Genomic DNA, 57,671 nt, shown 5'->3' with positions numbered 1-57,671 from the left:
ATCGGGTATTTTTATTTTGACATACTAGTACCGCAAGGCGGAATTCAAAATTCAAAATTAATACAGTGTAAGCGTTTCATTGATTTTGAATGGGTGGTTTATTTTGACGGTTAGAGAGACGCGATAAATCGCCGTCTCTACAAAGAATTTATTGTGCCCCTTCAATTTTGGATTTGCGGTTTTAGATATTCGATTCAAAATCCAAAATCCAAAATCCAAAATTCTTCCGCCTCCTTCAAATCTCCTTGAATCCCATACCAGCTTCTACATGTTGCTGTGCTGGAGTCGAATTCACATCACTGCAATAAAAGCATTGCTCATTATCTTAAGTTGCCTTCACGCAGTTCAAAATGAGGTTTTGTTGAGAAAACACTTAAATTATGCTGTGAATTTGAATGACCATAATTATCTGAGAAAATGCTGAGAATTAACTAAATTTTCTTAAGGGATAAATTCATGAAAATAGTGGCTTAGTTTCAATAAGCTCTCACTGCCACCTGAGATGCTTAGGATGTTCAGGATAAAATAAAGAAGAGAAGTAACAAATGAAACTCGCACCCTTTCTTACAAGTATAGCTTTGGTTGGTTTTTTCACAGTTTGGGACGTACCCTTAAAGGCGATCAATCCGTCATTAGTGCAAGCATCAGCAGCCGAAGAATTATCTGTAACGCAGAAACTAGACTTGCTGACTAAAAGTAAGGGTCAGATTGGTAGTGGCGATCAACTACGTCGTTTCTTTTTTGGTGACTTGGAGCCAATCGGTATCCAAGTAGGTGGCGCAGGTCATGTAGTTAACCTTTATAACAAAGCCAATGATGTCACATTCGCTTATTGTTCACATTACGATGTGATTGTTGCCATTAAGAAAGGTAAGGTGACTAAGTTTGAACCCAGTGAAGTGAAGTAACTTATTGAGGACGTTGAGTGCAAAAATTCAGCAATCATTAATATGTCCAAGCTAAGTGCTGAAAACTTAGATCAGTATAATATCTAATCAGCGAAAGGAGCAGGTTTTCCCGGCTCTTGCGTTGGTTTTATGGTAGGGCATTAAAATAGCCGTTTTATAGAAAGGCTCAAAAATTTAAAATCCAGTCATAGCAAGGAACATAGGCTTTGATTAGATTTTATTTATTATTCGACTCCATAAAAGGAACTGAAGAGCCGTTTTCCCTTAATGTCCCCATAAACTACTACCTTTGAAAATAGTCTTCTAGAAACCGTGTAGACAAGGGATATGAGTTATTTTTCCCCTTGTTCTCTTGTCTATGTTGAGAGTTTTATGGAAAAAATGAAGTGCGATCGCACTTCATTTTTTCGGCTTTGGTGGTTTTTGTAGTCTAGCTATTGCTGGATTTAAGCTACTCCCTCTATCTGAATTTCTTCTATCTGAATTATTTTGGGATTTACGTTTTAAGTGTCCATTTTTTTAATCGATTTTTCAAATTTTATAGACATTAAAACCAATTCAAAACTCTATCTAAAGCATCTGTTAACCGTGACATAGATCCAGAGATTTTTATTTTTATAAACAGTTGCCTCTAGCTTAACTTTTCTTTCTACTTAGGGTGCTATTAAAATAAAAACAACCGCTCTATATTAAGATTAAGATAGATCAATGAACACCAGACGTAACTCCTAACTCAGCACGGGCTACGCTAAAAAAATTAAAAATATGGAACTATATTTAATTCGTCATGGCATCGCCGAAGACCAGGGATTAGGCATCAAGGATGAAGATCGCAGCCTAACCAAAGAAGGAAGGCAAAAAACTGAGAAAGTTGCCCAGAAACTTGTTAAATTAGGTTTAAGCTTTGATTTAATTCTCACCAGTCCCTTAGTGCGGGCCCGCCAAACGGCTGAAATCCTGATAGCAGAAAAACTAAGCTCCCAATTAGAGGAATCTAGCCACCTCGCGCCCGATGGTCAAATCTCTAGTTGGCTCAAAGACTGGTTAGAACCAAAAAATTATTCCCACAATACCCAACTGGCGCTGGTTGGACACGAACCTAATTTGAGCAATTGGGCAGAAATTCTCCTGTGGGGAGAAGCCAAAGCAAGCTTAGTCTTGAAAAAAGCAGGTATGATTGGGATAAAACTACCAGAAACAGGTTCTCCTCTGGGTCGGAGTCAGATGTTTTGGTTGACACCACCCAAGTACCTGCTATAACAGTTTTTCAACATTTTCGATTGTTGTTAGAACGGCTACTGTTATGGCGACAATAAATTTCTGGTAAGTTAGCTTGATCAGATATTTCACAAAGCAAATGGTGTTGCCATGATGGTGTGCGAATACAAGCCTGGTTTAGAAGGCATTCCCGCCGCCCAATCAAGTATCAGCTATGTTGATGGGCAAAAGGGAATACTAGAATATCGTGGCATTAGGATTGAGGAATTAGCAGAAAAGAGTACATTCTTAGAAACTGCTTATCTCTTAATCTGGGGTAAACTGCCAAACAAGGAAGAACTGGAAACATTTGAGCATGAAGTTCGTTACCATCGGCGGATAAAATACCGCATTCGGGACATGATGAAATGCTTTCCAGAAAGCGGCCACCCAATGGATGCCCTACAAGCCTCTGCTGCGGCTTTAGGTTTGTTTTATTCGCTCCGGGATTTACATAATCCTGTCTACATTCGAGATTCAGTGGTGCGCCTAATAGCAACTATTCCCACGATGGTAGCAGCGTTCCAACTGATGCGGAAAGGCAATGATCCCGTGCGTCCCCGTGATGACTTAGACTATTCCGGCAACTTTCTCTACATGCTCGATGAGCGAGAACCCGATCCTCTGATGGCGCGGATTTTTGATATCTGCTTGATACTTCAGGTAGAGCATACAATGAATGCTTCTACTTTCAGTGCCAGAGTGACAGCTTCCACCTTGACTGATCCTTACGCTGTGGTTGCTAGTGCTGTGGGAACTTTGGGTGGGCCTCTGCATGGGGGAGCCAATGAAGAAGTAATTCAGATGTTGGAAAAAATTGGCTCTGTAGAAAATGTCCGTCCCTACATAGAGGACTGTCTGCAAAGTAAATCTAAGATTATGGGCTTTGGACATCGTGTGTATAAAGTAAAAGACCCACGAGCCATAATTTTACAAAATCTTGCAGAGCAATTGTTTGAGAAGTTTGGCCATGACAAGTTCTATGACATTGCTCAAGAAATGGAACTAGTGGTAGAGGAAAAACTCGGTAGCAAAGGGATTTATCCAAATATTGACTTTTATTCCGGTTTGGTGTATAGGAAGATGGGGATTCCTACCGACTTGTTTACACCAATATTTGCGATCGCCCGTGTTGCCGGTTGGTTAGCCCACTGGAAAGAACAACTAGAAGAAAACCGGATTTTCCGTCCTACCCAAGTTTATAACGGTCTGCACGAAGTTACTTATACTCCCATTGACAAACGGTAAATGGGCATAGGGCATTGGGCAATTCAATTTTGGATTTTGGATTGACGATTTTGGATTAAATTTTAATCTAAAATCCAAAATCTAAAATCTAAAATTCTTACTCCCCTCAGGGCATGGGGCAATTCAATTTTGGATTTTGGATTGACGATAGCGCCGGCGGCAAGCGAGTCCGCGAGCGTCTTTTGGATTAAATTTCAATCTAAAATCCAAAATCTAAAATCTAAAATTCTTACTCCCCTCATCCCCCTCATCTCCTCAATAGCCAATCTCAATGCCAACCATAAGTAGAAGTTCTCATCTCGCTTCAGGGTGGTCAAACCATCCAACGATATACTAGGCATGGGAATTGGCAACAAATCTTCAATCGGGCGTCATCTGGGCAAAAATTAAAAATGGGTGAATTTACAGGTATTAATTTAACTAATAGTTGTAACTCACCATGACTCATGTCTTAAAGAGCGGAAACATGAATTCAGGAATTGACCTCCAAGGAACTTTTATTGAATCCCTCCGGGATTTAGGTATACCAGCAGGAACAGCCAAAGCGATTTGGATGCCCTTGCCAATGATACTGATGCTGATTGGGGCAACAGTGGGGGTATTAGTTGCTACTTGGCTAGAACGGAAAATTTCTGCCTCCGCACAGCAGCGAATTGGGCCAGAATACCAGGGGCCTTTTGGGTTGCTGGTGCCTGTAGCGGATGGTCTGAAGCTGGTATTTAAAGAAGATATAGTACCAGCCAAGTCTGACCCTTGGCTGTTTACCCTCGGGCCAATTATTGTTGTAATTCCGGTGTTTCTGTCGTTCCTGATTGTGCCCTTTGGACAGAATATCGTAATTAGTAATGTGGGCATGGGCGTATTCTTGTGGATTGCCTTGTCTAGCATTCAACCTATTGGCTTATTGATGGCTGGCTACGCATCTAATAATAAATACTCCCTCTTAGGGGGCTTGCGGGCAGCAGCGCAATCTATTAGTTATGAAATTCCTTTGGCGTTGGCGGTGTTAGCGATCGCTATGATGTCTAATAGCCTCAGCACCGTTGATATTGTCAATCAGCAATCTGGCTACGGCATCCTGGGCTGGAACATTTGGCGACAACCAATCGGTTTTCTGATCTTTTGGATCGCCGCCCTAGCTGAATGCGAACGATTACCCTTTGACTTACCCGAAGCGGAAGAAGAAATCGTCGCCGGCTATCAAACTGAATACTCAGGGATGAAATTCGGTCTGTTCTACCTGGGTTCCTACGTTAACTTGATCCTTTCTTCCTTACTAGTAGCAATTCTCTACCTGGGCGGTTGGGACTTTCCGATTCCCCTCAACCTCATCGCTGGTTGGCTGGGAGTCAGTGAAGTAAATCCCGTGTTCCAGATAGTAACTGCGGCCTTGGGTATCACCATGACCGTGTTCAAAGCCTATTTACTAGTATTTGTCGCCATTCTGTTGCGCTGGACAGTGCCACGGGTACGGATTGACCAACTGTTAGATTTAGGATGGAAGTTTCTGTTACCAGTCGGCTTGGTTAATCTCCTATTAACCGCTGCCCTGAAACTAGCCTTTCCCTTCGCCTTCGGCGGGTAAGCCAATTTTAGATTTTAGATTTTAGATTTTAGATTAAGTCTGAAATCTAAAATCCAAAATCCAAAATCCAAAATTGAAAAGAGAGAGACACAAAATGCTAAAGTTCCTGAAACAAGTTGGTGATTACGCCAAAGAAACGGTACAAGCTGCGCGTTACATTGGTCAGGGGCTTTCTGTCACCTTCGATCACATGCGGCGGCGTCCAATTACTGTACAGTACCCTTACGAGAAACTAATTCCTGGCGAACGGTTTCGCGGTAGAATTCACTTTGAATTTGATAAGTGCATCGCCTGCGAAGTTTGCGTCCGCGTTTGTCCGATTAATCTGCCTGTAGTAGATTGGGAATATGACAAAGCCAGCAAAAAGAAAAAACTCAACCACTACAGCATTGACTTTGGAGTTTGTATCTTTTGCGGTAATTGTGTGGAATTTTGCCCCACTAACTGTCTATCGATGACAGAAGAATATGAGCTTGCTACTTACGATCGCCATGAATTGAACTATGACAACGTAGCACTAGGTCGTCTGCCCTACAAGGTAACAGATGATCCAATGGTTACACCACTACGCGAACTAGTTTACCTACCCAAGGGCGTCCTCGAACCACATGGACTGCCCGCAGATGCGCCACGTGCAGGGGCGCGTCCAGAAGACTTGGTAGAACAAACAGAAAAATAAATGTCATTTGTCCAAAGTCCAATTCCTAATGACCAATGACTAATGACCAATGACCATACAAATTTTAGATTTTAGATTTTAGATTTTGGATTGAAAAAAATCTAAAATCGGCAATCGAAAATCCAAAATCCAAAATTGATTGACTAAGGACAAAAAACAGTGAATCTAGCAGAAGGAGTACAGTTAGTATCACTTGGCATACTAGGCGTGATGATGATTGGGGCAGCCATTGGTGTGGTGCTGTTCTCTAGCATTGTCTATTCTGCCTTTTTGCTGGGGGGTGTGTTTATCAGCATAGCGGGAATTTACCTGTTGCTAAATGCTGATTTTGTTGCAGCTGCACAAATACTAATTTACGTTGGGGCAGTTAACGTGCTGATTTTGTTTGCCATTATGTTGGTGAACAAACGGCAGAATTTTGTCGCATTTCCTAACTCTTGGGTGCGGAAAGTACTTACAGGTTTAGTCAGTGTGGGATTGTTTGGTCTTTTAAGTACGATGGTGCTGGCTACTCCTTGGGCGTACTCAACTCCTGCTGTAGCGGGTGGTGAAAGTTCTATTGTTTTGATTGGCGAACATTTCTTCACTGACTTTTTACTACCTTTTGAATTAGCTTCCATTTTGTTGCTGATAGCGATGGTAGGAGCAATTATTTTGGCACGTCGCGAGTATTTGCCAGATCAACTGACACGATCCAATGTGGGGCAAACTGTTTTGACTTTACAAGAACGTCCCAGAGAACTAGTATCAACAACCAGCGAAACAAAAGAGTAATATTTGCGACCTCAGTCGTAGATAAACAGGCAGATATTTCAGGAGGGATACTCAGATTCATGCAACTCCAGTACTTTTTATTACTAGCAGCAGCTTTATTCTGCATCGGCATCTATGGTTTAATTACTAGCCGCAATGCTGTGCGGGTGCTGATGTCAATTGAGTTATTGCTCAATGCTGTTAATCTGAATTTAATGGCATTTTCCAACTTCCTCGACTCAACATTAATTAAGGGTCAGGTTTTCACAGTATTTGTGATTACCGTGGCCGCGGCCGAGGCGGCGGTGGGTTTAGCGATCGTGCTGGCCATTTATCGCAACCGCGATACCGTCGATATGGAGCAGTTTAATCTCCTGAAATGGTAATTGTGCGTGCAACTAAAGCAGGTAATCATTGCTTATAAAGCGCGGGATGCCCGGAGTAAAGAATGGGCAGAACTCTGTGCTAAACAACTAGAAAGTCGCGATTGCCAAGTGTTGATGGGGCCTAGCGGGCCGAAAGACAATCCCTATCCAGTCTTTTTGGCTTCGGCGGGTCAACCAATCGATCTCGCTTTGGTACTCGGTGGCGATGGTACTGTTTTAACCAGTGCCAGACATTTAGCCCCAGCTGGCATCCCAATTCTGGGAGTGAATGTAGGAGGTCATCTGGGGTTTTTAACTGAATCGGTGGAAGAGTTTCAGGATACGGAGAAAGTTTGGGATCGGCTGTTTGAGGATCGCTATGCTATCCAACGACGGATGATGTTACAAGCTGCGGTGTATGAGGGCCACGGGTCTAATTTGGAACCTGTGAGCGAACGTTACCTCTCTTTGAATGAATTTTGTGTCAAACCCGCCTCGGCTGACCGAATGATTACCTCAATTCTGGAAATGGAAATCGACGGTGAGGTAGTCGATCAATACGTCGGGGATGGGTTGATTATTTCCACTCCCACAGGTTCTACTGGTTACACTGTTTCTGCTAATGGGCCAATTATGCACGATGGTATGGAGGCGATTACCATCACTCCTATTTGTGCAATGAGCCTTTCTAGTCGCCCCCTCGTTTTACCCCCTGGTTCTGTGGTGAGTATTTGGCCTTTGGGTGATTACGACTTGAGTACCAAGCTGTGGACAGATGGGGTTTTGGGGACTTCTATTTGGCCGGGACACCGCGTTGATGTGCGGATGGCAGAGTGTCGGGCTAAATTTATTATTTTGCGCGAGAACAATTCCTACTATCAGACGCTACGGGAGAAGTTGTTGTGGGCAGGTACGAGGGTTCACTACAACAATAATCACCGTAATTAATTAAGTATTTTAGAGTGCATTTACCGCAGATGGCGATGTCTACGACGGGCTACGCCTACGCCACCAAAATTATCTAAGCCCCTGGATTCATCCGGGGGCTTTCTGCCTGATTTTGATTGTAGATAATTGATCTTTCAAGACGCGATAAATCGCGTCTCTACATGAGGGTTTTGTTGCTCATTCTGAACTGTATTGCTTTATAACTGATACCAATTTTAAAAATAATTGCAACAGATGGAGTAAGAAAATCCAGATACACCAAGCGGTTTACAATCCAAAATCTAAAATCTAAAATCCAAAATGGTATGGCTTGCATTTATAGCCTATATCAAAGAAAAATTTTGTATCTTATTGCCAGATTTTTTAGGAATTAATGCCCATAATAAAAGCACTCTACCTCTAATCCCAGAAAGTAAAAAAGCTTTCTCAAGGATATTTTATCGAAAACCGTCTCAATTATCCTTCGACACATTAATGCATAATGTGAGCTATTTTTATAGTACCTAAATCCTAGTAGGATATTTTCGCAAATCTAAGTAGGAAGATAGATGGAAGTTTCTGGACGCCACATCAATTACCCACTGAATCCTCTTCCCCCTCTTGAAGATTTTCCCGTCCTTCAAACTGAAAAATATACCCTACGCCTGGCGTCAACTAAAGAAGAATTAGAATCAATTTTTCGGTTGCGTTTTGAAGTTTTTAATCTGGAACTAGGCTTAGGATTATCTACTTCTAACTTTACCCAGATGGATATAGATAAGTTTGATGCGGTTTGCCATCATTTAATCTTGTTCTCGAAACAAACGGGTAAAACGATTGGAACTTATCGGATGCAAACCTATACAATGGCTTCTCAAAGACTAGGCTTTGATGCTGCTGATATATTTAATCTTAATGGAATTCCTGATTCTGTGCTGCGAGTATCTGTAGAAGTTGGACGTGCATGTATAGCTAGAGAATATCGCAATAGTCAGGCACTTTTATTACTCTGGGAAGGTCTGGCAAATTATCTGATCTGGAGTAAAAACCAATATTTCTTTGGATGTGCATCGTTACTAACACAATGTCCTTGGCAAGCTACTTGCGCTTATGATTATTTTCGGCAGAATGGCTTGATGCATCCGAGTATTTTGGTTTATCCAAATTCACAATCTTCTCTAGAACTGCCTCAAAATTGTCCAGATTCATATAATCTTGAAATACCTAAAATTTTGCAGGCATACTTGAATATTGGAGCTAAAATATGCAGTGTTCCAGCTATTGATTCGCAGTTTAAGACTATTGATTTTTTAACTATATCTAATAGTAAAGACTTTGCTAAATGGCGTTACAAAATTTTTTAAAGATTGTCTTGTTCGCTAAAGAATGTCATTTACAGGTGGCTAGAGGAACTAACATTTTATGTTCATTCATTATTATGAATCGGGTGCGATCGCTCAAAGTATCTTAGATGAATAAACTCAGACATAATTTTTAGCGATCGCACCTTATTTAGTCTTACTGACTCGATTATTGTAGATAAATTATTTATTGGGAAAATCACTTATGCGCCATCTCAAATTGACTCCGAGTTGGTTGCGATTTTTAATTATTTTCTTATTGGCGATGGGTATCTTGTTTCGCTTCTTTAACCTTGATGGCAAAGTTTACTGGCATGATGAAACTTATGCTTCATTACGGATTTCTGGTTACACAAAAACTGAAGCAAAACAGCAACTTTTTAATAATCGTGTCATTGGTGGAGAAAGTTTTGCCCAGTTTCAAGGTGCAAATCCAGAAAAAAGCTTAAATGACACAATTATGTCTTTGGCAAAACAAGATCCACAGCATCCACCGTTGTATTACATCATAGCCAGATTGTGGATGGAAGTCTTTGGTAATTCGGTGACGGCGATTAGAAGTTTATCCGCCTGTGTTAGTTTGCTGGTTTTCCCTTGTGTTTATTGGCTATGCCGAGAATTATTTAATGTGCCATTATCGGTTTCTGGTGTTGCGATGCCTGCGACGGGCGTAGCCATCGCACTCATGGCTATCTCTCCCATTCACTTAGTATATGCCCAAGAAGCACAAGAATATATTCTTTGGTTAGTCACCATCTTACTATCCAGTGCGTCTCTGCTACAAGCTATGCGGGTAGAAGATGAGCTAGGAAAAGAACGACACAGATCAGATTTATTCGCTATCTGGAGCATTTATGCAGTAACTTTAGCCATCAGTCTTTATACATTTCTTTGGAGTGTATTTGTAGCACTTGCTCACGGCATTTATGTGATGATCGTCACCAAATTTCAGTTTACTGAAACTGCCAGAACTTATCTGATAGCATCAATGGTAGGTTTTTTAGCCTTCATGCCTTGGATAACAGTTGTAATCGGTGACTTTTTTCAATTTTTGATTTCAGCAGATAAAACAACTTCACAGTCATCTTTAATGACTGTATTTACATTTTTAATAATGCAGTTAAGCCGGATTTTTTTTGATATAAACCTTACTTCAGAAAATTCTCTAAACTATTTAATTATACCAATATTTTTAACTTTGGTAGGATATGCAATTTATTTTCTTTGTCGAACAACTAACTATAAAGTCTGGTCTTTTATCATCACATTAATTATAATACCAGCACTACCCCTAATAATGCCAGATTTAATTGCTGGGGTTATACGATCATCTATCGAACCATATTTAATACCAGCTTATTTAGGAATCCAATTAGCTGTTGCTTATCTGCTAGCTACGCAACTATATAATGGGAGCGTGTCACGCCGGAGTATTTGGCACACAATCATGGTATTAGTGATTATTTGTGGTCTAATTTCTTTTAAGGTGAGTTCCCAGGCAGAAACTTGGTGGAATAAAGGTATGAACGATGGCAATCCACAAGTTGCCCAAATAATTAATCGGGCGACTCGCCCACTTTTGATTAGTGATGCTTTAGGAAATAATTATGGGAATGTTTTTTCTCTCAGCTATCTTTTGGAACCAAAAGTGCGATTTCTGTTGGTGAATAATCAAAAAACGCCTAAAATCCCTAATGGATTTACTGATGTGTTTTTACTTAATCCTTCAGACACTTGGCGCGAAACAATTGAAAAAAAATATAAGCTAAAGACAGATATCGTTTATAGTGATGACTATTATTCCATCTGGAAACTTACTAAAAATCGTAATTTGCGCCGACATAATATGTCGCTCAATAATCAATTATCTGCTAGTTTATAGTACATAATTGTCTACAAGTTATTGTAAAATTTAGTTATGCGACGTTTCAAACTTACTCCAAATAGGTTGCGGTTTCTCATTGTTGTTTTGTTAATGGTTGGTATATTCTTTCGCTTTTTTAACATTGACGGCAAAGTTTATTGGCATGATGAGACTTTCACTTCATTACGGATTTCTGGTTATACGGCAAATGAAGTAAGACAGCAAATATTTAATGGCCGCATAATTACTAAAGAAAGTTTTGCCAAATTCCAAAGTCCTAATATGGAAAAGGGCTTAATTGACACAATTATGTCTTTGGAAACAGAAGATCCACAGCATCCACCACTGTATTATATAATCGCTCGGTTTTGGGTGGGAATCTTTGGTAATTCGGTAACGGCAATCAGAAGTTTATCTGCCTTTATCAGCTTGTTGATTTTTCCGAGTATTTATTGGCTATGTCGAGAATTATTTAAAGCATCGGTATGGGTATCGGAGGTTGCGATGCCTGCGGCGGGCGTAGCCATCGCACTTATGGCAATCTCCCCTATTCAGCTAGTATATGCCCAAGAAGCACGAGAATATATTCTCTGGATGGTAACTATATTACTATCCAGTGCCTCATTGCTACGAGCATTACGGCTGGAATCAAAAAACGAAGTACCACGCATATTAAATTGGGGAATCTATGCAGTCACTTTAGCACTCAGCCTCTACACATTTTTGTTGAGTGGATTGGTAGCATTAGCTCATGGAATTTATGTAATTACCATTGCCAGATTTAGATTAAATCGGACAGTAAAAGCTTATCTATTAGCATCTTTAATAGGGTTTTTCGCCTTCACACCTTGGATACTGGTTGTAATAGATAACTTTTTGCAATTTGACAGTTCAACAGCCTGGACAAAAATGCAGTTTCCCCTAGAGATTTTAATTAAATCTTGGCTTTTACAGTTGAACCGGATTTTTCTTGATTTAAACTTTGGTTTTGAAAATCCCATTAGCTATATAATTACACCATTTTTTTTAATACTTATTGGATATTCTATTTATTTTATTTGTCGGACAACTAACTATAAAATCTGGTTGTTTGTCGTCACCTTGATTACGCTTCCTGCACTACCTTTAGTGCTACCAGATTTAATCTTTGGGGGTATACGCTCACTTTCGGAACGTTATTTATTGCCTTCTTATTTGGGCATTCAATTAGCTGTTGCTTATCTCCTGACTACGCAGCTATATAATGAGAGTCTTGTACGCCGAAAAATTTGGCAAACAATTATAGGATTAGTGATTATTTGTGGGCTAGTTTCTTATGGAGTGAGTTCCCAAGCTGAAACTTGGTGGAGTAAGGTGATTAGCTATGGTAATCCACAAGTTGCAAAAATTATCAATCAGGCTGCTCATCCACTTTTGATTAGTGATGATTCTGGTATTAATTATGGGAATATATTTTCTCTGAGCTATCTTTTACAACCAAAGGTACAGTTTCAATTAGTACAACATCAAGCTATCCCTAATATTCCTGATGAGTTCACTGATATTTTTTTACTAAATCCTTCAGATAGCTGGCGCAAGCAAATAGAAATAAATTATCAGTATAAAACAAATGTTTTATATAGTGACAATCATTACTTGCTCTGGAAAGTAGAAAATCCTCACTCATTGCACTAGCATCAGATACCGCGTTTGTAAAAATTATTCAGTACTTGATAAAACTAAAATTTCAGATTTGAGAAACTGTTATCGCTTTTACATCTACTTTTTTATCAAATAGAATTCGTGGTTTCAGAAAAATTTTAAATAGTAATAATAACGAATGTAATTCTCCTGGCGCATTCTGGCGCTTCCACTGTCCTGGACGACAAAAGAGCATTTCTACAAGGCGGCGATGTTGATTTAAACTTACTGATTTAAACCTAAGACGCACTGTGAAAGATTCATCTTTAAACCCAGTACTCACAAGCTCACCAGTTAGCCACAAATTTTCTTCTATAATTCCTATATTTATTAGCTGATGGGCAAATAAATAGATGGGCAATTTCTGAGTTAGAGCGATTTCAACACCTGCTTCCGAAATCATTGTAGTCACACCCCACAAATTCTGATCGCCAACTCTTAACTGCACTATTCGCCGCAAATTAAACCATTCATACATATCTGCTTTTGGTGCATCTATTAAAATTAAAATGGTGATACCAATCATAATCAAATTATAAATACTCCACAGCCAACCTAAATTGATACCTGTAATTTGTTGCGTAGTTTCTGATGCAATATTTAGATTTAGCCACAAACTAATAGCAGTAGCAACAAACAAAATTAGGAGAGGTATGGCTAAATTCCAATTAAAAGTATAACGATTCTTTACTATACCTTTTGGTGTAACTTGAAATCCTTTAGCAAAAGGGTCAATCATCACTTGTAGGGTATTTATTGCCAAAGGGAAGCAGATTATTAGTGAATAAATATCTGAGAGCAAAGCTGAACAAGAACGATAAGTCAACCAAGAAAATGTTGCTAAATTCACTAAATAGTAGGGCAAGAAAAAAAATAATAATTCTGCTGCTGTTGAACGGATAGGAATCACATGGAAAAAGGAATATGCTAATGGGATAAGCAGAAAATAGATCCGCGAAATATTGCCAAACCAATATAGCAATGCTGCTAAAGAAGCTAATCTCTGCATAAGAGTTAGCCCAGGAATTTTTAAAGGATTAGATTTAATAAATAGCGCCTGGAGTGTACCTTGTCCCCACCTTAATCGTTGAATTGCATAGCCGACGATATTTTCTGCTGCTAAACCAGCGCTTAACTTTTCGTTTAAATAAACTAAACGATAGCCTTGAGCAGATAAGCGAATTCCTGTGAAATAATCTTCACTTAAAGATTCAATTACAAAACCCCCAATTTCCTCTAAAGCACTTCTGCGAACAACAAAGGATGTACCGGCACAGATTGCACTACCGGAAGAATCACGACTTGTCTGAATTTGGCGATGAAATACTTCTGCTTCATGGGTGAGAACATTTTCTAAGCCTAGATTACGGGCTATAGGATCAGCATTATAAAAGCTTTGAGGTGTTTGTACAAGGGCAATTTTTGCATCTTGAAAAAATCCAACAGTGCGAGTGAGAAAGTTATTAGTAGGGATAAAATCAGCATCAAAAACTACTATTAATTCTCCATTAGTTTTAGCGATCGCATGATTCAAATTACCTGCTTTCGCATAACTATTATCAGGTCGCGTTAGATAATAACAACCTAATTCTTCCGCCAAATCCCTCATTTCTAAACGATTAGTATCATCCAAAAGATAGATTTTTTTACTTACATAATTTAGGGCTTGACAACCAATAATTGTCCGTCGTAGTATAAAAACTGGCTCGTTATAAGTTGGTATCAGAATATCAACAGTTGGTACAAAGCTACCACTAAGTACAGCTAATGATTTCATGTCTGCTTCTCGGTGACGTTCTTTGATATTCAACATGAAAAATAGCTGTATAGTGCTATTGACAATCACTAACATCTCTGCAAAAAATAACCCTAGACTAAATACCCCATTCAAGGGATCTACTAAATTTAAGCTAGAGAGCGATCGCCACAGAACATACCGCAAAGTTAAAATAATTAAAATTCCCACTATTAACTGTTGCGACCAAATCCGTGGTATAGGAGATATTTTCATCACGACAAACACAGTTAACAAGCATCCAACAGTGGGTAGCAGTAAATATTTACCCTCTATTCTTGGAACTTCTAACCACATTGGTGGGTGCATGTGCCAGTAATTGATTTGAGCAAAAATTCCACTAATTTTATCTTCACCAGCGAACCATCCTGCTATAATGATGCCAGAAAATAAAACAATGCCTAATAAAATCAGCGTTGCTGTGTGGAATTGAATAACTCTCTTAGAAACAGTATTTTGAAATGGTTTATAGCGAAGTTTTGATCCTGACATTTTATTTACCCTTTCTCACCTAAAACTATTCTGTAAAAAAGTATTTCACCAAATTTTTATGACGGATTTTTTGAAAAAATGTTACAAAACATTTCTAATAATACTTTATAGTCAAAGAGTACTATGTATTTTTTAATACATAAATTATATTCTCTAGAGTCATAATCTTTTATAAGATATTCAAATATTGGCTTGATTAAAATCAGCTAAAAATAATAGAAATGAATATTAAACAAATTCTCATCTCAAATTAATTTAAATGATGGTACGATGACCTAAATTATCCTTTGAGATGAATTCAATGATTCATTGAAAGGTGTTGTATGCAAATAACAGATTTTCTTAGTCTTGTACATCCAGCGATCGCAATCATATTCGTGTTTCCACTCATCGGTACAGTAGTGAATTTTGCTTGGCAAACACGCCAACGCCGATTGCAAATTTTAGCTGAGAGTAAGAGCAAAATTCCTCCGGTGGTGGGTGGAGAACATAAGCAGTTAGGTGAATGGCTAACAAGTGCAGTTGTCGGATTAACTTTAATCGGATTAAGCTATCCTATTGGCAAAAATATTATCAAAAATCAGTTGTGGAATAAAACACCTTTTCAAGTTGTTTTTATTCTGTTACTGTTTGCTGCCACCATCGCCTCTTTAGTATTTCTTTATCGGGCAGAGCAGCGCCTATGGCGGGGAGTTTTTGCAACTTTAACTGGTGCAGGTTTAGTCATTTTAGGTTGTCAGGATGGAGTCTATCGCCTCACTAATGAGTGGTATTGGTCACATTATTATATTGGGATTACCGCAGCACTGCTGATGATTTTTTCATTAGCAATTGTTCAAGATATTTATCAAGATAAATCCAATCGCTGGCGTATCGTTCATACAATTTTAAACTGTATTGCTTTGTTACTATTTATTGGACAAGGTATGACAGGCACACGAGACTTATTAGAAATTCCTTTGAGTTGGCAAGAACCCTATATTTATCAGTGTGATTTTGCTAATAAAACTTGTCCAACGCCAAATCCCCAGGTAGGAAAATAGGGTGAGAAATGGGGGAGAAATCAATTCAAAATTCAAAATGACGCTCTCTACGAGACGCTACGCGTAGCTTGCTTCTCTGTAAGAGTACGCGGACTCGCTTGCCGCCGGCGCTAACAAAATTCAAAATTAAAGAACTTCTGCCCAATGCCCAATGCCCAATCATTCCAGTGGTAAAGTCACAATTACCGTTGTGCCAATACCCTGCTCACTTTCTAATTGAATATGACCACCATGTAGCTCCACACATTTTTTAACTATAGTGAGTCCTAGTCCTGTTCCTTGAATTACACCCACATTACTGGCGCGATAGAAGGTTTGAAACAGACGGGCTTGGTCTTTGAGGGGAATGCCCATTCCCCGATCTCTTACCTGGAAAATTGCAAGGCGATCTTTGCAAATCAAATCAAACCAAATAGTGCTATGTTGAGGGGAATATTTGATGGCATTAGAAATCAAATTAGTTAAGATACAATTTAGTAGGTCTTCATCCATTTGAGCTTGGGTAGATTCTCCTTCACAAGTAAAGATAATACTGTGCTGACTACCTGCATTAATTTGAAGAATATCTGTGAGTTCGCTGCAAAAATTTTCTAAATTTAAAAGTGTAGGTTTGTATTCGAGTTTTGCTGCTTCTGTTTTACTCAAAAACAATATCTCATCTAAGAGATGAAGCATTTGATTTATAGCATTTTGTATCCGATCAAAATATTTAGTTCTCCGGTCATCAGTTAGTTTATCACTGTTATATTCCAGGATATCTACAGCTGTCCGAATTGTAGTCATAGGGGTGCGAAATTCATGGGAAACCATTGCGACAAAGTTTGACTTTAACTCGTTGAGTTCCTGTTCCTTTGCTAGGGCTTGACGGGTGCGTTCTTCACTTTCCCGTAGTTGGTTAAGAATTTCGCTCCTTTCAATGGCATAGCGAATAGCACGCACTAATCTTTGTATAGTGATTTGATCTTTAACTAGATAGTCTTGTGCGCCTTCTGCTAATGCTTGCATTGCTAAGTCTTCATCATCAAGACCTGTTAACACCACTACTGGAATATCGGGAATTGCTGCGCGAAATTCTTTCAATGTATCCAATCCAATAGAGTCTGGGAGGCTGAGGTCTAACAAAACTAGGTCGAATCTGCGTTGTCTTCGACTCACTATCTGAGAATTATCAAGGGTGGATGCGGAGTTTTCTCTACTAGCATCTATTGCCTCAGACAGACGTTCAACATGTAACATCTGCCATTGTTCTTGATCTGCATGTAAAAATATCCGGCGTAGCAGATGGGCATCACTAGCACTATCTTCTACTAATAAAATATGAATAGTGAACTTTTCCATAGTAAAGGGTTATATCAATTTGTTAGATAATCACCTGATTTCCTATTTGTTAGATAGGGTTTAATTGTCTAGTGTTGTAAGTAACAATTGAAATTTCCAACCCAATTACTTTTGTGGTAATGTTGCTGCTATCGGCCAGAAATCTTTGATCAGCTGCACAACTTGAATAAACTGGTAGACATCAATGGGTTTTGTGACATAGCAGTTAGCACTGAGATTATAGGAGCGTAGAATATCTTGCTCATCAGTTGAGGTTGTGATGATAACAACAGGAATGGACTTAAGATTTGGGTCTGATTTGATTTCTGTTAACACTTCACGCCCATCCATTCCTGGAAGATTTAGATCCAGTAAGATTAAATCTGGACGCGGAACATTAGTAAACTCTTCTTGCTCCCGTAAGTAGTTCATAGCACTTTCACCATCTTCAACCCAGTGCAAGTTGTTGGCGATTTGAGCATTTGAAAAGCCTTTGATGGTTAGGTTTGCATCACTAGGAGAGTCTTCAACTAGCAAAACTTCAATAGGTCGCAATGCTTGACGATGAATCATGCAGTTATTAGAGAGTTATTAGGCGGATGTACAGTATATATACTAAAGATACCTTAATTTGCGTTGAGGGTAAGATAGAAAACTGTTCCTACGCCTGGTTCTGACTCAGCCCAGATGCGACCACCATGCCGCTCGACGATTTTTTTGCAGATAGCTAGACCAATGCCTGTACCAGGAAATTCTCGGCGAGTATGAAGACGGCGGAAAACCTCAAAAATCCGCTCAAGATATTGAGGCTTAATACCGATGCCATTATCCTGTACCCAGATGAGCCATTCTGAGTGGGGAGTGGGGAGTGGGGAGTTAGGTTTTTCTTCTGCCTCCCCTGCTCCCCCTGCCTCCCCTACCTCCCCTACCTCCCCTGCTTTTCTGAGGATGGCGCCAATGTGAATCTGGGGTGGCTCTTTTCGGCAAAACTTGATAGCATTGCCGATCAGATTTTGGAATAACTGCACCATTTGGGTTTTGTCTGCGTACAACTTTGGCAAAGGTTCATGGGTGATGATGGCTTTGCTTTGAGCGATCGCTATATGTAAATTATTAAGAGCTAGATTGAGTGCAGTATTACAATCAACAAGGACAAATTCTTGACCGCGAGTCCCTACGCGAGAATAAACTAGCAGGTCTTGAATCAACTGCTGCATACGCTTTGCGCCGTCGATAATATAACCAAAGTATTCTTGGGCAGACTCATCTAGACGGTCTTGATATTCATTTTCTAATAATTGGGTATAGCCTGTCACGGCTCGTAATGGTTCTTGTAAATCGTGGGAAGCCACATAAGCAAATTGTTCTAACTCTTGGTTAGAGCGTTTTAGTTCCTCATTTAGCTTTTGTAATTCCGCCGTCCGTACCTGTACCTTGATTTCTAATTCTTCATTAGCCTTTTGTAGTGCCAGTTGTGCAAGGTTGCGATCGCGCAGGGCAATTTGTTGTTCTGTAATATCGGTGTGAGTACTTACCCACTCTTGAATCTTGTCATTGGCATCCAGGACGGGAACTGCGCGCGCGGCAAAAAATCGATAGCTACCATCTGCAACCCGTAGGCGATGCTCACTAAAATAAAGATTTTTGGTTTTTAGTGCCTGAGTCCACAACAACTCTGACAACTCCCGATCTTCAGGATGAATTGCATCGAGCCATCCCCAGCCCTCGATTTGAGTATCACTTTGCCCAGTTAAGGCTATCCAAGACGAAAAGTCTTTTGGCATCCCTTTCGTATCAGCTATCCAGACAGCTTGAGAAGTTGCAACCACCAGTGAACGATAGCGTCTTTCATTCTCTTCTAGGGCAATTTCTGCAAATTTTTGGCGAGTTATATCTTGAAAGAATACTGATACTCCTTCTGGTGAGGGGTACATGCAATATTCAAACCAGCGCTCAAACGGTGGATAAAATTCCTGCATCTGAATGACTTGCTGTTCTGCCAAAGCCTGAAAATAGGCATGATAAAACTGATATTCCACAGCTTCGGGAAATACTTCCCAAATGTTTTTGCTAATTAAGTCTGCGGGGTGGTAGTTGAATATTTGTCCTGCCCTCTGATTGATGTAGGTGCAGCATGAGTTGCGATCGAGGGCAACAAAGGCATCTGTAATAGTCTCTAAAATATCTGCCAGTTTTGCTTTTGCAGCTTGCTGTTCCAGACGAATAGCTTCTTGTGATAAAGCCTGGTTAAGACGAATTTGCTTTTGCAGTAGAAAATAAACCACAATTAGCAAAAGGAAACTCAAAACATACCCCAAACCCACTACAATCAATACTTGGCGAAAAAGATCATCTGTAATTGCTATTCGCTGTTGCAATAAAGTTTTTTCTTCATTGTGCATTGCCTCAAGTTGTTCGCGGATCTCTATACTCCGATCTGCGATCGCTATTTGAGTTGACTGATCTAAACTTGCTTACCCAACCAAATCAATGGATTGCTCAAGCAAGGAAAATTTCTGTGCAATCAGAGATTCCAGTGTATCAAGCCGCCTTTGTTGGCTAGGATTATCACTACTTAGCTGTCGGATGACTTTAAGCACCTCATAGACCTTCTGCTTCTCGCCTTGATAAATTTTTCGGTAAACTGTGTTTTTCGTGAGAATATAACTACTTCTTGCGCCTTCAGCATTACTGAGACTGATATGCGTATGATCTATGGCTTCTATGACTTGATGAGTATGAAATACCCATCGCTTTTCTTCCGTCAACCTTTGGATACTTAAGTAAGAAGCTATTCCGACGCCACACAATAGCAGTAATGCCAAGCTAAAACCGCCTGGAACCAATTTTTCTAACAGTTTGTTCATGGAATACTCGCAAAAGTGTAGCTAATAATCACATCAGTTTTAGCTCTAATAGCAAGCTTATGACGATCCTTCAATCAAGCAATACAGTATTATTACGTAGATATAGTTATATATTGAAAACTATGTTTATGTTGCTGGAAGCATTCAAGCTTCGGATTGCAATACCTCCGGTTAGCTACACTAAGGTAGAGACAATGGAGCATGTGACACAAAAAAATGAGAGGATAATTGTGGTTGTTAGACCATATATCCACTCAAAATTCACTTTATTAGGGTTACAACAAAAGACCCGACGAGATAATTAAAACTTGGGAGAATTCAAATCAATTAACGTGACTCAGTTCCTTGATTGGGACTACCTGCTACAGAATCCTCTCCTGGTGCTTCTGGAGTAGCAGTAGGTTTAGCATCACTCTTTTCAGCATCGCCAGTTTTGCGAGTACTTTCGTCGATAGGGGTTTGGTAGCCACCAGAAGCGGTAGGCGTAGTTTCTTGATTATTAGATTTTTCTTTTTGTTGTTCAGCCATGATTACATTCCTGATTATTTATTGTTAGGACTATCTTAAAAAATTAGGAATGTGAGTGTATCTATCCAAAATCTAGTTATGGCTGATTCTTTTCTCTATCGTAAGTATTGTTTTTTAAATTTGGTGGTGGGTAAGAGGAAGCACCATAATTTTTCGATTTTACACCCAGTCCCCAATCCCTAATCCCCAGTCCCCTTTACAACATTCCTAAGAGTACTCCAAGTAAAAAAATGCCCAATTGTCAATAGACATCTCCAGAAATTAAATATGCGTTACCCATAACCCTTGTAGAGACGTAGCACTGCTACGTCTCTACATTGTTTTTCGGAGATGTCTAATTTAGATTTTCGCAACTAGCTAAAAGATTGCTCAGAGTTCCTGTGGTGTTTATGAAGTATCAAGGTCAGGCTAATTCGTAATTCGTAATGACGCTCTCTACGAGACGCTAAAAGCGTAGCTTGCTTCCCTGTAAGGGTACGAATACTCGCTACCGCTACGCTAACGTAATTCTAATTTTAAGATATGCAGAATAAGGCTTGCTACAAGATGTTTCCGACCCTTTACTCTCCCTTATTCCCCATTTTCAAATCGTAGGTTTCGCAAAAATTGTTAGCAAGACAGGCCCTAGTAAATAATGGTGATTCAAACACAATAGCCCAGCAGAGGAGCCAAGAAGTTGACGTTGATTAGGGCTGTAGAGTCTAATTCCACGGGGAGAGACTGGCAATAATTGAGGTTCTGTCTCTTTTTTAGAAGTAATGTCAACTAAATAAAAGTGTCCACCAGGAGAAAGTACCCGTGCTATCTCACTAAGCACCTGTTTTGGTTCCAAATAGTGCAAAAAGCTGATAGTGCTAAAAACAGCATCAAACTGACTATCAGCAAAGGGAAGAGACTCAGCTTTGCCCTCAATATAAATTAAACGTGGGTGGTGGCGGTTACTCCGTCTTGCTACCCGCAACATATTAGCAGACAAATCCAAGCCAGTGGCTTGCAAGTCGGGAAACTGAGTAGCAAGGCGCTCAAGTAAGCGGCCAGTACCACAGCCGATATCAAGTACATTTGCTGGCTCTGGTAATTCGACGTACTCCAGTAAGCGTTTGTGAACGGCTCGATAAAATACTGAAGGAAAGAGCCAGTCGTAACTTGGTGCCCATCGGTCAAAAAGTAGCTTTTTATTACTGAAAAAGTCATTAGTCATTAGTTTTCGCAGCTTCCCTAAAGCTGGATGCTTTTTTAGGGTGAGTTTAGCTGCGCCTCCAAGAATTTGTTTAACAGCACAAGTTAACTATAGCGGTTCTGAATTGTTTGTAATACTGGGCTTTTGTAGTGGCGTGGCAAGCAAAAAAATAGTGCATTAGACGTAGGTTGAGTGGAGCAGAGTGCAACGCAACATCCTTTGATCGAGGAGCGATCGCTAATTGCAGACTTACGGTTGTTACTTACTCAGGTTTATACTAAGCTAACGTACACCTAATTATATGTTTGGCTATTACAGTAGTTTTCATGTATTTGAACTACATCTGTCGTAGGGGCACAGCATTGCTTATTGGTGTCAACTTAACGCGAAACCGCTTGTCCGCCGGGAATTGAAATTCCCGTATAATAGCTAAAGTCATCTGAAGATGACTAAATATCGCCAAAAATCTTCAGTCTACTTCAGTAGACTTAAGCTAAAAGCCCGGGAATTTATTTTTGAAGTAATAAGTAATAAATAATGAGTAATGAGTATTACTTATTACTTATTACTCATTACTCATTACTCATTACTCATTAATTTATTCCCTGGCGGGCATGGAAGCCAACAGTTAAGCTATTTCCAGCTTAAGTTGACACCAATGAGCAATGCTATGCCCCTACCGCGTGGTCTATTTACCTTGAAAATAGCTGTAAGTAGCTGACACCTCGAAGACAGTGTTTCCAGAACGTATTTGCTTACCGTACCCTGCTGAAATCATTAACATCATCATGACGCACATCTTACTGGTTGAAGATGAGGTCAAACTGGCACGATTTGTCGAATTGGAATTGAATTATGAAGGCTATCAAGTCAGTATTGCCTACGATGGATTAACTGCACTCACCGCAGCGCGTGAGTTACATCTGGATTTAGTAATTTTAGACTGGATGTTGCCTGCTTTGTCGGGGTTAGAAATTTATCGCCCCTTGCGAAATATTATTGATAAAGTGCCAATAATTTTATTAACCGTCAAAGATGAAGTGAGCGATCGCATTGCAGGCTTAGATGCTGGTGCTGATGATTACCTCGTTAAACCCTTCAGCGTTGATGAATTATTAGCTAGAGTGGGCGCTCACCTACGAAGAAGCTACCAAGCAGACGCCACAGATGTTTTAGAATTTGAAGACCTGAGTTTAAATCGTCGCACGCGAGAAGTGTACCGAAATCAGCGGTTAATTGAGTTAACTGCTAAGGAATTTGATTTACTAGAATATTTATTAGCCCATCCGCGACAGGTAATTACCTGCGATCGCATTTTAGAGGAAGTCTGGGGTTATGACTTCATCGGTGATGCCAATATTATAGAAGCTTACATTCGCTACCTGCGCCTGAAACTTGAAGCCAATAACGAAAAATGCCTCATTCAAACTGTGAGTGGTGTTGGGTATACATTGCGTGATTGAATTGGGGATTGGGGATTGGGGACTGGGGATTGGGAACTGGGAAAAATTGTTGAACAAGGTTTTTCTCTTGTCTTCTTCAAGATAGTTTCATACAAACAGAGAAAAACTGCAACTAGTTTTCAAAGCCTTTTGACCTTTCTAGGAGAGGTTGTAAGAGGAGTTAAAATCTATGGTTCTACACGAGAAATAAAGACTTCCATATTTTTATTTTTTCCTATGAAACTACCCTATCCCTCTTTCTTGTCTCTTACCAATTCCCAATCCCCAGTCCCCAATCCCTAGTCCCCAGTCCCCAGTCCCTAGCCCCCAATCCCCACTGTCGTATGAAAATTTGGGGTTTTTGGCAATCTCAGCAAAAACTCATCCAACTCGGAGTTAACTATACTAGGATGCACAAAGCTCTCATAATCTAAAATCTAAAATCCAAAATGGCATGACCTATCTAGAAACAGCAGCGCAGTTTTACCGCGAAGTTGCCCAAACCCCACAAGTTGGACTTTGTTGTGTGCAAAGTACGCCCCTGCGACTACCAGGATTGAAAATTCCTTTGCCAATGCAGGAAATGAATTATGGTTGTGGTACCACTGTTCACTCCACAGAATTAGGAAACCAGCCTACTGTACTCTATGTTGGCGTTGGTGGCGGCTTAGAAGCGTTGCAATTCGCTTATTTTTCTCGCTATACAAGTGCTGTAATTGCCATTGAACCGGTTGCGGCGATGCGGGAAGCAGCCACACGTAATCTAGAAATTGCGGCTCAAGAAAACCCTTGGTTTGACCCCAGTTTTGTAGAAATCCGCGAAGGTGATGCTTTTAACTTACCTGTTGCTGATGCTAGCGTCGATATCGTGGCACAAAATTGCCTTTTCAACATCTTTGAACCAGAAGATTTAACTCTTGCTTTAAAAGAAGCATATCGGGTATTAAAACCAGGTGGACGGTTGCAGATGAGCGATCCAATTGCGACTCGTCCAATTCCAGAACATCTCCAACAAGATGAACGACTGAGAGCTATGTGTTTATCAGGCGCACTCACATATCAACAGTATACTGAACGGATTATACATGCTGGTTTTGGTCAAGTTGAAATTCGCGCTCGTCGTCCTTACCGTCTCCTAGATTCTCAAACTTATAATTTAGAAGAAAACCTACTTTTAGAAAGTCTAGATTCTGTCTCTTTTAAAGTTGTAATTCCAGAAGATGGTGCTTGCATTTTTACTGGTAAAACAGCAATTTATGCTGGTACTGAACCTTTCTTTGATGATTCAGCAGGTCATCTACTTCAGCGAGGTATTCCCGCAGCAGTGTGTGATAAAACTGCTGCTAAACTTGCCGCTATCAAGCCACAAGAAATTATTGTTACTAATTCAACTTGGCACTATAGCGGTGGTGGTTGCTGTTAAATTGGGATGCTCCCGTTAAATTTTTCAGAAAGAATTCAGAATAATTCTGTACGGCTGGGAAATGAATGCACAATATAAATATTTCAATAATTTCATTCTGGATTCTGATTTCTTCTTGATAAACCCCGAAATGTTGTTAATTAGTCTATTTTTAGCTACGCTTTTTTTAGCATATTCAAATGGTGCAAATGACAATTTTAAGGGTGTAGCAACGTTGTTTGGTAGTAGAACAAGCAGCTATCAAACAGCAATTTTGTGGGCAACTTTTACAACTTTTGCTGGTGCAATAACTGCAACTTTTTTAGCACAGACACTAATTAAAAACTTCTCTGGAAAAGGACTATTACCTGATGCGATCGCTAATGCCCCAGAGTTTCATATTGCAGTAGCGATCGCAGCTGCTTTAACTGTACTCATTGCTACCCTCATGGGGTTTCCCATTTCTACAACTCACAGTTTAACAGGTGCGATTGTTGGCGCTGGATTAGTGGCGATCGGACTTCAACTGAATTTTGCAATTTTAGGAACTTCCTTTATTTTACCTCTATTACTCAGTCCAATCATAGCTATTCCTTTGGGAGCAGGAATTTACAGCTTATCTGGCTATTTTAATTCAAAATGGCATCTACCAATCAACCAAAAAATGATTGATACTTGCCATTTTCTCAGTGCTGGAATTATCTGTTTTGTGAGAGGATTCAACGATACTCCTAAGATTGTTTCACTCATTCTGATTATTGAGTATTTTTCGATTCAAGGAGGAATGATTACAATAGCGATCGCAATGGCACTTGGCGGTTTACTCAACTCCCAAAGGGTTGCTGTTACCATGAGTGAAAAGATTACCTCAATGAATCATACTCAAGGCTTATCAGCCAACATAGTAACCGGAGTTTTGGTCATTCTAGCTAGCCGGTTTGGGCTTCCGGTTTCTACCACTTACGTTTCAGTTGGTTCTATTTTTGGGGTAGGATTGATTAGCAAAAAAGCTAATAAGCGTGTTTTTTCTCAGATATTACTATCATGGGTTTTAACTTTACCAACTGCTGCAATTATTAGTGGAATAATCTACAGATTATTGCAGGGTTAGAAAATTATCTAAATATATTTGTTTGTGCAATTTTTAAGGATAAGTAAACAATGCAAACTCAATCATTAATTACACTAGATACAACAGTAACACCGTTTAATCACAAACTCAGTTCCCCTTTGACAAAAAAAGGAATCACTATTTTACAAATTAATCTAGGTAAGCGCTGTAATCTTGCCTGTACACACTGTCATGTCGAAGCGGGGCCAAAGCGTACAGAAGAACTTTCTCCTGAAATTTGCGAACAATTGATTTCACTAATTCATAAATTTCCCGAAATTAAAATTGTGGATTTGACTGGTGGCGCACCAGAAATGAATTATGGATTTAAGCCCTTGGTGGAAGCAGCAAAAGCAACTGGAAAACAAGTGATTGTCAGGTCTAATTTGACAATTTATTTTGAAGACGGATTTGGTGATTTACCAGAATACTTTGCTAAACACCAGATAAGAATTGTCGCTTCTCTACCCTGCTATCTAGCAGATAATGTTGATAAAATGCGTGGTGCAGGTGTTTTTGATAGTTCAGTCAAAGCTTTGCAATGGCTTAACAAAATTGGCTATGGTAAAGACCGAAATCTAATTTTGGACTTGGTATTTAATCCCCAATTACCCAACGGTGAAAAATTTTCCTTAGCTCCCGAACAGGGCAACCTAGAACGAGATTACAAAATGTTCTTACAAGAACATTTTGATATTGTATTTAACAACCTCTTCACCATTACCAACCTACCAGTTGGTAGAACTAAAATGCATTTAGAACGGAAAAAGCTATACACCAGCTATTTGCAGTTTTTAGAGTTGCATTTTAATCCCAGCACAGTTGAACATTTAATGTGTCGTGACGAACTTTCAATTGACTATCTGGGCAATGTATATGATTGTGACTTTAACCAAATGATGAATTTGCCTGCAAAAACTTGCAGTGGTGAAACTTTAACAGTTGGTAAATTGTTAGAAGCTGGTAGTTTAGACCTGATTAGTGAGGTACAAACTGCTGCTTATTGCTATGGTTGTACTGCTGGGTGTGGTTCTAGTTGTGGTGGCGCTTTGCTGTGAAGGGCGCAGGTTTCGCTAATTAGGGACTTCCAAATAAAAAAATATGCAATTAACTCTTGTGGGGTGGGCGTCTCGCCCGCCCTATGACTGGGCGGGCAAGATGCCCACCCCACAATATTGGATAATTTATTTCTTGGAGTTCCCTCAAGCCTCACCGAAACAGTGCTGTTAGCGGATAGCTAAGGTTTAGCCTGTACTGAGTAACGAATGCTGAGTAGACATCTCCGAAAAAAGAATTGTTTTGACGTAGCACTGCTACGTCTCTACAAGGGTTATAGGTAACGCATATTTAATTTCTGGAGATATCTAAGAATTAGGAAACTCTAACTCAGTGCTTCTCCGTCTCACCTGCACCACCCCAGATGGTAGGTGTCGCTCCAACCAATCTTCTAAATCAGCCAGTACCTCGCGGTAATTGATGTCACTCTGAAGTTCGTGATAAGCTCCTGGATATTCGATTCTCAGCTTATCTGTGTAATTTACTCGTTGGTAAAAGATTTCGCTTCCTTCTGGTAAAGCAACTCTGTCTGCGCCACCGTGGAGAATCAATAATGGTAATTGCCAATCTGCGGCGTGAGCATTAATCCAATCAACTGTTGCAAAGAATTCTGTAGCCAGACGGGCGGTAGCACGGGTATGTCGCAGTGTATCTTGGGCAAATGCAGCTAAAACCTGCCGATCTCGTGAACCAGCGCTGATGTCAATACCTGTATTCAGGGTGAAACGCGGCCATACCCGTGAGAGCATTTTTCCTAAAAGTACCCGAATCGGTGAAACCCCAACTTTCCCCAGGGTTGGCGCGATCGCGATCGCACCCTGCAATAATGATGCTTGTTGGGGATAGCGCAGAATGTAATCTAAGACAATCACCCCGCCTAAACTATGACCCAAGATAAAAACTGGGCATCCAGGATTCTGAGTCTGAATTAACTCTAAAAATGCTCCCAGGTCTTCGCGAAACTCACTCCAAGCGCTAATATAGCCTCGCTGACCTGGTGAACGTCCATGACCACGCAAATCTAAGGCGTAGAGTGCGTATTGCTTGGGTATCAAATGCTGAATTACATTATTGTAGCGATCGCTGTGCGCTCCGAGTCCATGGGAAATAGCTAATATTGCCCGTACTTTACCCTCTGGATGCCAGCTTTGGTAATACAGGTCAAGTCCTCCAACACCTGGGAATGTACCTTCTCTATGAGATGCTAGGCGATCGCTGTGGTCAATCATCTGGTTAATTTTTTATCCATTTTCCCAGCAAGCTACTAACATGTCAACTATTGTAGTAAAAATAGCTTCGAGAATTGCAAGCCGCAGATCCCTGACTTCTTTAAGAAGTCGGGGATCTTGTTTGTAAAAAATTATTCAGGATTGTTATATTATTGCTCTAAAAAGTTTGTAACTTTGAAATTCGATGTTCCCTCCCAACAGTGGTTCAAAAAAGCGCTTACCTGGGCATCTGCTGAATCAGCCGATTCTCTAGAAGCGTTAAATTGCACTGCTGTCACAATATACTCAAAGATAATTACAAACTGCTTTTGGGGTGAAATTCTTTCGACTACAATTGTTTCACCTATTTTAGGGATTTGAGGCACATTTACCACAAATGTCTCAATTTTCGGTTTATCTAATGGATTTTTGAAATTGAAGTATTTACAGTAAACAATAATTTTCACTTAAACAACCACCAATAACAATTCAAAATGACGCTCTCTACGAGACGCTAAAAGCGAACGCGGACTCGCTAACGCTGCGCTAACAAAATTCAAAATTCAAAATTTAAGAGTATATGTAGGGTGTAGTTGCACTGTGCTAACATACCCTACGTTTATTCCAAAAATCTGAATTGGAAAATTGTGAATATTTATTATAGTAGATTTTTCAAAAATATCTCTTAGCTTATTTACCCTGCCATAGTTGCCGCAACGACTGAAAAATCCTTACAAATCTCTCTTCTAGCCAGAGCATAACATAATCAAGCCATTCCAGAAGTTGCTCTAAGGGATGCTTCTCATAGCCAGTTGAAGTTGCTTTGGTTTCTATCCAGTCTGGCTGTGCCTCAACTTGACTGCTTTGCTGAAACTGCTGTTTCAACATTTCCCCTTTACGACTCTCGCTTTTAGTTTGAGAAATGCTGGCTCGAGTTTGTTTTGCAGAGGCGATTTTTCCAGATGTTTTTTGCCTTGAGACAAGATTATTAGTTGGTTGTTTCCTTTGCACCAAGCCAGATCCAAATTTAGGTTGTTTTACACTCAAATTCTTTTGTGGAAAATGCCCTACTGATAAACTTGGTACTAAAGCAGGATTTGTCCTTTGAGAAAGTGTAACTGACTTATCAGCGACGGTTTCAGTGTCACCAAAGAAATCATTCCATGTTAGCCAAGGATCATCTGTTAAATCTTGGTTCTCTAACTGAGGGCTTTTGGATAAGGCTTTTCTAAGGCGTGATGAGAATAGTTTACCAGGCAATCGCTCCTCACTGGTTGTTGGCTCAAGTGTTTTGCTATTACCAACACCAAAAAAGTAATTAAGCGCTGCCTCAATCAAAGCTTGAAGATTTTGTGTATGAGTTTCCAAACCATCAGCATTGGGGGCAATTTCCCCCTTACCAGCTAATTGCTCTTTGCCATAAAGAAATATATTTAACTGAGTTTGGGCAACTTGAACAATTTCCTGACTACGTTCTTGCACAGGTACTAAAGCATTTGATTCTAACTTAGCAAAGGCTATATCTAAAAGTGTTAATAGTCTATCTGTATTAAATAAATCTTTTGGTATCCACTCGGCTAAAACTGGAGTTTTAGCTGAATTTCCGTCGGTGAGTTTTGCTAATAATTGGTCAATCTGTGGTAATAGCTGCTGCGTTTCTTTTTGAGATATAATCAACCGCCAACACTGCCAATATTTAGCAACTTCGTTAATAATTCGATCTTCTAATTTTGCCTGCTGTTGGGATGTCAAAATATCGAGAATTTCATTATCGGCAGTAACTAATACTAAATTCCGATTCATTAAATTTGTGGCAATTCCCCGCACTATTGGAAGATGCTGTTGCAGGGAATTTTCCAATTGTAAAGGGTTGATACTTCCGGCTTGATTCTCTGTAATATTTGATGCTTGAATAAGATTAGCGTTATTTGTAGAGTGATTATCAACGAATTTCGACCGAAAAATTCCCAAGAAAGCCAAGGGTTTGAAAGGTTCAGATGTTTTCACCGGAGTAGAGGCGGCTTCATCAGATGACAGATAATATACTGCTTCTAGTACATTTTGAATGGGGCTATCAGCATGTGGCGGCGTTTCGGGCTGGCAATCGGTGTCATAAGGTTGTAACTTTAGTCTAGTTTGTGGTTCTTTGGTATGTAGCGTTTTCCCAGATGATTCAGATGACTGAAACAGTAGATACACTGGGTAAAGTAATACCTCCACACCCCACTTAGTAGCAACTTGCAAATGTCGGTAGGTGTGTTCCCACTGTTGTGTTACCCGCCGAGATTGCTGGTGGACAAAGTTAAATAGTTTGCTTTGATAACGACCAGAGGAACCAAAAGACATAAGTAGTAATTTTTTTAGTTCAAGTCTTGTTAAGTTGTGAGACTCGCGCCAAACAATAAAAACAACCAACACCTCATCTTAGCGAATATATGACCCCGACTGTCTCTCAATCCCAAACCAAATTTATCTCAGAAGTAATTGAGCAACTGCGCTCTTTTTGTCAAGTTAATCTTCAGTCTACTTGGCTATACCAGGAATCTGACCTGATTATTACTGATGTTGTCGCTGCTGATTTGTCTCATTGGCAACCTGTCCAGTTGAATGCTAAAGAACATATTGCTTGGACGGGCGGGAAAAAGGTGCTATGGCTAGTGCAAAGATTGGTGGTTCCCCAAGATTTACAGGGTTATACCTTGACTGGGTTATCTTTGCGGCTGGCGCTGGTTTGGTGGGCGGATTCTGCTGAGATTTATGTAAATGGGGAGTTAGTGCTGGAGGGTGATTTATTTGATTGTTCGCCGAGAGTGCTTCTCAGTCAGGAAGTGAGGCCAGGGGAAGAGTTTATTGTGGCTTTGCGGTTAGTGAGTCCGGGACATTGTGATGGTGCTTTAGTGCGATCGCTCCTAGTTTATGAATCTATTATTGATAATAATCCCGATCCTGGTTTTGTCGCTGATGAGTTAGCTGTGTTGCAGCTTTATTTGGAAAGGTTTGCGCCGGAGAAGTTGGATGTTTTGGCGGCGATGGTGGGGGAAGTTACGAACCGCAGAGGCGCAGAGGACACGGAGGAAGAAAAGGGAGAGTTAGTAAAGTCGTTTTTGTCTCTACGCCAAAACTTAATTCAATCCAAAATCCAAGTTGCACTGGAAGCGCACCAAAGGTGCAACCCAAAATCTAAAATTTTCCTGTTGGGTCATGCTCATTTAGATTTAGCATGGCTATGGCCTGTGAGTGAAACTTGGAATGCGGCGCAAAACACTTTTGAGTCGGTTCTAAAGTTGCAAGCAGATTTTCCTGAGTTAATTTTCTGTCATTCGACTCCTGCACTTTATGCTTGGATTGAGGAACATCGCCCGGATTTGTTTGGGGCGATTCAAGCACAAGTGGCTGCTGGACGTTGGGAAGTTGTCGGCGGAATGTGGGTGGAACCGGAACTAAACCTCATTGCTGGTGAATCAATAGTCCGTCAGCTATTGTATGGTCAACGCTATATTCAGGAGAAATTTGGCAAGCTTTCAACTGTGGTGTGGGTTCCAGACACTTTTGGTTTTTGTGCAACTTTACCGCAGTTTTTCGCTAATGCCGGAATTGAGTATTTTGTCACCCAGAAGTTGCGATGGAATGATACTACTAAATTTGATTATGGGGCTTTTTGGTGGCGATCGCCTGACGGTAGCGAAGTCTTTAGTTTGATGTCTGCACCCATCGGTGAAAGCATTGAGCCGGTTAAAATGGCATCCTACGCTCTTGAATGGCAAACCCAAACTGGTTTATCAGAATCCCTTTGGCTTCCCGGTGTCGGCGACCACGGCGGCGGCCCCACCCGTGATATGTTAGAAACCGCCCAACGTTGGCAAAAGTCTCCTTTCTTCCCAGACTTAAAATTTACGACGGCTGAAAAGTATTTACAGCAAATCAGTAGTGAGTTAACTTCACAATCCAAAATCCAAAATCCAAAATCCAAAATTCAAAGCCCTACTTGGAATGACGAACTATACTTAGAATTCCATCGCGGTTGCTACACTACCCACGCAGATCAAAAACGTTGGAATCGTCGTTGTGAAAACCTATTATATCAAACTGAACTATTTGCTACCTTGGCAACTGTAAGCTGTGGTGTGACATATCCCAAAGCAGAAATCGAAGCAGCTTGGAAATTGGTGTTATTTCAACAGTTTCACGATATCTTACCTGGTTCTTCAATTACCCAAGTTTACACGGATGCGTTACCCCAATGGCAGCAAGTGGAACAATTGGGAACGAAGATATTACAGGAATCACTTTTAGCGATCGCATCTCACATTACCCTATCAGAACCACCAAAACCCGATAGTTTACCTATTTTCGTTTTCAATTCTCTCAATTGGCAACGTTCTGAGGTAATCTCTGTAGCCTTACCCACACCAGAAGAATGGCAGATTTACGATACTTCTGGAAAGCAGCTTCTCTCCCAATTATCTGAACCATCAACGCTACTATTCCTCGCCCCCGAAATTCCACCCGTAGGCTACCGCATATTTTGGCTTTCCCCCACCCTGTGGGAAGCTAAAGCTACATTCCCCTTATCTCCCCCATCCCCCCCACTCCTCCCAGACTGGATTTTAGAAAATGAATTCTTGCGAGTTGTTATAGATCCTGATACTGGAGATTTATCAAGTGTTTTTGACAAAACTTATCAAAGAGAAATTTTGAGTGGGGCGGGGAATCAACTGCAAGCTTTTAAAGACAGTGGTCAATATTGGGATGCTTGGAATATTGACCCTAATTATGCCCAACATCCCTTACCCGCAACCAATCTTCAATCCATTCAGTTGTTAGAACAAGGCCCAGTGCAAAGTCGTGTGCGTGTGGTGCGTCAGTTGGGTGAATCGGAATTTTGCCAAGACTATATTCTGCAAGCTGGTTCACCTCTGCTGAACATCGCTACTACAGTTAATTGGCAAGAAAATCATGTATTAGTGAAAGCTGCTTTTCCTCTGAATCTTGAAGCCGACTTTGCTACCTATGAAATTCCCTGTGGCGCGATTCGCCGCCCAACTAAACCACAAACCCCCGCAGAACAAGCAAAATGGGAAGTCCCCGCTTTGCGTTGGGCTGATTTGACAGCAGAAGACACAATCCAAAATCCAAAATCTAAAATCCAAAATCATTATGGTGTCAGTTTGCTGAATGATTGTAAATACGGTTACGACAGCAAACCAAATCAACTCCGCTTAACATTGCTACGCAGTCCTAATTGGCCAGACTCCGAGGCTGATAGAGGTTTTCACGAATTCACATATACCTTGTATCCTCATGCTGGTAGCTGGGAAGCAGCCCATACAGTAAGGCGTGGCTATGAATTGAATATACCATTGCAAGTAATCTTGAATCCACCCGACACTCACAACAAGCTAAACGCCCCACTAACACTAACAGAACTCGGAACTATTGAAGGGGTGAGTTTCTTAGATTTATCAGCTGAAAATTTAATCTTGATGGCCTTGAAACCATCTGAAGATGACCCACAGCAGTTAATTCTGCGGTTTTATGAATGTTACGGAGAAACAGCCGAGTTATCTTTGCAAAGTGATTTAGGGTTGAATCTAGGAGATAGAGTAGATTTATTAGAGCGTTCCTCTAGCACTGAATTCTCATCTAGGCAACAAAACTTGACGATAGAGCCTTGGAAAATTGCCAGTTTCCAGGTGATAAGCTAATGTACTTTTAATTTGCATAACTAGGGCGGGCAAGATGCCCGCCCCACAAGAGTTTTAACTCCAGGTAATAAGGTTATTTGTCCAACAGCTTACCAGCAATAAATCCCAAGCTAGAGTAAGCCACGATAGCTGTGTAAGTGGTCAGTTGTGGTTTTCCACTGACCACTGACCACTGACCAATGACCAATGACCAATGACCAATGATTTAATCTTCGTGGTCATCAAACGGATCGTTCAATTGCTTGCTAGGAGGGCCAAAAGAGGTATAAATCGACAGTACAGTGATGACAACCACCACGGCAGCCATTGAAATGCTAAGAACTATTGCGGGTTCCATAATTGAGAGATTGATTATGAGTGCTATTCTTATAGAATATTACAGAAGATTAAAAAAAGCTTTGGCAAGTAATCTTAGGTGAACTATGGCACAAAGGACTTGGTTGGGAGATATCCTGAAACCACTGAACTCTGAGTATGGGAAAGTGGCTCCAGGTTGGGGTACTACCCCGGTGATGGCTGTTTTTATTTTGCTATTTTTCGTGTTTTTGCTGATTATTCTGCAACTTTACAATCAATCATTCTTGATTCAAGATGTAGTTGTAGATTGGCAAAGCTTAGGACGCTAAAAGATACACAGCGATCAAGTTTGGATCACAAGTTAAGTTACACCCGGTTCTTCCGGGTTTTTTTGTCAGTTGTGATTCAGAATTCATATCATGTCCGCATAATCATAGCCCAATACACTTGTAGAGACGGCGATTTATCGCGTCTTGAAAACCCAAAATTGTTTCCAGTAACCCTTAACCCAAGCGCATTGAATTATAGCCGTAGTCATATACGGGAATTTCAATTCCCGGCGGACAAGCGGTTTCGCGTTAAGTTGACACCAATGAGCATTGCTGTACCGCTACGATAAATCTATATGTATCAGGATTTTCGTGAATTGGTATCACACAGGTTAGGACAGTTTTGATTGCTCAAAGTCCTGAAACAACTGGGTTTTTACTCAGCACTGGCTCAACGCCCCGCTATCCAAACACTCAGCACTTGGTTAAGGCAAGAGACGCGATAAATCGCCGTCTCTACAAATGAAATTGTCTGTTCAAGTGGTTAATTCAATCAAACTCAGGTGGCCACAGTTCTGCGATCGCTAATTCCCAACCTGGGAATAATTCTGGTATCGTCAGTTTGTCGTTATTTTTTAAAACTACTGGTTCAAGGTTAGGGCGATAAACTGTTACTAAAACTTTGTCAGGGTCAATGAGAATACCCACTGTAGATCCAAGTTCTAAAAATAGTTTAATCTTTTCTTGGAGTGGTTTGATGCGATCGCTTTTCGATTTGACCTCAACCATCAGGTCAGGTACTAACTGCACAAAGTCACGCTGAGTCTTCTTGAGTCGTTCGGCTCGAACAAAGGAAACATCTGGAGCGCGTAGGTTCCTTTTTTCTGGGTCGCCTCCAGTTTCATCATTTTCAATGCTGGGCAAGATAAAACCAGCGCTAGAACCAGTCACACGTCCCAATTTGCGAGGCATGACCCATATATTCAAAAATGTCAGCAGACGAGAACCAATTTCGTCTGACTCATAATCGGATGGCCCCATAACGATGATGTTCCCCTCTACAAGCTCCATCCGCAAATCAGGATTTTGTGACTGTAATTGTTCTAAGTCTTTAATTGTCAGAGACATAAAGCATCACTCGCTCGTGGGGCGTTAGCGTAGCTCGCCGCAGGCATCGCCTTCTATGATAGGCGATTATTGAGTAGACTACATAATAATATGCGAGTTTCTGTAGTAGTTTTATAGTTTACAGGAGACAAAAAATGAATATATTTGGTATCGGTCTACCGGAAATGGCTGTAATTATGGTAGTGGCGTTGTTAGTCTTTGGCCCCAAGAAGCTGCCAGAAATTGGTCGGAGTGTGGGCAAAACAATTCGTAGTTTCCAAGAAGCTTCCAAGGAGTTTCAAAACGAGTTTCAAAAAGAAGCAGAACAGTTAGAAGAAGTTGTAAAGACTACTGCTGAATTGGAACCTAAGCAAATCTACCCTGCTAAATCTGAGCAGGATACCGCGAGTTCTTCTCAATCTAGCTAGGAGAACATACGAATTTTGGATTTTGGATTTTGAATTTTAGATTGTTTTGTAGTTTAGAGCAACGTCTTTGGTGAACCTAACAAATCCAAAAAACGCTAGTTCCGACGCTGCGCTATCGTCAATCTAAAATCACTAAACCTTGTACCCTTGCACTCTGTTTCAATCCAAAATCTAAAATCTAAAATCTAAAATTGATTGACTGTAGGCAAAATGACAGAAGTTGTTACGCAACCAGCTTTGGTAATTCCCCAGCTAATTGTCGGGTTGGGGAATCCAGAAGCTAAGTATGACCAAACACGCCATAATATCGGCTTTGCTGCTTTAGAAACTCTCTCCCGTTCTTGGCGCATTTCTTTAGCAGAAAACCGCAAGTTTCAAGGTGAGTATGGCGAGGGTATGGCCCCAGGTGGAGGTAAGATTCGCTTGCTGAAGCCGTTAACTTATATGAATCGCTCAGGACAAGCAATACAAGCGGTGACAAGTTGGTATAAATTGCCGCCTGAATCAGTGCTGATAATTTATGACGATATGGATTTACCCTTGGGAAAAACTCGGCTGCGTTTATCTGGTTCGGCTGGGGGACATAACGGCATGAAAAGTACGATCGCACATCTTAGTACCCAAAACTTTCCCCGTTTGCGAATCGGTATTGGTAAACCTAAAGATGCAGCTAATAACGATAATTCCGGCGCTATCTCCCATGTGCTGGGGCGATTTTCTGCTGCCGAAAATCAGCAAATATCTCTTGTACTTCAGTTCGTAGTTGAATGTCTTGAACTAAGCCTCAAGCAGGGAGTAGAAAAGGCAATGAATGTTTGTAATAGCCGCACCATTAATAATTCTGAGTCTTAGAGGTTGTTTGAAAAGTATCAAGTTGTATGTATAAAGATCCCCCCTAGCCCCCCTTAAAAAAGGGGGGAACCGGAATTATAGGTTTATTTAAAGCGTCTTGTGCGTCTAGCTGTCACCGCCTTACGTTTACGTTTTTCTATCGGTGTTTCAAAGTGCCGATGATATTTCACATCAGCTAATATCCCAGCTTTGGAAACCTGACGTTTAAACCGACGCAAAGCTGAGTCTATTCCTTCGTTCTCTCCTAGAACCACCTGGGTCATTCTTGCCTTTTCCTCATCATCAATAGTCTCCATTGTAATATTATCCTCAAGCTGAGTAAAACCCCCTTAGCTAAAGTCATGATTAAGAGGCTATTCGTCCGTTTGAGGAGGGTTACGTGTGCTTCTGAATCCCTAAATCAGCACTTAACTAAAAGCTAATCTAAGTGACTAATGCACTCTCAGAGGTAATAGAGAAGATGAGAAAATTATAATGCTAAATTTTTCTGGCTGTAGTAAAAACTAGGAAAAATTGTAGTCTTAGATACTAAGAAACATCAGAAGATATGATTATGTCTACAGATTTTAAAAGTTGATTCTACCCTCATTTAGTAATTTATATCCAGATGCTAATGCTGTAAAAGCAATTATGAAATTCCATAAGCTAGTTGGCTTTAAAATAACTCCACCACTTAAGAAAACTAGTACGATGCCAATGCCTAGAAAAATCCATCCCAAATTACCAGTTTCTCTACTAAAAAAAACTAATGCAAAGATACCTGCCATAATTGCCAAAACCGAAGCTGTAGCAGGTAAGCTACGGTAAAAATATGAATAGTAACCGCTAACAAATATGATGTTTTGACCAAAAAAGTATAATCCTGTGAAAAGTAAGATTATACCTATAAGTTTGATTAACAGTCTGCCCATAATATTTTGACATTTTTAATAGCTGAAACCAATTTTAACCTGATTGTAGTAGAGTTTTGAAAATTCTACCAAATTTTACCTGAAATTTATTTATTTACGTGAATATACTGAATAAGTTTTCAGATTGTCTGAAGATGTCAGTACAAGTAATGTTGATTACATCAAGTAGTCCTTGCCAGTGTTTTATCAAGGTGCTTTAATAGCGATCGCATTCCGCAAAACAGTTTAACCAAGAATCCCCCGCCTTCTAGGCGTCGGGAGTATCAAAGATTCAAAACATTAAACTCAAAGATATGACAAGCTAGTACCATATCCTTGACACTAAATTCTCCCCAAAGCTGAATAGGAGCATACATGGAGCCAATTATTGCTATAGTTTTAGCCCTTATAGGTTATGCATTAGGTTCTGCAAAACTGATTAATCAAGGAAATGAAGCCCTAGTGGAACGTCTGGGGCGGTATCATCGGAAACTTAAGCCAGGGCTGAACTTTATTGTTCCCTTGGTGGATCAGATTGTGATGGAAGATACTACACGAGAGCAGTTTTTAGACATCAAACCTCAAAATGTGATTACCCAAGATAATATTTACGTAGAAGTGGACGCCATCGTATACTGGCGTATTAGAGATATTGAAAAAAGCTTTTACGCAATTGAGGATCTCCAAGGAGCATTGACACAGATAACCACAACCACGCTCCGCGAAATCATTGCTCAGAATACCCTAGAGCAGACCAACGTCTCTAGAGCGGAGATGGACTCAGCCATCTTAGACCAGTTGAATCATATAACGACAGATTGGGGAGTTGAGATTCTCCGGTTAGATATTCAGAGAATCACACTACCTGAGAGTGTACGCAAGTCTAGAGAAGAGGAACAAGCCGCCGTAATCAAAAAACGGGCGCTGATTACCGAAGCCGAAGGGGAAAAGGAAGCTGCCATTAAGAAAGCTGAAGGAACTATGGCTTCAGTGCAAATCATTTCTCAAGCTCTAAGTGCCAATCCCAAAGAAAGTAGGGACATTCTGCGGTATCTTGTCGCTCAAGATTACGTAGATGCCAGCCAAAAACTTGGCGAGAGTAGTAATGCCAAAATTGTCTTTGTAGACCCAGCTAATTCGACTGAAATGTTTCAGGAGTTGATTGCCGAGTCAATAATTACAGAAGGTCACGGCAAAAAATCCGAAAACGGTAATACTTAAGAGTCAAACAATTTTGGATTTTGGATTTTGGATTTTAGATTGACCCCATAAATAAATCTAGAATTTGCTTGCTCTCTAACATCAAGGAATTATTAGTCAGGCTGTGCTACTTGTCGGAATATTGCATCGGCTACTAATGAAACATCGCGCATTTCTTGAACATCGTGAACTCGGAGGATATCAGCGCCATTAAAAATAGCAGCAGAACAAGCTGCTGCCGTTCCCCAAACTCGCGCTTTGGGATCTGGTTGATTTAAAATGCGACCAATGAAACTTTTACGAGATGCTCCTACTAAGATAGGACAGTTGAGTGCTGCGAGCGATCGCAAGCCCCGAAAAATTTCTAAATTTTGCTCAAAGTTCTTAGCAAAACCAATACCAGGATCAATAATAATTTTATCCAGGTCAATGCCCACAGTAGTTGCTACCTCAATTTGCCCAGCCAAAAAACTATAAATCTCTGTAAGCAAATCTTGATAATCAGTCTGTTGTTGCATTGTCTGTGGTGTTCCCCGGATGTGCATTAAAATCATCGGCACATTTAACTCTGCAACTGTTGGCAACATTTCTGAGTCAAAAGTGCCGCCAGAAATATCATTAATCATATCCGCTCCAGCTTCTACAGATGCCCTAGCTACAGCAGCACGAGTCGTATCTACAGAAATCGGGATTGAAATTTCTGGTCTTAGCACCTCTAACACCGATAGTACTCGGTCAAGTTCTTCCGCCAGAGTTATTTGTTTTGCCCCTGGTCGAGTTGATTGACCGCCCACATCAATTATATCAGCACCAGCAGCTACCAGTGCTTGCGCCTGTACTAAAGCGGCAGAGGTAGTGTTAAACTCACCCCCATCACTAAAGCTATCAGGCGTTACATTCAAAATACCCATCAAATAAGTTCGCTGTCCCCACTTGAAACAGCGTCCTCGAATTATCAAGTTCCTTGGCATAAATCTACATTAGGCATTCCCATGCTCTGCATGGGAACGAAAAGAAGGCACATTACACTAAGTGAAAATTCACAATCCGAGCGAAACTCTCAGGTTCTAGACTTGCTCCACCCACAAGGACACCATCAATTTCTGGTTGAGCCATAATCTCATCAATATTATTCGGTTTAACTGAACCGCCATATTGAATTGATACATTTGGATTACTCAACTGGCTACGAATTAAGCCAATTATCCGATTTGCCTCCGTTACTTCACAAGTATCACCCGTACCAATCGCCCAAATTGGTTCGTAGGCAATCACTAAATTATTCTGATCGATATCTACCAAGGCTTTGTCCAGTTGGAGAGCAATCAGTGATTCAGTTTCTCCTGCATCTCGTTGTTGTTTAGTTTCGCCAACACAGAGAATTGGAGTCAAACCAAACCTTTGAGCAGTTCGGAGGCGCAAGTTAACAGTGGCATCCGTTTCACCAAAGTATTGCCGTCGTTCGCTATGACCGACAATCACAAAGCGCACACCACTTTCTGTCAGCATTGGGCCAGAAATCTCACCCGTATAGGCTCCAAATTCTTCCCAATGAATATTTTGTGCCCCCAATTGGATGAGGCTACCGTGCAAAGTTTTGGACAAAACGCTTAAATCAGTGAACGGAGGGCACAATATCACTTCCCGCCCTTCGGGGGTTTCCTCTAAGTGGGGCAGAAATCCTTGTAAAAACTCCTGGGTCTCTGCCTGAGTTTTGTACATTTTCCAGTTGCCGGCAATAACGATTTTCCGCACAGGTAATTTAGTCAAGATTCTAACGCGTTATATTAGATGCATTTTTCAGTTTATGACTTTTTGTTAGTCATTAGTCTACGAGTTGGGGATTGGGGACTGGGGACTGGGGACTGGGGATTGGGGATTGGGGACTGGGCATTGGGCATTGGGGTAAAAATTATTCTTCCTCTGCTACCTCTGCTCCCTCTTATCTCGCCAAACCCTTGCTAAAAATAACTAGGATGGTAGAGGGGGTGTATCTAAAATCTAAAATCTAAAATCTAAAATCTAAAATCTAAAATCTAAAATCTAAAATCTAAAATTAATATGACTTCTACCTTACCTATGCCTGAACCTCATCAAAGCGATTCCGCTAACACTGACCCAAATTCTCTCAGTTGGGAGGAAGAACTGGATAGTGCTATTTTCAGTTTTGAAGATATTCAAACAGAACTGAACTATAAACAAGCACAAACGGCGCTGCGAAATTTGGTAGCCAATCTCGACCTCACCCCCCATGAAAAAACCGGGTTAGAGACGGAAATTGCTGAGTTGGAAACCATGCTAGGGAAGTTAGACCACATGGTGGTACAGATTGCGGCTTTTGGCATGGTGGGACGTGGTAAGTCTTCGCTACTCAATGCTTTGGTTGGACAAACAGTATTTGAAACTGGGCCGCTGCACGGTGTCACCCGTGCTGCACAAAGAGTTAATTGGAGTATTAGCGAGGAAGCAATTGGAGAAACTGAACGTGCTTTGCGGGTTACTCTCCCTGGTGTAGGTCAATCGCAGGTGGAATTAATTGATACTCCTGGGTTAGACGAAGTAGATGGTGCAACCCGTGCCGCCTTAGCTGAACAGATTGCCAAACAAGCAGATTTGATTCTGTTTGTGATATCTGGCGATATGACAAAGCTAGAATACATGGCCCTTTCTCAGTTGCGGGAAGCAGGTAAACCAATCATTCTGGTGTTTAACAAAGTAGACCAGTATCCAGAAGCAGACCGCATGGCAATTTATCACAAAATCCGGGATGAAAGGGTGCGGGAATTACTTACACCTCTAGAAATTATCATGGCTGCGGCATCGCCATTGGTGAAGACGGCGATTCGTCGCCCTGATGGCACTAGGGGTATACAGTTACGTACAGGGAATGCCCAAGTTGAAGAACTGAAGCTGAAAATCTTGGAGATTCTACACCGTGAGGGTAAAGCCTTGGTTGCTCTCAATACTATGCTTTATGCCGATATTGTAAATGAGCAATTGGTAGAGCGAAAAGTGATGATTCGGGAACAGAATGCCAATCAGCTGATTTGGAAAGCTGTGATGACTAAGGCATTAGCGATCGCACTTAATCCCGTAACTGTGGTAGATATTCTGAGTAGTGTAGTCATTGATATTGCTCTGATTTTGGGTTTATCTAAACTCTATGGCTTTTCCATGACTGAGACTGGGGCTGTACAATTGCTACAAAAAATCGCCCTGAGTATGGGCGGTATCGGTGCGAGTGAATTGTTAGCAAACTTGGGCTTAAGTGGATTAAAAACTTTACTTGGGATCTCTGCAACAGCTACAGGTGGCATTGCCTTAGGCCCTTATATATCAGTGGCACTCACCCAAGGGGGAGTAGCTGGTGTTTCTTCTTACGGTATTGGACAAGTTACCAAAGTTTATTTGGCCAATGGCGCGACTTGGGGGCCTGATGGGCCGAAAGCAGTGATTAATCGGATTTTGGCAAACCTGGATGAGACTTCAATTCTCAACCGGATTAAAGATGAATTACTCCACAAAGTAAAACTCAAAAAGTGATGCGTAAATACACGCATTAAGCTAAATGATAATTACGTCATATAAGCGAAATATTACTGTGATTTTTGAAGACTTTTATATATGTTGATGGCTCATTTCAGAAAATATACGGTAACAATAACCAAAGCGATCGCGGTACTTTAAGTTCAATAAATCTTATATTATCAGGTTAAAAAACTCATAACCTATGACAGGTAAAGGATGTAGAAGCCCTAGCCGCTACTCGAACCTAGCCTATGGCTACTACGGGAAAACTCAGACGGACAGCTTTTAGCCATTATCTCGTTCCCAGTCTCCGATTGGGAATGCATTCCCTATTCCCTATTCCCAATTCCCTTTCATACCAATGACAGGATGCACAACCCACAAGAGGTCTAATTTATTTCTTGTCAGTCCCTTAGGCTAAAAACCTCTTGCTTCGCACTTCAGGCTTTGGTGAAGACTTATGCAATGTATAGGTTTTTATGATGGAATTTTTAAGTAATTTTTTCTCTACTAGCCAGTTTATTCCCCACGGTCATTGCTACCTCTGGAAACCAGAATTAGTATGGCTACATCTGGTTTCGGATGTGTTAACTGGACTTGCTTATTATTCAATTCCATTAATGTTGGTCTATTTTGTCCGTAAACGGCGAGATATGCCTTTTGGGTGGATATTCCTAATGTTTGGCATATTCATCGTTGCTTGTGGCACAACCCATTTAATGGATGTATGGACGCTTTGGTATCCTACTTATTGGCTATCAGGGTTACTCAAAGCTATCACCGCTTTTGTCTCCGTATTGACAGCTATAGAAATTGTGCCATTAATACCACAGGTACTAGCTCTACCGAGTCCTGCCCAATTAGAGGCTGCAAACTGCCAACTAGCAAAAGAAATTGCTGAACGTATACGCACTGAAGAGGTGTTGAGGGAAAGTGAACAACGCTGGCAATTAGCTTTACGCGGCAATAATGATGGAATTTGGGACTGGAATGTTAAAACCAATGAAGTTTTTTTCTCTCTTCGTTGGAAAGAAATGCTTGGTTACGAAGACCAAGATATTTCTAACCATTTAGATGAATGGGTAACACGAGTGCATCCAAATGATGTTGAATGGGTGACACAAGCAGTTCAAGATCATTTTGCTCAGAAAAAGTCATTTTATGTTGCCGAGTATCGAGTCAGATGTAAAGACAACACTTATAAATGGATTTTAGATCGGGGCCAAGCACTGTGGGATGAAGATGGTAAAGTACTGCGGATGACAGTTTCAAAGAAAAAGAACTACAAACAAATATTGAAATAACTCTGATTAAACATAGTCTAGAAAGACAATTAAAAGTTAATCAAAAATGGCTAGATGCACTTTTAAAAAGTATCAGCGATGGTGTGATTGCTAGCGATCTGCAAGAATTGATAACTTTTATGAATCCGGTTGCTGAAAATCTGACTGGATGGAAACAAGAAGAAGCTCTTGGTAGAAATTCATCAGAAATATTTAATATAGCAAATGGAGAAACTCATAACCCAATTGAAAGTCCGATTATCAAAGTTCTACAAGATGGTATTATCGTCAGTATTCCCGCAGAAACTATCTTGATTACTAAAGACGGTGTAGAAATACCAATTGATGACAGTGCTGCACCAATTAGAGATGACAAAGATAATATTACAGGTGCGGTGTTAGTCTTTCGAGATATTACTGAGCGTAAACAAGCGATTGAGGCAAATCAAAAGCAAATTGAGCAAGAGCAACTTGTCGTGCAATGGGAAGAGATAAATCAACTCAAAAATGACTTTTTGAATTTAGTTACCCACGAATTGCGATCGCCTCTGAGTAACATCAAGTTGATGATTCAAATGATACAAGTATCTAGCAGTACTGAAGAAACTCAACGTTATCTCGAACTGATGGAAAGCGAGTGCGATCGCGAGCTAGAATTAATTGACGATCTACTAGACTTACAACAGTTAGAAAGCTCATCCTATCCAGTTATTACACCTGATGCCTTACTCCTACAACAGTGGTTAAATTGGGTGATTGAGCCATTTCAAATCCGTGTTCAAGAACATCAGCAAACTCTACAGTTAAATCTCCCTGCAAATCTCCCACCGCTATTTTCAGATGGTATTAGCTTGGAACGAATCTTAGTAGAGTTGATCAATAATGCCTGTAAATACACACCTGCGGGTGGTGAAATTATCCTAAATGTAAGTCACAACTCCTCAGAAGCGCCCGCAAAAACTATTATTACTATTAGTAATTCAGCAGAAATATCGAAAACGGAGTTACCACGAATCTTTGAGAAATTTTATCGCGTCCCCAATGCAGATATCTGGAATCAAGGTGGTTCGGGGTTAGGTTTACCTATAGTACAGAAATTAATCGAACAATTGCAAGGAAATATTCAAGTAGAAAGTGGCAATGGATGGACAATATTTACCCTCACCTTAACTGATTTATAAACCTCGTCTACCTTGAGAACCGTAGTTTTGTAGGTTGGGTGCAGCGATAGCGTAACCCAACATAAAATTTGGTGGTAATGTTGGGTTGCGTTTCACTCCACCCAACCTACATAAATCTTTTAAAAAACTCTAGGTTTCAACATAGATGAGGTTTAGTACTCAAACAATCCAAAATTGTTGGGTGAGTATGGGGATATGAGATAATTAAAGCAAATTATTAAATCCAGAAAAATGTCATCAAATATATCTTCCACACCTCAAGGTTTTAGTGCATTTATTACTAATTTAGGAATCCGAGATACAACAGATGATTTTGTATTTATTAAATCATCAGTTCCTTGTGTTGCTGATGGAGTTTTCACTCAAAGTCTTTTTGCTGGCCCAAGTGTTACTCTTAGCCGCGATAACTTAAAAGATTCACAAGCACAAGCAATTGTCGTTATATCTAAGAATGCAAATGTCGCTAATGGTGCTGTTGGCATTGCTGATGCTCAAGAAGTTCTACAATTAGTTGCAACTGAAACTGGAATTGCTGCACAGAATATTGCGATCGCTTCTACAGGTGTAATTGGTAGACGTTACCCAATTGAAAAAATCAGAACAGGTTTATTAGGATTGGGAAAAAAATTAACTGATGCTGATTTTCATGCCGCAGCCCGTGGTATTATGACCACCGATACAGTACCAAAAATAGTTACACGGCAAATAGGAAACGCCAAGCTGGTAGGAATTGCCAAAGGTGTCGGCATGATTGAGCCGAATATGGCTACCCTCCTAACTTTCTTTTTTACTGATGCGGCAATTTCTGCCAATAGCCTTCGCTCTATTTTTCGCTCTACTATAGATAAAACCTTTAACTGTCTGAGTGTAGACACTGACACTTCTACTAGTGACTCTGCCGTGATTCTAGCTAACGGTTTAGCTGGTGAAGTTTCAGAATCAGATTTTGCCATTGCATTGCAAGAAGTTGCACAAGAACTAGTACTGAAAATTGCACGAGATGCAGAAGGTGCTACCAAAATTATTGAGGTAACTGTCGATTCAGCGATTAACTATGCACAAGCTAAAAAAGTAGCTAAAGCAATTGTGAATTCACCATTAGTAAAAACCGCCGTCTATGGAGCAGATCCGAATTGGGGAAGAGTTGCTATGGCTATAGGCAAATGTGAAGACGAACAGCACATAAATCCAGAACTAGTTGTTATCAGTTTTGATAATGTGAAAGTTTATCCTAATAGCTTAACTAATGAAAATCTGGAACAGTTGCGGCAAATTATGTCAAAAGATCAAGTAGATATTCATGTTAGCCTCAATATTGGCGAAGCTTCTGCGACTGTATGGGGTTGCGATCTTTCAGAAGGCTACATAGAAATTAATGGCAAATACTCGACTTGATTAAGTCGGTAAGGAATAAGAAGTAAAAAGTAAAAGATAATCCCCATAAATAAATTTAGGGGCTTTTGACCATTTTTATTTTTCTTTCTTTCTTTCTTTCTTTCTTTTGCCTTTTTACTTTTTACTTTTGCTTTTTTGGTAAAGGCTTTCTTCATTTCTATTTTAAGAGTTAAAGCTTTTACTACAAACCCAGCCAGCAGGAAAAGGAACTTTGGCATCAGCCAAACATCGGCTTAGGTGCTTTACCTTATGAGCAATTATACGGAAATCGATAAGGTTGGACATTTAACTTACATATTACCTGGAATTAAAACTCTTGTGGGGTGGGCATCTTGCCCGCCCTAGTGGTCTGTCCCAAAAGTTTGGAGAGGCTAGTGGTGTTCAGATCCCCGACTTCTGCGAAGTCGGGGATCTAGCAGCCCAACAAAATTAATGGGACAGACCACTAGTTATGCAAATTAAAAGTACATTAGCTTACTAGTCCTGATGTAGAGATGGATAAGTGGTGTCGGTACATCAATAGTTAAAAGTAAACTCCCACTCACCAATTGCTCTGTCAAAAAAGTTGACACAGGTAGTAATCATGTATTGTAGTATAATACATGGAGAATGAGTTAAATTAAAAAGACTTCCTAGCCAGTACAGCACGGTAGAAATAAAATTGCCATTTGTACGTAATTAGTTGAGATCGCATTCAAGAAGAATTCAGAAGTCAGAATTCAGAATCAAGACATGACTCGAAAATACTTGCTATCCGTCAGCCACACAAAATCCATTTTGTTAGCGGATAGCTAAGGTTTAGCCCATCCTGACTACTGAAATTCTGCTTGATAAAAATTTTTCCAAATATCCTACTTAACACAAAATAACTCGATTAACGCTGCATAACTAATAAATATGGATTTTGATTATTTTAGAAGCAATGAAGGCACTCCTACAAATAATACCAGGCAAAGCTTGCTGGCTTGTGGTTGGCGACCATTTAACCGAGAATTAGACTGGGGGTTTTTGTGGCAACTATTGCACAGTGACTCGCGCGAATTAAGTCAAAAAAGTTTAAATTTAGCGAGTAATGTCGCTGATATTTTAGGAAGAAATAATTATGCTTGGTGGGCTAATTTATTAAGTATTGTATCTGATAATACCCGCTACGAAGTTGAAAAGTTTTGGAATTACATCACACCAGATCCCGAATCACCAGATCATCGCTACAAAGATGTTTTGAGTACCGAAACACCCATTGTTCAATTTGTAAATCGTAGTAGTATTCCTATTGATTATGTTCTTAACCGACTGCAAGAAATTACTGTACTGCGAGTTTTAGGTGTGTTGGGTAATCCCGACATTATTACTCAGTATTATTCAGAAAGAGAATTTTATTTACCTATAGATAAATTTGTTAGCTGGGAACGCTTAGACGTTATCAATACTGTTTATGCTTACTGGTCTAAATATGATATTTGGTTGCAAATTGATCCCTACGATCGCGGGCGACGACAATATACTTTAATGGCGAGAAATCTCGCGCCGCTCATAAACAAAGCTACTTACGACTTAGCAGTGATGCTGAGTGGATATCAAAGTCGTGTAGGCAAAGTTCATAGTCAATTTGCGATTCGGACATTTCCCGCAGATATCCAAAACTTTACTGATTCTGTACAGCAAGCGATTCTGAACCAAAACCAGTTAGCGGTTGTTGTGCATGGGGAGCCGGGTACTGGTAAAACAGTCTGGACACAGGCAGTAGCAAAAGAAATTCTTGTACCTTTGGGCTATGTAATTTTTATTTTAGATCATGATGCGATCGCTAACTTTGTCCCACCGACTTACATAGAGCGTATTTGTATAGTAATTAACGAAGCTGATAATCTAGCGCAAAATCGTGCTTCGGAAGTAGCCCAATACAATAATAAAACCGAACACATTCTCAGCTTGCTAGACGGCACTTTGTATCAAAGTGTAATTGATGACTCTGGTATTCAAATGCAGCAACGGTTAGTTATCTTGATGACTTGCAACACTACTGAAAGATTAGATCCAGCCATGTTACGTAAGGGTAGGGTGGATTTGATATATGAGTTTACGCAACTATTTGTATGAGGAGGCAGGAGGACTGAGTAATGAGTAATGAGTAATGAGTAAAAATACTAGTCCCCAGTCCCCAGTCCCCAGTCCCCAGTCATTTTCATTCAAGGCTGCGTAGTGCGCCTACTTCCAGTTTTGGAAGTCCGACATCTATTAGGAGCAAGTCGTAGTTAGTACTTTGCGTGTATTCCCAACCCATTTGTCCGTCTTGTACTACATCAACAACATAATGTTGTTTAGTAAGCGACTTCAACAAGACACTTGCTAAAACCTCTTCATCTTCGATTAGCAAGATTCTCATCTCACCCGTCCAAAATATAATTTGCTACTTGACCCAAAAAAATAGTACAGTAGGTGGTTATTTTTATACAAGAAACAAAATATCAGAAGTTAGCTGGTTCCAGGAATTGTGTAAAGTTGTGTAAAATAATTCCCTTAACCTAATGTTAAAACCCTTCATCCAAAGGAACGGTTTTGAACTCTAAACTTTCAGTTACGCTGAAATTAATATATAAAAGAGCAATTTTCAAATGACCATTTACTTTTATAAGGTTTGGCAGCCTTATGGCTGTTTTTCTAACTTTTCTCCCCACGGAATCCACATCGAGGGTACTTACTGGCCAACGGTTGAGCATTACTATCAAGCACAAAAGTTTGTCGGCAGCACAGATGCAGCAATTATACCCCTCATCCATGCCGCTGCCACCCCAGAAGAAGCTGCCATTTTGGGAAGATGTAGCACTCGCCAACTCCGTCAAGACTGGAATTTGGTCAAAACTCAAATTATGCGAGAGGCTGTACTCAAAAAGTTTCTTACTCATACTGATATTAGAGAAGTTCTCTTGAAGACAGGTGATGAGATTTTGGTGGAAAACTCCCCAACCGATTCTTTTTGGGGCTGTGGTGCTAATCAAGCCGGTCAAAACTATCTCGGTAAAACTCTCATGAGTGTGCGTGAAGAAATTCGTAATTTACTATCTTTAACGGTAATTTACGAATAGTTTAATCAAAATAGTTACATTCAATATAAAGTCAGCAATTAAACGGGGAATATAGCAATTCCCCAGTCAAAAATATTTGAAAAAGTTACCAATAATTTAGTAAGTGATTTGAAAAATCCTAATTAATTGAATTCATGGGCAAAAATGATCAAAAATATTTTTAATTTCACTAAGTTATTTAGGCACTAATTTAGGTGAAATTACTGGAATAGTTTAATGCTTGAGGATATAAAATTAAATTAAACTTTAGATTTGAGATGATACTTAAAAATCTTTAATGATACAGCGTTTTGATATCTCTCTAAATCCACTTTAGAAGGGCTACGGGGATCAAGCAAAATATCTGATGCTTTTCAAATATCCTCTGATCCATTTCCAAAAGTATTTACTAGAACTTACGCATTGACAAAGACAGCCAACTGTAAATTACCTCTCGTTACAAGGCTCTGCCTTGTAATGCTCTTATGGGAGGCTCTGCCTCCCGTCAAACAAGTAGGCAGCAGCCCACCTTGATCACATTCCCAGGCTCTGCCTGGGAACGAGGCAAATTTTTATCAGGGACAATTATATAAAAAATTATACTTCAGTCATGGTGTATATCAATAATGACACTTACCGATAAACCAAACGGGTTGCAGCAAAGTTTAGACCAAGAAAGTTTACTGCACCGGATGACAAAACAGATCAGGCGATCGCTCGATCTTCAAGAGATATTAACGACTACTGTTAGTGAAGTGCGTTTATTTTTGGGTGTAGATCGGGTAAAGTTATATCGCTTTGATGCTGATGGTAGTGGTGAAGTCATTGCTGAATCTATTCATGAGCAACGTCTGCCGTCTTTATTGGGGTTACGCTTTCCAGTTCATGATATTCCAGAAGCCGCTAGAGAAATGTTTTTGTTAGTTGGGCAACGTTCAATTGTGAATGTGGCAAATGAGAAGATTGGGCTATCGCCTCTACAGTCAAAAGAAACTGGTAAACGTCTACAAACTAATATCTACTATCGGCAGGTAGACCCATGTCATATTCAATACTTAAAGGCAATGGGCGTACAGTCTTCGTTGGTAGTGCCAATTTTAGATTGTGACCCACAAGAACAATCAGCAAAGCCGAAATTGTGGGGATTGTTGGTATCTCACCACAGTGAACCGCGAGAGATTTTGACGCGGGAACTAAAAGTATTGCAGCAAGTTGCTGACCAGGTAACGATCGCGATCGCTCAAAGTAATCTACTCACCACAGCCCGCGCCAAACAAGAGCGAGAAGCTACTATTAATCGAGTTACCACACTATTGCATAAACTGCCGACAATCCAATTGCAGGGAGCGCTAGAAGAAGTTATTGCTGCCTTTGGTGGAGTCGGTGGCAGACTTTACATTGAACAGACTGGGGAACTATATACTTGGGGCGACCAACCGACACTTCCTTACGAATTAGATAATAGTATTCTCGAACAGCATCCTATGTGGCAAAACTGGATGACTGACTATAAACAAGGTGATATTTGGTCAACCCCTGACCTATACAAAGAACCACGTTTACGAGTTTTGGCTTTAGCGTTTCGTTCTACTCAAATTCGCGGACTCATGGTGATTCCTCTACATTACCGTGAAAAATTTATCGGTGTATTAAGTATTTTTCGCTCTGAATTTGAAACAGAAATCTTATGGGCGGGACGATGCGATCAAAATCGGCGACAACTATTACCTCAGGTTTCCTTTGATGTTTGGCGAGAGCAAAAAAAGGGGCAAGCACCTGAGTGGAAGGTAGAAGACATCTTATTGGCGCAAGCCTTATACGAGCATTTCTCAATGGCAATTGAGCAACAGCAAATGTATAAACAGGTACAAGCCCTGAATGCCAACCTAGAACAGCGAGTGCAAGAGCAAACTGCTGAACTGGAAAAATCATTACTGTTTACCAAAGTAATCAAGCAAGTTACAGAGCATATCCGCAGTACATTAGACTTACAAACAACCCTACAAAGTATCGTCAGGGAAGTTCGCTCACTGCTAAATTCAGACCGAGTGCTGATTGTAGAACTGAAGAGTAAAGCGGTGATTATAGAAGAGATTAATGGCAATTGGCAGTCAGTTTTGGGATTGATAGTACAACCGGAATCTTTATCTGACGAGCGTGACCATTTATACCCTCAGGGACGGGTAAGGGCAATTAACAACGTTTCAACTGCTTCTTTAAGTAATTTTCATCGAGAGTTTTTGCAGAGTCTACAAGTGCAAGCAAACTTAATAGTTCCGATTAATATGGGTATGGAACTATGGGGCTTGCTAATTGCGGATGAGTGTAGCGCTCCCAGAAATTGGCAAGATGCAGAAATTGATTTATTGCAACAGTTAGCAGATCAAGCTGCGATCGCTATTCAACAAGCACAACTCTACAAACAAACCTACGAGGCTGAAATTGCAGCCAGAAATCAAGCGATTCAGGTAGAGCATACCCTACGTGAACTCCAAGAAACACAGACAAGATTGGTTCAGACCGAAAAAATGTCTGGCTTAGGACAGTTGGTAGCAGGTATCGCTCACGAAATCAATAACCCCGTTAACTTTATTTATGGTAATCTCTGCCATGCCAGTGACTACACCGAACAACTCCTAGAAATTTTACGGCTCTACCAGCTACACTATCCCCATCCCCATCGTGAAATTAGCGCCGCGATCGAAGTGATCGATTTTGAATTTTTGGTAGAAGACCTCCCCAAAATCCTAACATCAATGCAAGTAGGAAGCGATCGCATCCGTTCAATAGTGTTGTCGTTACGCAATTTTTCTCGCTTAGATGAGGCTGAAAACAAGCGCGTAGATATTCATGAAGGTATTGACAACACCTTATTAATTTTGCAACATCGGCTAAAAGGAAACGCTGGATCTCCACGCATTGAGATAATCAAAGACTATGGCAACATTCCACGGGTAGAATGCTATGCCGGTCAAATGAATCAGGTATTCATGAATATTTTCAGCAATGCTATAGATGCTTTGGGAGTGGCGAGTCGAAAGTGGGAACTAGGGAATAGGGATGAGGGAGATAAGGAGAATGACTCATGCCCAATTCCAACTATTCAGATTTCTACTAAAGCTTCAGCAGACAACTCTCGTCTGTTGATTCGTATTAGTGACAATGGGCCTGGAATGACTGAAGAGGTGAAAAAGCGAATTTTTGACCCGTTTTACACTACCAAACCCGTAGGTAAGGGTACAGGTTTGGGACTGTCAATCAGCTATCAGATTATTGTCGAAAAACATGGGGGAATAATGGAGTGCATTTCAGAACCAGGCAAAGGTACAGAGTTCTGGATTGAGATTCCCATTAAGCCTCCAGCCAAAATAGTTAACTAAAGGTAGAGGAGGTAGAGGCGCGGGGCATTGGCATTGGTGTCAACTTAAGCTAAAACTCCTTTAAAACCTCGTTTCCAGCCTCCGGCTGGAAATGCAACTCAAAAGCGGCTCTGCCGCGAGTCTTGAGGCGGAGCCTCAACGACGAGCATTCCCAGTCGGAGACTGGGAACGAGGCAATCTAAAAGCTAGTTATAGACCAATACGGTTCAGTTAAGGCTAAAATCCTTTTTTTTAACGAACCGCAAAGGACGCAAAGGAAGAGAAGCTTAACTGAACTATATTGAGTTATAGACTTGTTTTCACGTTAAGTTGACACCAATGCCACCATTGGTGTCAACTTAAGCAAAAGATGTAATCAATGTTATTAATAGCAATAATTCAATAAATATACTTAGAATTTGAAAATATAAGTATAAAGCTTAAGTGTTTATGATGATTTTTTTAAGCATTGAAATAATTGAGTAAAAAATCATCTTCAGGTAATGACGATCATTGATTACAAGTATTAACCTGTGAATATGCAGATTAATGAAAATATCAAAAAATAAGCAACATGGCTAAAATTATTATTACTGGAGCGGCTGGCTTTATTGGCTCTCATCTTACAGAAACATTGCTGCAACAAGGGGAAGAAGTGATCGGGATTGATGAATTCAATGATTACTACGATCCGATGTTAAAGTTTAAAAATATTGCACACTTACATCAGTCACCTGGCTTTACTTTAATTGAAGGAGATATGCAGTTTTTAGATTGGCAGCAACTCCTAAAAGATGTTGATGTAGTTTACCATCAAGCGGCTCAAGCAGGTGTTAGAGCAAGTTGGGGTAAATCTTTTCGAGGTTATACAGAACGAAATATTAATGCTACACAAGTTTTGCTAGAAGCAGCTAAGGATGCTAAACAACTGAAAAGGTTAGTGTTTGCTTCTTCATCAAGTGTATATGGTGATGCGGAAACATTACCTACCCATGAGAGAATTTGTCCTCAACCAGTTTCTCCTTACGGCATTACGAAGCTAGCAGCAGAGTTTTTATGTGAAGTATATCACAAAAACTTTGGCGTACCTTGTGTGGTATTGCGTTATTTCACAGTTTATGGCCCTAAACAGCGCCCAGATATGGCATTTAATAAGTTTTTTAAATCCATTTTGCAAGATGAGGCGATTCCTATTTACGGCGATGGACAGCAAACGCGGGAGTTTACCTTTGTTAGTGATATCATTGCCGCTAATTTAGCAGCCGCCACCGCACCCGAAGCAGTGGGAGAAATCTTTAATATCGGTGGTGGTAGCAGAGTCGTTTTAGCAGAAGTTTTGGATACGATTGAAGAAATTGTCGGGAAACCAATTAAAAGAAACCACATAGAAAAGGCGATAGGAGATGCCCGCCACACGGCTGCTGATGTATCTAAAGCGCAGAAACTCCTGGGATATCAGCCGCAAGTTTCCCTGAGAGAGGGTTTGACACGAGAATGGGAGTGGATTAAGTCGTTGTATTGACTTTAGACAAGTAGGGATTGGGTTTTAGGTTTTATCTAACAGTCAAGCAGGTTTTTGTGTTGGGCCGTTTCAGCAAAAGTTAGACATTAAGTAGATAAACAAAAGACATCTCCGAAAAAGAACGTAGAGACGTAGCACTGCTACGTCTCTACAAGGGTTCTGGGTAACGCATATTTAATTCTGTCCGCTTACTTACGATATCCTCACAAAACATTCCTGATAATTACTGGTTCCAAAAATCACTTCGGTATAGGAAGCTAGAGGAGTTAAATTTGTTGTGGATATATGAAATTAATCCAAATACTAAAGGTAGCTATAATTCCTGTTTTGACTGTATTTAGCTTCGTATCTACATCCAATACAGCACTAGCTGACTATTTAAATAGTCAGGGTTCAGGAGGTAATTACCGTTATGAATTATGGTCTAGCAATGATAATAGTGGTTACTACTTGAAAATTTGGTCAAATGAAGCAAGTCCAACAAGTAGCCCATACACTACAAATAGAGGATTTGCTTCTAGTAGGGAAGCTCTAATTTATTTTGATTGCAATTACGCTAAGAGAAGTTTACCAGAATGTCCTCGATGAGAATTGTGAACACCTCTCAGCATAATTCGTAATTACTAATTCGTAGTTCGTAATTAAAGAATTCAATTACGAATTACGAATTATAAATTACACTTCGGCGGGTTGATATTCTTGTTGTCTTTCCACAAACGACTGGACACGGGCGCGGTAGTTTCTCACAGTCTCATCTACCCATTCGCGATCGTTGCTATTTGCGTACAAATGCACCAGTGGTTCGCTGGCATCTGGTAAAACTAATAGCCAACTGTCATCATAAGGTTGACAAATTTTCACTCCATCGATTAATTCTAGGTTTTGGGCTGGGTGAGTTTCCACTAAGTAACGCATCAAAGCACCCTTAGCTGTCCACGGACAACGGACTGTATAAGTTTTGTGAATTACACGGGGCAATTCCGATCGCGCCGCCGCAAGCGATCGCTCTTGTATAGTCAACATCTCAATGATCTTGGCAATGCAGAACATGGAATCAAATCCCGGATGCAGTTGCGGGAAAATAAAACCAGTCTCTCCACTACCTCCCAATACCACATTTGGGTTTTTCTGACAAGCCTCCATTAAAGCTGTCGGGTTGGCTTTGGTGCGAATCACTCTGCCATCATGGCGACGGGCGACTTGTTCAATGGCACTGGAAGCATGAACTGGTACTACTACTGTTCCTCTGGGGTTAGCCGTCAGAATCATGTCTACCATCAGTGCTGTTAAAGTTTCTCCACGAATTGGGTAGCCTGATTCATCAACTAAAATTAGTTGTTCCCCATTTGCGGATACTTGCACGCCAAAGTTAGCTTTTAACGCTTCCACAACATGACCTAACTGAGTTAGCAATCCTTCGCGGTCAGTGATTGACATTGCCGTTTTATTGACACTGGCATTCAACACCACTGCATCAGCGCCAAATTTATCCAACATTTGGGGTAAAACTGCCCCCGATACGGCATAAACATAATCAATCACCACTTTTGCGCGACTGTTGCGGAGTGTATGAACATGCAGAAGTTTCTCAAAAGCAGTGCAGTAGCGCTCCATGACTTGGCTAGGATAAGATACATCGCCAATTTCATGAATTAGTGCCCGCCGCATATCTTCCTTAAAGTAGGCCCCTTCAATTTTCTTTTCCAGGGCTTTGGAGATATTAATGCCCTTAGCATCCATGAATTCAATCAAAATGTAGTCAGGGCGATCGGGGTGTACTCGCACATGGATACCACCAACTACCGACATTGTAGGTATAACTGTGCGGGCAATGGGAATAGCTGTGGCATCGAGATTTTGAATATCAATACCTACTGACATTAAACCAGCAATGAGCGATCGCGTCACCATCCGAGAAACATTACGCTGGTCGCGGGAAACCGTTACTTTAGAACCAGGTTTCAAGGTAGAACCGTAAGCAGATCCCAACTTCACAGCGAATTCTGGGGTGATGTCAATATTAGCTAATCCTTGAACACCACGTTGCCCAAATAAATTTCGTTGGGCGGTGTTCCCCCAAATCAAGTTAATGTTTAAAACTGCCCCTGACTCAATCTTTTTACTAGGCCAAACACGCACACCAGGGCTAATTTGAGCTTCTTCTCCCACCGTGGAAAGGGAACCCACAACAGCAGCTTCTAATACATGGGCGCGGCGGTCTACACGAGTGCCACGGGAAATTACACAAGCAGAAAGATGTGCTTCATCGCCAATAAATGCTCCATTCCACACTATGGGACGTTTGAGATTAGCATCAGCGCCAATAGTGACATTATCCCCAATGACGGTTCCCGCCTCAATTTGGACTCTTGCCCCAATGCGGCAATTATCACCAATCACTGCTGGGGTTTCAATCACAGCCGTCTGGTCAATGTAAGTATTTTGACCTACCCATAACTCATGAGAAACTTCTTTGTAGGCGAAATCTAGTTGCACTTTCCGATCTAACGCGTCATACTGAGCCTCACGATAAGCATCTAAGTGACCAACATCACACCAGTAACCTTGGGCGATGTAACCATACATTGGCTCATCTTTTGCTAGTAGTAAGGGGAATAAGTCTTTGGAAAAGTCACATTCAATGTTTGCTGGCAAATATTCCAAAACTTCTGGTTCGAGAATGTAAGTACCAGTATTGACGGTATCGGAAAAAATTTCACTACTAGAGGGTTTTTCTAAAAATCGCCGAATCCGTGCTTCCTCATCGGTAATCACCACCCCAAACTCAATCGGGTTGGGAACCCTGGTTAAAATCAAAGTAGCTTTTGACTTCTTTTGTTTGTGAAATGCGATCGCAGCTGTGAGGTCGAAATCTGTGATGCTATCACCGCTAATGACTAAAAAAGTTTCATCAAGAAGTTCGGCAATGTTTTTCACACAGCCGGCTGTACCCAAAGGCTGATCTTCTTCAACCGCATAAGTCATTTGGACGCCAAAATCGCTGCCATCTTGAAAATAGTCTCGCAAGACATCAGGTAAATAATGCAATGTCGCAATCACTTCCGTAATTTGATGTCTTTTGAGGAGATTGATAATATGTTCGGCAATTGGTCGATTGAGAATCGGCACCATCGGTTTGGGCAAATCGCAAGTTAACGGGCGAAGCCGCGTTCCCGAACCCCCTGCCATCAGTACTGCACGCATAAATTCTCCTTAACTAGTTACAGCCTTCGTGGCTGCAAGACCTATGAGATATTTTTTATTCTTCCTTCTTTAGTCTCCTATGGATATTGAGATTTGAGGAACTTCCATAAGATGCATCTAGATTGGGGTATTGGGCATCTAACCGAAACAGAATAAGGATACAGAGCAACTAAATTTGTGTATAGAGAAGAAAAAATATATTTCAATACGCCAAAGGCGATCGCTTTTGGGAGCATCTCACTTTCGTAAAAATATATCTACTGGCGTGGCAAGCAAAAAAATAGTGCATTAGACGTAGGTTGGGTGGAGCGCAACCCA

General features: G+C 40.5%; 48 protein-coding genes. 29 read left to right on the top strand and 19 right to left on the bottom strand.

Annotated elements, in window-relative coordinates; translation table 11 throughout:
- The first annotated feature begins 545 nt into the window (after positions 1-545).
- The 11 genes from V7K76_RS09265 (at position 546) to V7K76_RS09215 (ending at position 12,621) form a co-directional block, all read left to right on the top strand.
- Positions 546-908: a hypothetical protein gene (locus tag V7K76_RS09265; RefSeq protein WP_179068632.1), complete on the top strand. Its 363-nt coding sequence runs from the start codon at positions 546-548 to the stop codon at positions 906-908.
- A gap of 765 nt (positions 909-1,673) precedes the next feature.
- On the top strand, positions 1,674-2,168 hold the full coding sequence (sixA, locus tag V7K76_RS09260) for a phosphohistidine phosphatase SixA (protein WP_334776369.1): 495 nt from the start codon (positions 1,674-1,676) through the stop codon (positions 2,166-2,168).
- Between the two features lie 108 nt (positions 2,169-2,276).
- Positions 2,277-3,413 (top strand): citrate synthase, encoded by a 1,137-nt coding sequence (locus tag V7K76_RS09255; RefSeq protein ID WP_334776368.1) that lies wholly within the window; start codon positions 2,277-2,279, stop codon positions 3,411-3,413.
- 466 nt (positions 3,414-3,879) lie between these two features.
- Positions 3,880-4,998, top strand: a complete 1,119-nt coding sequence (nuoH, locus tag V7K76_RS09250) for an NADH-quinone oxidoreductase subunit NuoH (protein WP_334776679.1) — start codon at positions 3,880-3,882, stop codon at positions 4,996-4,998.
- 94 nt (positions 4,999-5,092) lie between these two features.
- Complete coding sequence (gene ndhI / locus V7K76_RS09245; protein ID WP_094349399.1) at positions 5,093-5,677, top strand: NAD(P)H-quinone oxidoreductase subunit I; 585 nt, start codon at positions 5,093-5,095, stop codon at positions 5,675-5,677.
- A gap of 159 nt (positions 5,678-5,836) precedes the next feature.
- Positions 5,837-6,451, top strand: coding sequence for an NADH-quinone oxidoreductase subunit J (locus V7K76_RS09240; RefSeq protein ID WP_334776367.1), 615 nt, complete (start codon positions 5,837-5,839; stop codon positions 6,449-6,451).
- 59 nt (positions 6,452-6,510) lie between these two features.
- On the top strand, positions 6,511-6,816 hold the full coding sequence (nuoK, locus tag V7K76_RS09235; protein ID WP_006199065.1) for an NADH-quinone oxidoreductase subunit NuoK: 306 nt from the start codon (positions 6,511-6,513) through the stop codon (positions 6,814-6,816).
- A 6-nt stretch (positions 6,817-6,822) separates the two neighbouring features.
- Positions 6,823-7,743 (top strand): NAD(+) kinase, encoded by a 921-nt coding sequence (locus V7K76_RS09230; RefSeq protein ID WP_334710501.1) that lies wholly within the window; start codon positions 6,823-6,825, stop codon positions 7,741-7,743.
- A 548-nt stretch (positions 7,744-8,291) separates the two neighbouring features.
- Positions 8,292-9,086 carry a GNAT family N-acetyltransferase gene (locus V7K76_RS09225; RefSeq protein WP_334776366.1) on the top strand — a complete coding sequence of 265 codons (795 nt, stop codon included), beginning with the start codon at positions 8,292-8,294 and terminating at the stop codon, positions 9,084-9,086.
- Between the two features lie 202 nt (positions 9,087-9,288).
- The gene (locus V7K76_RS09220) at positions 9,289-10,965 is read left to right on the top strand and encodes a glycosyltransferase family 39 protein (protein WP_334776365.1); all 1,677 of its coding nucleotides are present in this window, start codon (positions 9,289-9,291) and stop codon (positions 10,963-10,965) included.
- A 36-nt stretch (positions 10,966-11,001) separates the two neighbouring features.
- The gene (locus V7K76_RS09215; RefSeq protein ID WP_334776364.1) at positions 11,002-12,621 is read left to right on the top strand and encodes a glycosyltransferase family 39 protein; all 1,620 of its coding nucleotides are present in this window, start codon (positions 11,002-11,004) and stop codon (positions 12,619-12,621) included.
- 52 nt (positions 12,622-12,673) lie between these two features.
- Here the strand turns inward: V7K76_RS09215 and V7K76_RS09210 are convergent, their stop codons facing one another.
- On the bottom strand, positions 12,674-14,914 hold the full coding sequence (locus V7K76_RS09210) for a glycosyltransferase family 2 protein (RefSeq protein ID WP_334776363.1): 2,241 nt from the start codon (positions 14,912-14,914) through the stop codon (positions 12,674-12,676).
- A 323-nt stretch (positions 14,915-15,237) separates the two neighbouring features.
- Here V7K76_RS09210 and V7K76_RS09205 point away from each other — a divergent pair, with 323 nt between their 5' ends.
- The gene (locus V7K76_RS09205) at positions 15,238-15,957 is read left to right on the top strand and encodes a DUF4079 domain-containing protein (RefSeq protein ID WP_334776362.1); all 720 of its coding nucleotides are present in this window, start codon (positions 15,238-15,240) and stop codon (positions 15,955-15,957) included.
- A 159-nt stretch (positions 15,958-16,116) separates the two neighbouring features.
- Here V7K76_RS09205 and V7K76_RS09200 read toward each other — a convergent pair whose 3' ends face one another.
- The 6 genes from V7K76_RS09200 to V7K76_RS09175 all read right to left on the bottom strand — a co-directional run bounded on the left by V7K76_RS09200 (position 16,117) and on the right by V7K76_RS09175 (position 21,870).
- Complete coding sequence (locus tag V7K76_RS09200; protein ID WP_334776361.1) at positions 16,117-17,295, bottom strand: hybrid sensor histidine kinase/response regulator; 1,179 nt, start codon at positions 17,293-17,295, stop codon at positions 16,117-16,119.
- A 105-nt stretch (positions 17,296-17,400) separates the two neighbouring features.
- Positions 17,401-17,847: a response regulator gene (locus V7K76_RS09195; protein ID WP_334776360.1), complete on the bottom strand. Its 447-nt coding sequence runs from the start codon at positions 17,845-17,847 to the stop codon at positions 17,401-17,403.
- Positions 17,848-17,900: 53 nt separating this feature from the next.
- Positions 17,901-19,676: a sensor histidine kinase gene (locus V7K76_RS09190; protein ID WP_335029749.1), complete on the bottom strand. Its 1,776-nt coding sequence runs from the start codon at positions 19,674-19,676 to the stop codon at positions 17,901-17,903.
- A 72-nt stretch (positions 19,677-19,748) separates the two neighbouring features.
- Positions 19,749-20,141: a CHASE3 domain-containing protein gene (locus V7K76_RS09185; protein WP_334776358.1), complete on the bottom strand. Its 393-nt coding sequence runs from the start codon at positions 20,139-20,141 to the stop codon at positions 19,749-19,751.
- Between the two features lie 327 nt (positions 20,142-20,468).
- Positions 20,469-20,669 carry a hypothetical protein gene (locus V7K76_RS09180; protein ID WP_334776357.1) on the bottom strand — a complete coding sequence of 67 codons (201 nt, stop codon included), beginning with the start codon at positions 20,667-20,669 and terminating at the stop codon, positions 20,469-20,471.
- Between the two features lie 583 nt (positions 20,670-21,252).
- Positions 21,253-21,870: a class I SAM-dependent methyltransferase gene (locus tag V7K76_RS09175; RefSeq protein ID WP_334776356.1), complete on the bottom strand. Its 618-nt coding sequence runs from the start codon at positions 21,868-21,870 to the stop codon at positions 21,253-21,255.
- Between the two features lie 767 nt (positions 21,871-22,637).
- On the opposite strand from V7K76_RS09175, the gene V7K76_RS09170 reads away from it, so the two are divergent.
- The 4 genes from V7K76_RS09170 (at position 22,638) to arsS (ending at position 26,862) form a co-directional block, all read left to right on the top strand.
- Complete coding sequence (locus tag V7K76_RS09170) at positions 22,638-23,312, top strand: response regulator transcription factor (RefSeq protein ID WP_334776355.1); 675 nt, start codon at positions 22,638-22,640, stop codon at positions 23,310-23,312.
- 433 nt (positions 23,313-23,745) lie between these two features.
- Positions 23,746-24,714, top strand: coding sequence for an arsenosugar biosynthesis arsenite methyltransferase ArsM (gene arsM / locus V7K76_RS09165; protein ID WP_334776354.1), 969 nt, complete (start codon positions 23,746-23,748; stop codon positions 24,712-24,714).
- Positions 24,715-24,775: 61 nt separating this feature from the next.
- On the top strand, positions 24,776-25,804 hold the full coding sequence (locus V7K76_RS09160) for an inorganic phosphate transporter (RefSeq protein WP_334776353.1): 1,029 nt from the start codon (positions 24,776-24,778) through the stop codon (positions 25,802-25,804).
- A 50-nt stretch (positions 25,805-25,854) separates the two neighbouring features.
- Positions 25,855-26,862, top strand: coding sequence for an arsenosugar biosynthesis radical SAM (seleno)protein ArsS (arsS, locus tag V7K76_RS09155; protein ID WP_334776352.1), 1,008 nt, complete (start codon positions 25,855-25,857; stop codon positions 26,860-26,862).
- A 306-nt stretch (positions 26,863-27,168) separates the two neighbouring features.
- On the opposite strand, the gene V7K76_RS09150 is transcribed toward arsS, so the two are convergent.
- From V7K76_RS09150 to V7K76_RS09140, 3 genes are all read right to left on the bottom strand, one after another.
- Complete coding sequence (locus tag V7K76_RS09150; protein ID WP_334950727.1) at positions 27,169-28,089, bottom strand: alpha/beta hydrolase; 921 nt, start codon at positions 28,087-28,089, stop codon at positions 27,169-27,171.
- A gap of 149 nt (positions 28,090-28,238) precedes the next feature.
- On the bottom strand, positions 28,239-28,535 hold the full coding sequence (locus tag V7K76_RS09145) for a hypothetical protein (protein ID WP_179068268.1): 297 nt from the start codon (positions 28,533-28,535) through the stop codon (positions 28,239-28,241).
- Between the two features lie 223 nt (positions 28,536-28,758).
- A complete protein-coding gene (locus V7K76_RS09140; RefSeq protein ID WP_334950729.1) occupies positions 28,759-30,414 on the bottom strand; it encodes a hypothetical protein in 1,656 nt (551 codons plus the stop codon).
- A gap of 89 nt (positions 30,415-30,503) precedes the next feature.
- Here V7K76_RS09140 and V7K76_RS09135 point away from each other — a divergent pair, with 89 nt between their 5' ends.
- On the top strand, positions 30,504-33,773 hold the full coding sequence (locus tag V7K76_RS09135; protein WP_335029748.1) for an alpha-mannosidase: 3,270 nt from the start codon (positions 30,504-30,506) through the stop codon (positions 33,771-33,773).
- A 205-nt stretch (positions 33,774-33,978) separates the two neighbouring features.
- On the opposite strand, the gene psbN is transcribed toward V7K76_RS09135, so the two are convergent.
- Positions 33,979-34,110, bottom strand: a complete 132-nt coding sequence (psbN, locus tag V7K76_RS09130; RefSeq protein ID WP_179068265.1) for a photosystem II reaction center protein PsbN — start codon at positions 34,108-34,110, stop codon at positions 33,979-33,981.
- Between the two features lie 85 nt (positions 34,111-34,195).
- Between psbN and psbH the strand changes: the two genes are divergently transcribed.
- On the top strand, positions 34,196-34,399 hold the full coding sequence (psbH, locus tag V7K76_RS09125; protein WP_334776348.1) for a photosystem II reaction center phosphoprotein PsbH: 204 nt from the start codon (positions 34,196-34,198) through the stop codon (positions 34,397-34,399).
- A gap of 489 nt (positions 34,400-34,888) precedes the next feature.
- Here psbH and V7K76_RS09120 read toward each other — a convergent pair whose 3' ends face one another.
- On the bottom strand, positions 34,889-35,467 hold the full coding sequence (locus V7K76_RS09120; RefSeq protein ID WP_334776347.1) for a Uma2 family endonuclease: 579 nt from the start codon (positions 35,465-35,467) through the stop codon (positions 34,889-34,891).
- Between the two features lie 134 nt (positions 35,468-35,601).
- On the opposite strand from V7K76_RS09120, the gene V7K76_RS09115 reads away from it, so the two are divergent.
- Together V7K76_RS09115 and pth are read left to right on the top strand one after the other, a co-directional pair.
- The gene (locus V7K76_RS09115; protein WP_334776346.1) at positions 35,602-35,874 is read left to right on the top strand and encodes a TatA/E family twin arginine-targeting protein translocase; all 273 of its coding nucleotides are present in this window, start codon (positions 35,602-35,604) and stop codon (positions 35,872-35,874) included.
- Between the two features lie 210 nt (positions 35,875-36,084).
- Positions 36,085-36,726 (top strand): aminoacyl-tRNA hydrolase, encoded by a 642-nt coding sequence (pth, locus tag V7K76_RS09110; protein WP_334776345.1) that lies wholly within the window; start codon positions 36,085-36,087, stop codon positions 36,724-36,726.
- A gap of 83 nt (positions 36,727-36,809) precedes the next feature.
- On the opposite strand, the gene rpsU is transcribed toward pth, so the two are convergent.
- Positions 36,810-36,989, bottom strand: a complete 180-nt coding sequence (gene rpsU, locus V7K76_RS09105) for a 30S ribosomal protein S21 (RefSeq protein ID WP_322681522.1) — start codon at positions 36,987-36,989, stop codon at positions 36,810-36,812.
- Between the two features lie 303 nt (positions 36,990-37,292).
- Entirely contained in the window at positions 37,293-37,637 is a 345-nt protein-coding gene (locus V7K76_RS09100) for a hypothetical protein (protein ID WP_334776344.1), read from the bottom strand.
- A 354-nt stretch (positions 37,638-37,991) separates the two neighbouring features.
- On the opposite strand from V7K76_RS09100, the gene V7K76_RS09095 reads away from it, so the two are divergent.
- Entirely contained in the window at positions 37,992-38,837 is an 846-nt protein-coding gene (locus tag V7K76_RS09095; RefSeq protein WP_334776343.1) for an SPFH domain-containing protein, read from the top strand.
- 92 nt (positions 38,838-38,929) lie between these two features.
- Here V7K76_RS09095 and folP read toward each other — a convergent pair whose 3' ends face one another.
- Positions 38,930-39,787, bottom strand: coding sequence for a dihydropteroate synthase (gene folP / locus V7K76_RS09090; protein ID WP_334776342.1), 858 nt, complete (start codon positions 39,785-39,787; stop codon positions 38,930-38,932).
- A gap of 52 nt (positions 39,788-39,839) precedes the next feature.
- Positions 39,840-40,571, bottom strand: coding sequence for a triose-phosphate isomerase (tpiA, locus tag V7K76_RS09085; RefSeq protein WP_334776677.1), 732 nt, complete (start codon positions 40,569-40,571; stop codon positions 39,840-39,842).
- 306 nt (positions 40,572-40,877) lie between these two features.
- On the opposite strand from tpiA, the gene V7K76_RS09080 reads away from it, so the two are divergent.
- The 4 genes from V7K76_RS09080 (at position 40,878) to argJ (ending at position 46,203) form a co-directional block, all read left to right on the top strand.
- Positions 40,878-42,359, top strand: coding sequence for a GTP-binding protein (locus tag V7K76_RS09080; RefSeq protein WP_334776341.1), 1,482 nt, complete (start codon positions 40,878-40,880; stop codon positions 42,357-42,359).
- 464 nt (positions 42,360-42,823) lie between these two features.
- On the top strand, positions 42,824-43,648 hold the full coding sequence (locus V7K76_RS09075) for a PAS domain-containing protein (protein WP_334776340.1): 825 nt from the start codon (positions 42,824-42,826) through the stop codon (positions 43,646-43,648).
- Positions 43,639-44,808, top strand: coding sequence for a PAS domain-containing sensor histidine kinase (locus V7K76_RS09070; protein ID WP_442936692.1), 1,170 nt, complete (start codon positions 43,639-43,641; stop codon positions 44,806-44,808). The genes V7K76_RS09075 and V7K76_RS09070 overlap by 10 nt, the downstream gene beginning before the upstream one ends.
- Positions 44,809-45,039: 231 nt before the next feature.
- A complete protein-coding gene (gene argJ / locus V7K76_RS09065; RefSeq protein ID WP_334776338.1) occupies positions 45,040-46,203 on the top strand; it encodes a bifunctional glutamate N-acetyltransferase/amino-acid acetyltransferase ArgJ in 1,164 nt (387 codons plus the stop codon).
- On the opposite strand, the gene V7K76_RS09060 is transcribed toward argJ, so the two are convergent.
- A complete protein-coding gene (locus V7K76_RS09060) occupies positions 46,170-46,421 on the bottom strand; it encodes a hypothetical protein (RefSeq protein ID WP_334776337.1) in 252 nt (83 codons plus the stop codon). The two genes, argJ and V7K76_RS09060, sit on opposite strands and share 34 nt — an antisense overlap.
- Positions 46,422-47,100: 679 nt before the next feature.
- Between V7K76_RS09060 and V7K76_RS09055 the strand changes: the two genes are divergently transcribed.
- Positions 47,101-48,303, top strand: coding sequence for an AAA family ATPase (locus V7K76_RS09055; protein ID WP_334776336.1), 1,203 nt, complete (start codon positions 47,101-47,103; stop codon positions 48,301-48,303).
- Between the two features lie 85 nt (positions 48,304-48,388).
- On the opposite strand, the gene V7K76_RS09050 is transcribed toward V7K76_RS09055, so the two are convergent.
- Positions 48,389-48,589: a response regulator gene (locus V7K76_RS09050; protein WP_334776335.1), complete on the bottom strand. Its 201-nt coding sequence runs from the start codon at positions 48,587-48,589 to the stop codon at positions 48,389-48,391.
- 229 nt (positions 48,590-48,818) lie between these two features.
- On the opposite strand from V7K76_RS09050, the gene V7K76_RS09045 reads away from it, so the two are divergent.
- From V7K76_RS09045 to V7K76_RS09035, 3 genes are all read left to right on the top strand, one after another.
- Complete coding sequence (locus V7K76_RS09045) at positions 48,819-49,289, top strand: NADAR family protein (RefSeq protein ID WP_179065750.1); 471 nt, start codon at positions 48,819-48,821, stop codon at positions 49,287-49,289.
- A gap of 605 nt (positions 49,290-49,894) precedes the next feature.
- Entirely contained in the window at positions 49,895-52,648 is a 2,754-nt protein-coding gene (locus V7K76_RS09040) for a GAF domain-containing protein (RefSeq protein WP_334776334.1), read from the top strand.
- Positions 52,649-53,201: 553 nt separating this feature from the next.
- The gene (locus V7K76_RS09035) at positions 53,202-54,149 is read left to right on the top strand and encodes an NAD-dependent epimerase/dehydratase family protein (RefSeq protein ID WP_334776332.1); all 948 of its coding nucleotides are present in this window, start codon (positions 53,202-53,204) and stop codon (positions 54,147-54,149) included.
- A gap of 675 nt (positions 54,150-54,824) precedes the next feature.
- On the opposite strand, the gene V7K76_RS09030 is transcribed toward V7K76_RS09035, so the two are convergent.
- A complete protein-coding gene (locus tag V7K76_RS09030; RefSeq protein ID WP_335029747.1) occupies positions 54,825-57,353 on the bottom strand; it encodes a mannose-1-phosphate guanyltransferase in 2,529 nt (842 codons plus the stop codon).
- Positions 57,354-57,671: the final 318 nt, after the last annotated feature.

It is taken from the genome of Nostoc sp., assembly GCF_036917975.1.
GTDB lineage: Bacteria > Cyanobacteriota > Cyanobacteriia > Cyanobacteriales > Nostocaceae > Nostoc.
Note: the sequence above shows the minus strand (reverse complement) of the source record. Positions and strands in the feature narration are given on the sequence as shown.

Excerpts from the sequence above, each read along its gene's own strand:
- V7K76_RS09265 (WP_179068632.1), top strand. The coding sequence starts at position 546 with ATGAAACTCGCACCCTTTCTTACAAGTATAGCTTTGGTTGGTTTTTTC.
- sixA (WP_334776369.1), top strand. The coding sequence starts at position 1,674 with ATGGAACTATATTTAATTCGTCATGGCATCGCCGAAGACCAGGGATTA.
- V7K76_RS09255 (WP_334776368.1), top strand. The coding sequence starts at position 2,277 with ATGATGGTGTGCGAATACAAGCCTGGTTTAGAAGGCATTCCCGCCGCC.
- nuoH (WP_334776679.1), top strand. The coding sequence starts at position 3,880 with ATGAATTCAGGAATTGACCTCCAAGGAACTTTTATTGAATCCCTCCGG.
- ndhI (WP_094349399.1), top strand. The coding sequence starts at position 5,093 with ATGCTAAAGTTCCTGAAACAAGTTGGTGATTACGCCAAAGAAACGGTA.
- nuoK (WP_006199065.1), top strand. The coding sequence starts at position 6,511 with ATGCAACTCCAGTACTTTTTATTACTAGCAGCAGCTTTATTCTGCATC.
- V7K76_RS09225 (WP_334776366.1), top strand. The coding sequence starts at position 8,292 with ATGGAAGTTTCTGGACGCCACATCAATTACCCACTGAATCCTCTTCCC.
- V7K76_RS09220 (WP_334776365.1), top strand. The coding sequence starts at position 9,289 with ATGCGCCATCTCAAATTGACTCCGAGTTGGTTGCGATTTTTAATTATT.
- V7K76_RS09215 (WP_334776364.1), top strand. The coding sequence starts at position 11,002 with ATGCGACGTTTCAAACTTACTCCAAATAGGTTGCGGTTTCTCATTGTT.
- V7K76_RS09210 (WP_334776363.1), bottom strand. The coding sequence starts at position 14,914 with ATGTCAGGATCAAAACTTCGCTATAAACCATTTCAAAATACTGTTTCT.
- V7K76_RS09205 (WP_334776362.1), top strand. The coding sequence starts at position 15,238 with ATGCAAATAACAGATTTTCTTAGTCTTGTACATCCAGCGATCGCAATC.
- V7K76_RS09200 (WP_334776361.1), bottom strand. The coding sequence starts at position 17,295 with ATGGAAAAGTTCACTATTCATATTTTATTAGTAGAAGATAGTGCTAGT.
- V7K76_RS09195 (WP_334776360.1), bottom strand. The coding sequence starts at position 17,847 with ATGATTCATCGTCAAGCATTGCGACCTATTGAAGTTTTGCTAGTTGAA.
- V7K76_RS09190 (WP_335029749.1), bottom strand. The coding sequence starts at position 19,676 with ATGCACAATGAAGAAAAAACTTTATTGCAACAGCGAATAGCAATTACA.
- V7K76_RS09185 (WP_334776358.1), bottom strand. The coding sequence starts at position 20,141 with ATGAACAAACTGTTAGAAAAATTGGTTCCAGGCGGTTTTAGCTTGGCA.
- V7K76_RS09180 (WP_334776357.1), bottom strand. The coding sequence starts at position 20,669 with ATGGCTGAACAACAAAAAGAAAAATCTAATAATCAAGAAACTACGCCT.
- V7K76_RS09175 (WP_334776356.1), bottom strand. The coding sequence starts at position 21,870 with ATGACTAATGACTTTTTCAGTAATAAAAAGCTACTTTTTGACCGATGG.
- V7K76_RS09170 (WP_334776355.1), top strand. The coding sequence starts at position 22,638 with ATGACGCACATCTTACTGGTTGAAGATGAGGTCAAACTGGCACGATTT.
- arsM (WP_334776354.1), top strand. The coding sequence starts at position 23,746 with ATGACCTATCTAGAAACAGCAGCGCAGTTTTACCGCGAAGTTGCCCAA.
- V7K76_RS09160 (WP_334776353.1), top strand. The coding sequence starts at position 24,776 with ATGAATGCACAATATAAATATTTCAATAATTTCATTCTGGATTCTGAT.
- arsS (WP_334776352.1), top strand. The coding sequence starts at position 25,855 with ATGCAAACTCAATCATTAATTACACTAGATACAACAGTAACACCGTTT.
- V7K76_RS09150 (WP_334950727.1), bottom strand. The coding sequence starts at position 28,089 with ATGATTGACCACAGCGATCGCCTAGCATCTCATAGAGAAGGTACATTC.
- V7K76_RS09140 (WP_334950729.1), bottom strand. The coding sequence starts at position 30,414 with ATGTCTTTTGGTTCCTCTGGTCGTTATCAAAGCAAACTATTTAACTTT.
- V7K76_RS09135 (WP_335029748.1), top strand. The coding sequence starts at position 30,504 with ATGACCCCGACTGTCTCTCAATCCCAAACCAAATTTATCTCAGAAGTA.
- psbN (WP_179068265.1), bottom strand. The coding sequence starts at position 34,110 with ATGGAACCCGCAATAGTTCTTAGCATTTCAATGGCTGCCGTGGTGGTT.
- psbH (WP_334776348.1), top strand. The coding sequence starts at position 34,196 with ATGGCACAAAGGACTTGGTTGGGAGATATCCTGAAACCACTGAACTCT.
- V7K76_RS09120 (WP_334776347.1), bottom strand. The coding sequence starts at position 35,467 with ATGTCTCTGACAATTAAAGACTTAGAACAATTACAGTCACAAAATCCT.
- V7K76_RS09115 (WP_334776346.1), top strand. The coding sequence starts at position 35,602 with ATGAATATATTTGGTATCGGTCTACCGGAAATGGCTGTAATTATGGTA.
- pth (WP_334776345.1), top strand. The coding sequence starts at position 36,085 with ATGACAGAAGTTGTTACGCAACCAGCTTTGGTAATTCCCCAGCTAATT.
- rpsU (WP_322681522.1), bottom strand. The coding sequence starts at position 36,989 with ATGACCCAGGTGGTTCTAGGAGAGAACGAAGGAATAGACTCAGCTTTG.
- V7K76_RS09100 (WP_334776344.1), bottom strand. The coding sequence starts at position 37,637 with ATGGGCAGACTGTTAATCAAACTTATAGGTATAATCTTACTTTTCACA.
- V7K76_RS09095 (WP_334776343.1), top strand. The coding sequence starts at position 37,992 with ATGGAGCCAATTATTGCTATAGTTTTAGCCCTTATAGGTTATGCATTA.
- folP (WP_334776342.1), bottom strand. The coding sequence starts at position 39,787 with ATGCCAAGGAACTTGATAATTCGAGGACGCTGTTTCAAGTGGGGACAG.
- V7K76_RS09080 (WP_334776341.1), top strand. The coding sequence starts at position 40,878 with ATGACTTCTACCTTACCTATGCCTGAACCTCATCAAAGCGATTCCGCT.
- V7K76_RS09075 (WP_334776340.1), top strand. The coding sequence starts at position 42,824 with ATGATGGAATTTTTAAGTAATTTTTTCTCTACTAGCCAGTTTATTCCC.
- argJ (WP_334776338.1), top strand. The coding sequence starts at position 45,040 with ATGTCATCAAATATATCTTCCACACCTCAAGGTTTTAGTGCATTTATT.
- V7K76_RS09060 (WP_334776337.1), bottom strand. The coding sequence starts at position 46,421 with ATGCCAAAGTTCCTTTTCCTGCTGGCTGGGTTTGTAGTAAAAGCTTTA.
- V7K76_RS09055 (WP_334776336.1), top strand. The coding sequence starts at position 47,101 with ATGGATTTTGATTATTTTAGAAGCAATGAAGGCACTCCTACAAATAAT.
- V7K76_RS09050 (WP_334776335.1), bottom strand. The coding sequence starts at position 48,589 with ATGAGAATCTTGCTAATCGAAGATGAAGAGGTTTTAGCAAGTGTCTTG.
- V7K76_RS09045 (WP_179065750.1), top strand. The coding sequence starts at position 48,819 with ATGACCATTTACTTTTATAAGGTTTGGCAGCCTTATGGCTGTTTTTCT.
- V7K76_RS09040 (WP_334776334.1), top strand. The coding sequence starts at position 49,895 with ATGACACTTACCGATAAACCAAACGGGTTGCAGCAAAGTTTAGACCAA.
- V7K76_RS09035 (WP_334776332.1), top strand. The coding sequence starts at position 53,202 with ATGGCTAAAATTATTATTACTGGAGCGGCTGGCTTTATTGGCTCTCAT.
- V7K76_RS09030 (WP_335029747.1), bottom strand. The coding sequence starts at position 57,353 with ATGCGTGCAGTACTGATGGCAGGGGGTTCGGGAACGCGGCTTCGCCCG.